We start from the raw sequence: 56,238 nt of genomic DNA on the forward strand, positions 1-56,238 counted from the left end.
CTGTCGGGGCAGGCGGCGATCGACATCGCCACCGCCGCCACCGCGTTCCCCTTGTTCGACGGGACCGGCTGGAATCCCGAGGCCTGCGCCGAGCGCGGCGCGGCCGTCGAGCAGATGCCGCGGGTGGAGAGCATGGGAGCCGTCGTCGGGCAGCTGCGCGGCACCGACGCCGCGCTGGCCACCGGCGCCATCGACGCGCTGTGCGAACAGATCGTCGCCGGCGCCGACCGCGACGGCGACGTGCTGGTGATGTGCGGCACCACGCTGATCGTGTGGACCACGGTCGCCGAGGCGCGTCAGATGCCCGGCCTGTGGACCATTCCGCACACCGCGCCCGGCAAGAGCCAGATCGGCGGGGCCAGCAATGCCGGCGGGCTGTTCCTGGGCTGGGTGGATCGCGTTGTGGCAGCGGCAGACCCGACCGCCGTCGAACCCGGGCGCGTCCCGGTGTGGGCGCCGTATCTGCGCGGCGAGCGCACGCCGTTCCACGATCGGGACCGCCGGGGCGTGCTCGAGGCGCTGGATCTGACCCACGACGCCGCCGCGCTGCGCCGCGCCGCCTATGAGGCGTCCGGCTTCGTGGTCCGCCGGCTGATCGAACTCGGCGGGGCGCCGGTGTCGCGCATCGTGGCCACCGGCGGCGGCACCCGGGTGGGCCCGTGGCTGCAGGCCATCGCCGACGCCACCGGCCGGCCGGTCGAGGTGTCCGGGGTGGCGGAAGGCGCCGCGCTGGGAGCGGCCTTCCTGGCCCGCATGGCGGTCGGCCTGGAGACGACGATCGCCGACGCCGCCCGATGGGCGCGCACCGAGCGCATCGTCGAGCCCGACCCCGCCTGGGCGAGCGCGGTCGAGGATCGCTATCAGCGCTTCCAGGAGCTGGCAGACCGCAGATGTAGCGCGGTGGCACCACCGGCGTTCTAGGCTGGTGCCATGACCGACCAGGACCGCAAAGCCGCCCGCCGCGAAATCGCCGACGCTCTGTTGAAAGCCCTCGAACGACGGCACGAAGTGCTCGACCTGATCGTGGAGGCCGACAACAATTCGGAAGCGGTCAACGCCATCGCCGGTTTGCTCGGCACGTCGCACACGGGTGCCGAAGCAGTGTTCGGCCTGTCCTTCGACCGACTCACCAAGGATTCGCGCAAGACGATCCAGACCGAACTCGAAGACCTGAACAAACAGCTGAGCTTCACCCTGGGCGAGCGTCCGGCGAGCTCGGGGGACACCCTCGAACTCCGGCCGTTCTCCGCGAGCGAGGACCGCGACATCTTCGCCGTGCGCACCGAGGACATCGGCTTCGCCGGTGACGGCTCCGGGGGGCCGGCGGGCAACGTGGACGACGAGATCAGCGCCGCGCTGGGCCGGGTCGACGACGAAGAGGCCGCGTGGTTCGTGGCCATCGACGGCGGCGAGAAGGTAGGCATGGTGTTCGGCGAGCTGGTCCGTGGCGAGGTCGACGTTCGGATCTGGATTCACCCCGATCACCGCAAGCGGGGTTACGGCACCGCCGCGCTGCGCAAGTCGCGCTCGGAGATGGCGTGGTGTTTCCCCGCGGTGCCGATGGTGGTGCGCGCACCGGCCGCCAATCCCGAAAGTTAGCGCAGAACGGCGGTGACGTATCGGATGTCGCCGAAGGCGGCCATCGACGGCTGCTCGGGGAAATCAAAACCGTTGGCCGCGTAGAGTTCCGGGGTGCTGTGCACCCACGAGTGCCAGCCCCGCTCGGACAGGTAGGTCACCACGTCGTTGCGTTGGCCGGGGTAGACCAGATCGGCCCAGTTGAGGTCCAGCCCCATCCGGCGCCAGCGCTCGCTGATCTCGCGGCCGCGCTTTTCGATGCGGCCCCGGATGTCGGGCACGTAGCCGGTGCCGATCCTGCTGCCCTCGGCGGACAGCGCGGTGATGTGGTCGAACAGGCGGTCCTGGGCATCCGGCGGCAGGTAACCCAGCAGCCCTTCGGCGCTCCACGCCGCCGGCGCCCCTGTGTCGAATCCACTGTCGCCCAACGCCGCCGGCCAGTCATCGCGCAGGTCGACCCCCACTGCCCGCCGGTCGGCGCTCGGTGCTGCGCCCAGCTCCGCCAGGGTGCGGGTCTTGAACTCGATCACCCGGGGCTGGTCTATCTCGTAGACCACCGTCCCGGGCGGCCAGGCCAGCCGGTAGGCGCGGGTGTCCAGCCCCGAGGCCAGGATGACGGCCTGGCGGATACCGGAGTCGGCGGCGTCGAGGAAGAACGAGTCGAAGAACCGGGTGCGGACCGCCATGCCCTCACCGAGACGACGCGGGGTGAACGCCGGATCGTCCTCGGGTGTCTCGATGTCTCCGTCCATCATCCTGATGAAAGCCTCGACTCCGACGGCACGCACCAACGGCTCGGCGAAGGGATCGTCGATCAACGGGTCAGGGCCCTTGGAGGCCAGCGCCCGCCGGGCGGCCACCGCGGTCGCGGTGGCGCCCACGCTGGACGCCAGGTCCCAACTGTCGCCGTCAGATCGCTTGCTGTCGGTCTCCGGCATGGCAGCTCCTCACTTGAGGGTGGCGGTGACGGCGACGATATTGCGGAACTGCGCCATCGCCTCGTCGTCGTGGAATTGCAGGCCGTAATCGCCGAACAGTTCGCGGCGCGGCCGGGCGGCCACCTCCCAGCCTTTGCCGGTCAGGTAGTCGACGACGTTGCTGCGCTCGCCGTCGAAGAACAGTCCCGACAGGTCGATGTCGCAGCCGACCTTGGCCCAGCGGTCGTTGAACTCCTGGGCGCGTTGCGACATCGTCGTGCCGGCGGTGTCGGGGTGGTACTCGGTGGCCAGCAAGCTGCCGGGCGCGCTGAGCTCGGTGATGTTGTCGAAGAGCCGGTCCTGGGCGTCGGGCGGCAGGTACATCAGCAGCCCCTCGGCGCTCCACGACGTCGGCTGCGTCACGTCAAAGCCGCTGGCGCGCAACGCGGCGGGCCAGTCCTCGCGCAGGTCGATGCTGACCGTGCGCCGCTCGGCGGCCGGGGCGGCACCCAGGCTGGACATCGTGGTGCTCTTGAACTCGATGACGGCGGGCTGATCGACCTCGTAGACCACGCTTCCGGCTGGCCAGCTCAACCGGTAGGCGCGGGCGTCCAGGCCGGCCGCCAGGATGACCGCCTGGCGAACCCCGTCGCGGGCGGCGTTGAGGAAGAAGTCGTCGAAGAAGCGGGTGCGTACGGCGATGGAGTCGGTTTCCAGCCCCAGATCCTTGCCGCTGCCCTCATAGCCCTCGGAGTCGCCGACCTCACCGTCGACCAGGCGCCGGAAGAAATCCAGGCCGACGGCGCGCACCAGGGGCGCGGCGAACGGGTCGTTGATGATGGGGTTGGTCGCCCCGCTGGCCAGTGCGCGGGCCGCTGCGACCATCGTGGCCGTGGCTCCGACGCTCGAGGCCAGGTCCCAGCTGTCTTGGTCAGTGCGTGTCATGCTGCTCCCAAGTTATTTAGCAAATGCAACGAGTCACGGAAACTCTACGCTCCACGGCTTACGGCTTCCTGTAATTTTCGGGCGCGTTACGGCGGTGGTTCAAACACCCGGTGAACGGCGCCGCGAGGGGTCACAGGAAAGGCCCTGACCAGACCTGCCCGTACCAGCTGTTAGTCTCGTACACGGTTTGACGCGCTATAGAGAAGTCGGCCGTACGTCCTGGCCTGCGGGTGTTGGGCGCGTGATGTAGGAAACCCCGGCTGCGCAGGAGGAAGAGTTGCTTTCCGCTTTCATCTCATCGCTGCGGACAGTCGACCTGAGACGGAAGATCCTCTTCACGCTTGGCATCCTCGTCTTGTATCGGGTCGGCGCCGCGCTACCGTCCCCTGGCGTCAACTACCCGAACGTCCAGCAGTGCATCAAAGAGGCCAGCGGCGGCGCGGCCGGACAGATCTACTCGCTGATCAACCTGTTCTCGGGTGGTGCGCTGCTCAAACTCACCGTGTTCGCGGTGGGCGTGATGCCCTACATCACCGCCAGCATCATCGTGCAGCTGCTCACGGTGGTCATCCCGCGGTTCGAGGAGCTACGCAAGGAAGGCCAGTCGGGCCAGGCCAAGATGACGCAGTACACGCGTTATCTGGCCATCGCGCTGGCCATCCTGCAGGCCACCAGCATCGTGGCGCTCGCGGCCAACGGCGGGCTGCTGCAGGGCTGCTCGCTGGACATCATCGCCGACCAGAGCATCTTCACGCTGGTGGTCATCGTGCTGGTGATGACCAGCGGCGCGGCCCTGGTGATGTGGATGGGTGAGCTGATCACCGAGCGCGGCATCGGCAACGGCATGTCCCTGCTGATCTTCGTCGGCATCGCGGCCCGCATCCCCGCCGAGGGCAAGACGATCCTGGACAGCCGCGGCGGCATGATCTTCGCCGCCGTCCTGATCGCCGCGCTGGCCATCATCGTCGGCGTGGTCTTCGTCGAGCAGGGCCAGCGCCGGATCCCGGTCCAGTACGCCAAGCGCATGGTCGGCCGTCGCATGTACGGCGGAACGTCGACGTATCTGCCGCTCAAGGTCAACCAGGCCGGCGTTATCCCGGTGATCTTCGCGTCCTCGCTGATCTACATCCCGCACCTGATCACCCAGTTGATCCGCAGCGGCAGCGGCGGCGTGGGCAACAGCTGGTGGGACAAGTTCGTCGGCACGTACCTGTCCGACCCGAGCGACCCCGTCTACATCGCCATCTACTTCGGCCTCATCATCTTCTTCACGTACTTCTACGTGTCGATCACGTTCAATCCCGACGAGCGTGCCGACGAGATGAAGAAGTTCGGCGGCTTCATTCCCGGCATCCGGCCGGGCAAGCCGACCGCCGACTACCTGCGTTTCGTGCTGAGCCGGATCACCCTGCCGGGTTCGATCTACCTCGGCGCAATTTCGGTGCTGCCCAACTTGTTCTTGCAGATCGGCAACAGCGGAGCGGTTCAGAATCTGCCGTTCGGCGGTACCGCGGTGTTGATCATGATCGGCGTGGGCTTGGATACGGTCAAGCAGATCGAGAGTCAGCTCATGCAGCGCAACTATGAAGGGTTCCTGAAGTGAGAGTCGTTTTGCTGGGCCCGCCGGGGGCGGGCAAGGGAACGCAGGCCCAGAAGCTCTCCGAAAAGCTCGGGATCCCGCACATCTCCACCGGTGAGCTGTTCCGCAGCAACATCGAGAACGGGACCAAACTCGGCCTGGAGGCCAAGCGCTACCTGGACGCCGGCGACCTGGTGCCCTCGGAGTTGACCAATCAGCTCGTCGACGACCGGCTGAGCGATCCCGACGCGGCCAACGGATTCATCCTGGACGGCTTCCCGCGGTCGACAGAGCAGGCCAAGGCGCTGCACGACATGCTGGGACGCCGGGGCACCGACATCGACGCGGTGCTGGAATTCCGGGTCTCCGAGGATGAGTTGCTGCAGCGGTTGAAGGGCCGCGGCCGCGCCGACGACACCGAGGAAGTCATCCTGAACCGGATGAAGATCTACCGTGACGAGACCGCGCCGCTGCTGGAGTACTACCGCGACCAGCTCAAGACGGTCGACGCCGTCGGCACCATGGACGAAGTGTTCGCCCGCGCGCTGCGGGCGCTGGGCAAGTAGGAATGAACCCGCTGGCGCGGCTGCGGAGTCGCAAGGTGGTGCCGCAGCGCAGCGCCGACGAACTCGACGCCATGGCCGCGGCGGGCGCGGTGGTCGCGGCGGCGCTGCAGGCTGTGCGGGCGGCCGCGGTTTCCGGAGTCTCGACGCTGAGCCTGGACGAAGTCGCCGAATCGGTGATCCGGGACGCCGGCGCAGTGCCGTCTTTCCTGGGATATCACGGTTACCCCGCGTCGATCTGCGCGTCGGTCAACGAGCGGGTGGTGCATGGGATCCCGTCGGCCGCCGAGATCCTGGCGCCCGGTGACCTGGTGTCGATCGACTGCGGCGCGGTGCTGGACGGCTGGCACGGCGACGCCGCGGTCACCTTCGGGATCGGGACGCTGGACGCGGCCGACGAAGCGCTGTCACAGGCGACCAGGGAATCGCTGGAGGCCGGGATCGCGGCGATGGTGCCCGGGAACCGGCTGACCGATGTCTCGCACGCCATCGAGATGGGCACGCGCGACGCCGCTATCCGCCATTCGCGGGCCTTCGGGATCGTCGAGGGCTACGGCGGCCACGGCATCGGCAGGCAGATGCACATGGACCCCTTCCTGCCCAATGAGGGCTCGCCCGGGCGCGGCCCCCTGCTGGCCGCCGGCTCGGTGTTGGCCATCGAACCCATGCTGACGCTGGGAACCGGCAAGACCGTGGTGCTGGACGACCAGTGGACGGTCACCACCACGGACGGGTCGCGTGCGGCGCACTGGGAGCACACGGTCGCCGTCACCGACGCCGGTCCGCGTATCCTCACTTTGGCCTCCTAGCAGGGCTAGCCTTGAACTAAACGCCCACTCGCCTCGTTTCAGTAGTCGGAGGTGATCGAGTGGCTCGGGTTTCTGGCAGTCGTGCGGTGACCGGAGCTGCCGAGGCCGCTCTGATGAAGGCGCTGTACGACGAACACGCCGCGGTTCTGTGGCGCTACGCCTTGCGGCTGACGGGGGACGCGAGCCAGTCCGAGGACGTGGTTCAGGAGACGTTGCTGCGGGCGTGGCAACACCCCGAGGTCGTCGGCGACACGGAGCGCTCGGCGCGGGCGTGGTTGTTCACCGTGGCCCGCAACATGATCATCGACGACCGGCGCAGCGCGCGGTTTCGCAACGTCGTCGGCTCCACAGACGTATCGGGGGCACCCGAACAGTCCACGCCGGATGAGGTCAATGCGGCGCTGGACCGGTTGCTGATAGCGGACGCGATGGCCCAGTTGTCCGCCGAGCACCGAGCGGTGATCGAACGGTCCTACTACCGCGGTTGGACCACCACACAGACTGCTGCAGACCTCGGCATCGCCGAGGGGACGGTGAAGTCGCGACTACACTATGCCGTGCGGGCGTTGCGACTCACTCTGCAGGAACTCGGGGTTACCCGATGAGGGCCTCCGGATGCTTGAGGGGTGAGAAGAATGGATGAAATGAGGACGCCGGTGCAGGATCTCGGCCCTCCCGAAGACCGCTACGCGATGTGGGATGCCGCATACGTGCTGGGCTCCCTGCCGGCCGCGCAACGACGCGAATTCGAGACGCACATGGCGCACTGCCCGGACTGCCGGGCGGCCGTTGCCGACCTCAGTGGCGTGCCGGCCCTGCTGTCCCAGCTCCGAAGTGCCGAAGTGGCCTCGATGAACCAGTCCGGTCCGGCTCCGGAGATGTCTCCGAAATTGCTGCCGTCCCTGCTGGCGACGGTTCGTTGGCGGCGGCGCCGCACCCGGGTAGTGACCTGGGTGGCGTCGACGGCCGCGGCCGCGGTGCTGGCCATCGGGGTGTTCGTCGGCATTGAGGGGTGGTCGTCGACTCCGTCCCAGCAGGTGACTGCATCGTCTGAGCCGATGGCTCAGGTGAGCACCAGCCTGCTCACGTCGACGATCGCCGTCAGCAGCCAGCACTGGGGGACGTCCATCGACCTGCGCTGCGTGTGCCTGGCTCCGCTGAACGCGCACCACGACACGCTCGCGATGGTCGTGGTGGGACGTGACGGCAGCCAGACCCGGCTGGCGACATGGGTGGCCGTGCCCGGCCACACGGCGACGCCCGCGGGCGCGATCTCGACCCCGGTCGATCAGATCGCCGCCGTGCAGGTGGTGGCCGCTGATAGCGGCCAGGTGCTGCTGCAACGCTCGCTGTGAGGTTGTACCCGCTCGCGCTTTGAGTGCGGTAAGAAGGGGCGTGGCGCAATCAAGACCGGAGAAGCGTGATCCGATTGCCGCGGCGCGCGCCAACTGGGAGCGCGCCGGGTGGGGTGATGTGGCGCCGGGCATGGTGGCGGTGACGTCGGTGATGCGCGCGCACCAGATCCTGCTGGCCCGCGTCGAGACGGCGCTGCGCCCCTACGACCTGAGTTTCTCCCGGTACGAATTGCTGCGGCTGTTGGCGTTCAGCCGCACCGGTGCGCTGCCCATCACCAAGGCCTCGGACCGGTTGCAGGTCCACGTCACCAGCGTGACCCACGCGATCCGCCGGCTGGAGGCCGACGGGCTGGTGCAGCGGGTGCCGCACCCCACCGACGGGCGCACCACGCTGGTGCAGATCACCGAGCTGGGCCGCTGCACGGTCGAGGACGCCACGGTCACCCTGAACAAGCAGGTGTTCGCCGACATCGGAATGGCCGACACCGAATCGCAGGATTTGGCGTCGGCCATTGAGACGTTGCGGCGCAACGCCGGTGACTTCTGAGCCCTTCAGCTGCCGCGCAGCATCTCGATGACCGCGCTGAAGTCCAAGGCGCCGTGCTCGGCTGCGAATTCCGCGTAGATCTGCGCGGCGTGTGTACCCAGCGGCGCTGCCGCCCCGCTGGAGGACACCGCATCCATCGCAAGGCCCAGGTCCTTGTTCATCAGCGCGGTGGCAAAGCCCGGTTTGAAGTCGTTGTTGGCGGGTGAGGTCGGGACCGGGCCCGGCACAGGGCAATTGGTGTGCACGGCCCAGCAGTTGCCGGTCGCCCCGGTGATGACGTCGAACAGGGACTGGTTGGACAACCCGAGTTTCTCAGCCAGGATGAACGCCTCGCCGATCGCGATCTGCTGCACCGCCAGCACCATGTTGTTGCACACCTTGGCAGCCTGCCCGGCGCCGGCCGCGCCGCAGTGAATGATCTTGCCCGCCATGGGTTCCAGCACCGGCCGTGCCCGCTGCACGGCGTCCTCGTCGCCGCCCACCATGAACGCCAACGTCCCGGCGACGGCGCCCTTCACCCCGCCCGAGACCGGGGCGTCCAGCTGCGCGACGCCGCTCGATTCGGCCAGCGCGTGCACCTCGCGGGCATCGTTGACCGAGATCGTGGAGCTGTCGATGAACAGGGCGCCGGGTCGCGCGGCGGGCAGGATCTCCGCGTAGCAGCGTTTGACCAGCTCCCCGTTGGGCAGCATGGTGATCACCACGTCCGACCCGGCTACCGCGTCGGTGGCGCTGTCGAATCCGGTGACGCCGGCCTCGGCCGCCGCGGACAGCGCCCCCGGCGCGGGATCATATCCGCGCACCGCATGTTTAGCCGCAACAAGATTCGTCGCCATGGGCCCGCCCATGTGGCCCAGGCCCAGGAAGGCCACCGTCAGGTGCTCGGTCATCTGGTGACCCTTCTATGCGGTTGCACGGACCCGCGCGGCTTCGGCCCGACCGATGACCACTCGCATGATTTCGTTGGTGCCTTCCAGGATCCGGTGCACCCGCAGGTCGCGGACGATCTTTTCCAGACCATACTCGCGCAGGTAGCCGTAGCCACCGTGCAGCTGCAGGGCTTTGTCGGCGACCTCGAAACAGGTGTCGGTGACGTAGCGCTTGGCCATCGCACACAACTCGACCTTGTCAGGATCGTCAGCATCCAGCGCATTGGCCGCCCGCCACAACATCATTCGCGACGTTTCCAGGCCGGTGGCCATGTCGGCCAGAGTGAAGCGGATGGTCGGCTCGTCGAGCAGGGACGACCCGAACGCCTGCCGATCGCGCAGATACGCTCCGGCCTTGTCCGAGGCGGCCTGCGCGCCACCGAGTGAGCACGCGGCGATGTTGAGCCGCCCGCCGTTGAGGCCGTTCATCGCGATGCCGAACCCTGCGCCCTCGCCGTCGGTGCCGCCCAGCATCGCGTCGGCCGGCACCCGGACCCCCTCCAGGATCACCTGCGCCGTGGGTTGGGCGTGCCAGCCCATCTTCTCCTCGAGCGAGCCGAAACTGAGCCCCGCGGTGCCCTTTTCGACCACGAAGGCCGATATGCCGCGCGGTCCCTCACTACCGGTGCGGGCCATCACCACGTAGACATCCGACGCGCCCGCGCCGGAGATGAACTGCTTGACGCCGTCCAACACGTAGTCGTCACCCTGTTTGACGGCGCGGGTGCTCAACGCACTGGCATCGGAACCGGCGCCGGGCTCGGTGAGGCAGTAGCTGGCGATGACGTCCATGGATGCCAGCCGCGGGACCCAGTCCTTGCGCTGCTCGGCGGTGCCGAAGGTGTCGATCATCCACGCGCACATGTTGTGAATGGACAGGAACGCGGCGGTGGTGGGGTCGGCGATGGCCAACTGCTCGAAGATGCGGACCCCGTCGAGCCGGCGCAGCCCGCTGCCGCCGACGTCGTCGCGACAGTAGATGGCGGCCATGCCGAGTTCGGCGGACTCGCGCAGCACATCGATCGGAAAGTGTTTGGCCGAATCCCATTCCAGTGCGTGCGGGGCGATGCGCTTGGCGGCGAACGCGGCCGCGGTTTCGGTGATGACACGCTCGTCATCGTTCAGGGTGAACATGACTTCCCTAATCCATTGTGGGTATGACAAATTCGGCGCCATCCTTGATGCCGGACGGCCACCGCGACGTCACCGTCTTGGTCTTGGTGTAGAAGATGACCGACGAGGGGCCGTGCTGGTTGAGGTCGCCGAAGCCGGAGCGCTTCCAGCCGCCGAAGGTGTGGTAGGCCACCGGCACCGGGATCGGCACGTTGACACCGACCATGCCGACCTGCACGCGCGAGACGAAGTCGCGGGCGGCGTCGCCGTCACGCGTGAAAACCGCGACGCCGTTGCCGTATTCGTGCTCGGACGGCAGCCGCAGCGCCTCCTCGTAGTCATGCGCGCGCACGATGCACAGCACGGGCCCGAAGATCTCGTCGGTGTAGATCGACATGTCCGGGGTGACGTGGTCGAACAGGGTGGGGCCGATGAAGAAGCCACCTTCGAGGTTGGCGTCACCGAAAGTCAGGTCGTCGCTGGCGCGTTCGCGGCCGTCGATGACCAGTTCGGCTCCCGCGTCGACCCCCTGGGCGATGTAGTCGCGCACCCGTGCCACAGCGGCCTCGGTCACCAGCGGACCGTAGTCGGCCTTGGGGTCCAGGCTGTGGCCGACGCGCAGGTTGTTGATCCGCTCGATGAGCCGGGCGCGCAGCCGGTCGGCGGTCTGGTCACCGACCGGGACGGCGACGCTGATCGCCATGCAGCGCTCGCCGGCGCTGCCGTACCCGGCGCCGATCAGGGCGTCGACGGCCTGGTCCAGGTCCGCGTCGGGCATGACGATCATGTGGTTCTTGGCGCCGCCGAAGCACTGCGAGCGCTTGCCGGTGGCCGCGGCCCCGGCGTAGATGTACTGTGCGATGTCGGAGCTGCCGACGAACCCGACCGCCTGGATGTCGGGGTGGTTCAGGATGGCGTCGACGGCCTCCTTGTCACCGTGCACGACCTGGAACACGCCCGGCGGCAGGCCCGCTTCCAGAAAGAGCTCGGCCAGCCGCACCGGGACCGACGGGTCGCGCTCGCTGGGCTTGAGCACGAACGCGTTGCCGCAGGCCAGCGCCGGGCCGGCCTTCCACAGCGGGATCATCGCCGGGAAGTTGAACGGGGTGATGCCGGCGACGACGCCCAGCGGCTGGCGCAGCGAGTAGACGTCGATGCCCGGTCCGGCGCCTTCGCTGTACTCACCCTTGAGCAGGTGGGGGATGCCGACGCAGAACTCGATGACCTCGATGCCGCGCTGGATGTCACCCTTGGCGTCGGCCAGTGTCTTGCCGTGCTCGCGGGACAGCAGGTCGGCCAGCTCGTCGTTGTGCTTGTTGACCAGCTCGATGAAGCGCATCATCACCCGTGCGCGCCGCTGCGGATTGGTTGCGGCCCAGCCCTTTTGGGCCTCGGCGGCCGACGCCACCGCGGCGTCGATGTCGGCCTGGCCGGCCAGCGGCACCTGTGCCTGAACCTGCCCGGTGCTGGGGTCGAAGACTTCAGCGCTGCGGCCGGACTGCCCGGCGGTGCGCTGCCCATCGATGAAGTGGGGAATCTGTGTGGTCATGGGGCCCTCGAATGTGTTTTGACGGCGCTTAAGCGGATACTTGGATATCCTAGTAACTCAGTTCGAACCTTGGCAAGGTGGGTGCCCGGTGCTGCGCCCGATGAACGTGCGGCCTGTGCCGACGGCGCCGCGCCCGCCATCCCGCCAGATGAACCGCGAGCGGTTCCGGGTCGTGTTAGGGCTGGGGGCCCGAGGTCTTGGGCACCCAAGAAACACGACGGGAGATCACGGATGGCGGCAGAGACCCGGGTCAGCCCCGACGCCGTTGTCATCGGTGCCGGGCCCGCCGGTCTGGCTGTTGCGCGTCAAATGGATCATCGGCATGGCATCAAGGCGCTCGTTGTCGACCGGGCAGCGGCACCGGCGATTTCGTGGCGCAGGCGCTATGACAACTTCCGACTCAACACGACCGGATTCTTGTCGCACCTTCCCGGACAACGGATTGCCTTCAATGCGGGCCGTTGGCCAACCAAGGAGGACATGGTCCGCTATTTCGACCACTACGTTGTGCGGCAGAACATCGCGATCATGCTGGGGTGCGACGTCCACCACGTCAACCGCGACGGGGAACTATGGCGACTCGACACGTCGTCGGGTGAGATCCGAACCCCTGCAATCGTCCTCGCAACGGGTAACTACGGTGTACCCACCATCCCGGCATGGCCCGGACTGAGTTGCTTCAACGGCGACCTCGTTCACTCCGGCGACTTCACCAACGCTTGGCCTTATCGCGACCGCGACGTTCTGGTCGTCGGCGCCGGCAATTCGGCGGCCGACATCGCCGTTCAGCTCGCCAATAACGGCGCGCGACGGATCTGGCTTGCGGTGCGGACACCGCCGCACCTGGTGCGGCGGGCCATGGGCCCGTTTCCATCGGACATCTTCCTCGAGCTGTTCTCGAGAGTTCCCGCACGCATAGTCGATCCGTTGATCGCGCGCATGAACCGCCTGACGTGGGGCGACCTCTCGGCCTACGGTTTCGCGCGGCCGACGCTCGGGCTGAAGGCCACCGTGGAGCAACGCGGTCGTATTCCGACGCTGGCCGACGAGCTCATCGACCTCGTGCGGGTCGGGCGCATTGAGGTCGTCGGCGCCGTCGAGGCGCTCGAATCCGAGGGCGTAACCCTCGTCGGTGGGGCGTCGGTGGCTCCGCAGGCGATCATCGCTGCCACCGGGTTCGGCACTGATCTCGACGGTTTGGTCGGACATCTTGGTGTCCTCGACGCGCAGGGCAACCCCCGTGGCGGCTTTGCGTCGCACCTGGGCGACGGAATGTTCGCGATCGGATACGGAATTCCGCCCAACGGCCCACTACGGGCAATCCGCTTGCACGCAACGCCACTGGCCCGCGAGGTCGCGGACTATTTGAAGCGAATGCGTCTATCCGCCCCGGCTTCACTTGAGTCTGCGTCGGCAGATCTGGTCGCGCCGGGACACCGGTTTCAGGTTAAGGGGTGAAATGGTTCTACTTTCCACTGAAAAGACTTTCTTCCGTGGCGCAGATGGTTACGAAAAGGCGCGTCGGGACACGGTGTGGAATGGCCTTGTGCCGGAACGCTTTCCCGATGTGATCGTGCAGGCGCACGACAACGACGACGTGGTCGCAGCGATTCGTTATGCGCGGGACAACGGATATCAAGTGGGCATCCGCTCGGGCGGGCACAGCTGGACTGCCAGCCATCTGCGCGACGGTGGCCTGATGCTCGACGTCAGCCGGCTCGATCACTGCACTGTCGAACCTGATCGAATGACCGCAGACGTCGGCCCAGGCAAGGTCGCCAGCGTCTTCGCGGCGGAACTGGACGCACAAGGGCTGTTCTTTCCCGCCGGCCACTGTGCAGGCATTTGTCTCGGTGGCTATCTTCTGCAGGGCGGATACGGCTGGAACAGTCCGAAGCTCGGGCCTGCCTGCGAGAGCGTGCTCGGACTGGAAGTCGTGACTGCCGGTGGTGAACGGATCTACTGCGACCCCGAAAACCATCCAGACATGTATTGGGCGGCTCGTGGCTCTGGGCCGGGCTTCTTCGGTGTGGTCACCTCGTTCAAACTGCGGGTACACCCACGTCCCGCGGTGTGGGGTACCTGCCTGTACATGTATCCGATCGAGGTCGCGGAAGAGGTGTTCACCTGGGGACGCTCGATCGTGTCCGAGCTCGACGACCGGGTCGAACTGCAGATCCATACCGCGCGCAGCTTTCCGGCCGCCGGGCTCGACCGACCTGGTATCACGATCGCCTCGCCGGTATTCGCCGACTCGGAGGAAGATGCAGCGAAAGCCCTTGCTCTGCTTGGTGATTGCCCGGTCATCGACAAGGCCATCGTCGCCCTTCCTTATGCACCGACAATATTGGCCAATTGGTATACCGCGGTGATGAGCAGCTACCCGAAGGGGCACCGCTACATCGCCGACAACATGTTCACATCGGCTTCGGCCGAAGAACTACTGCCGGGTATCCGCAAAATCATCGAAACCATGCCACCGCACCCCTCGCACTTCATTTTCACGGGCTGGAAGACGGCCCCGGAGCGCGCGGACATGGTGTACGGCGTGGAAGACGAGGTCTACCTGGCGCTTTACACCATCTGGCAGGACGCGGCCGACGATGAACGGTACAGGGACTGGGCCTCGTCGAACATGGCAGCGTTGTCGCATTTGGCGACCGGCAGCTCGCTCGCGGACGAGAATCTGTGCCGCCGTCCCGCGCGATTCATCGCCGAATCGAACATGGCACGCCTCGACAAAGTGCGCTCGGCATACGACCCGGATGGCCGATTCCACAGTTGGATGGGCGCAGCCTGACCCTTGGCGACCGGTCGGACACCATGGCAGTGATTGACGACGAGTTTCCTACCTTGCCGCCCAGCTAACAGTGGCCGGTGGCGCGTGTGAACCGAACAGGCACTTCTATCGTTTAACAAGCAAGGGCCGTTCACAGTCCCCGCAACATCAATCAGCGACGAGCGCCGGGTAGCGCGGCCCGCTGGTCACTTTTTCCGGACAGGGCACTTGAGCAGACCGGTGCCGCCGATCTCGACATCACCAAAGGCGCCGCGCCGTGCCGCCGCCATGCGACTCACAATGTAAGAAACGGATAACACATGTTGGCTTTACTGGTCGTCCGAACGACCGCCGGACACGAAATACCTTATGTGCCAGGGAAGATGGGAGTCACCCGATAATGCAGGTATGGCTGGCCGGAACGCCTTGTGGCGGTGAGGAATCCGGGCATGACGAATACACGACGTGGGATGCCGCATACGTGCTGGGATCGTTGTCGTCCACCGAGCGGCGCGAATTCGAAGCGCACATGACCGGCTGCCCGTTGTGCGCCAGCGCCGTCGGCGAGCTCGGCGGCATGCCGGCCCTCCTGTTGCAGCTGAATCGCAACGACTTGGCGGCGATCGACGATCGCAGTGGCGTTGAATCATTGCTGCCCGGCGAGTTGCTGCCGTCGCTGCTGGCCGCGGTGAGCTGGCGGCGGCGCCGGTCCCGCATCGTGACGTGGACGGCTGGGGCAGCCGCAGCCGCGGTGCTGGCGATCGGTGTCCTCGTCGGCGTGGCGGGCAATTACCCGACTTCGGTGCCCATGCCGCCGCAGGCGGGCGTGCCGATTCAGCCGATGGCGCAAGTCGGGACGAACAGGCTGGCCTCGACGGTTTCGGTCAGCAGCCAGCAATGGGGAACGTCCATCTCGATGAACTGCGTCTGCCTGGCCCCGCTGAACGCCCATCACGACACGCTGGCGATGGTCATGGTAGGTCGCGACGGTAGCCACACTCGAATGGCAACCTGGGTGGCGAATCCGGGCCACACGGCGACCCCCACTGGCAGCACTTCGACACGGGTCGAGCAAATCGCTGCTGTGCAGGTGGTTTCAGCCGACGGCCAAGTGCTGCTGGAGCGTTCGCTGTAAATTTCGAACCCGGGTGAACTGAAGTCACCCGCAGGTCGTGTTACCGGCATCATCACAAGTTAGGTATGCAGATGCCCAGGCAACACAGGGTGGTCGACCACATCGTCGAGCAACTCGCGAGAACCGACAGCGATTACATATTCGGCGTCGACGGTGCCAACATCGAGGATCTGTACGACGCCGCATATTTCAATTCGGACATCACCGCGGTGTTGGCTAAGCACGAGTTCTCCGCTGCCACGATGGCCGACGGGTACAGTCGCAGTGGCGCGGGTTTGGGCGTGGTGGCGGCGACGTCGGGCGGAGGCGCACTCAATCTCATTCCAGGCCTTGGGGAATCATTGGCCAGCCGGGTGCCGGTGTTGGCATTGGTGGGCCAGCCTGCGATCACAATGGACGGCCGGGGCAGCTTTCAAGACACCAGTGGTCGCAACGGTTCATTAAATGCCGAGGGATTGTTTTCTGCGGTGTCGGTCTTCTGCCGGCGGATGGTGACACCTTCTGACATCGTTGCGGCATTGCCCAGCGCTATAGCGGCGGCACGAACCGGTGGCCCTGCAGTATTGTTGCTGCCCAAGGATATTCAGCAGGCTCAGGTCGGCGTCAACGGCTACGGCGGTAATGGCCGGCATGGCTCCGATCATGCCGGAAGTCTCGCAGGTGAGCCGCATGCAATCGTGCGTGCGCTGCGCCGAGCGGCTGGACCTATCACCATCATCGCCGGCGAGCAGGTGGCTCGTGATAACGCCCGGTCCGAACTCGAGGAGCTACGGGCCATACTGCGCGCGCAGGTAGCGTGTGTGCCCGACGCCAAGGATGTCGCCGGCACACCGGGTTTCGGTTCCTCTTCGGCGCTCGGTGTGACCGGTGTGATGGGCCACCCCGGTGTGGCCGACGCGATCGCCGCGAGCGCCGTGTGCCTGGTGGTCGGCACCCGGTTGTCGGTGACCGCCCGCGCCGGCCTCGACGACGCGCTCGCGGCGGTGCGGACGGTCTCGCTCGGCTCCGCCCCTCCGTACCTGCCGTGCACGCATGTGCGCACCGAGAATCTGCGGGGATCGCTGACGATGCTGACCCGGGCGTTGTCCGGGCGGGGGCGGGCAAGGGGACTGCGGGTGCCCGATTTCGTTGCGCACACGGAACTTCACCCACCATCCTTCGCCGGCACGGGCGTGCGTTACCGGGACGCCATGGTGGCTCTCGACAGCGCGTTGCCCGACGGGACCGACATCGTCGTCGACGCCGGCAACACCGGTGCAGCCGCAATCCATTACCTCCCCGTTCGCCGGGACGGTCGCTTCGCGGTCGCACTCGGCATGGGAGGCATGGGCTACAGCTTCGGTGCCGGTATCGGGATGACCTTCGGCCGAGCCATGAGCAACAGGCCCAACCGGCGCACCGTGGTGATCGCCGGGGACGGGGCATTCTTCATGCACGGTATGGAGGTACACACCGCGGTGCAGTACCGGCTTCCGGTGACATTCGTACTGTTCAATAACAACGCCCACGCCATGTGCGTGACCCGCGAGCAATTGTTCTACGACGACCTGTACAGCTACAACCGGTTCGCTCCCAGCCAGCTGGGAGCCGGTCTGGCGGGCATGTTCCCCGGGCTGCCTTCGGTCGACGTGTCCGACATCGACGCACTACCCGCAGCACTGGAACGGGCAATGGCCGTCGACGGTCCGTCCGTGGTCACCATCGAGTGCTCCGCAGACGAAATCCCGCCATTCGCGGCGTTCCTGAACGGCAAGCCCACCAAAAGCATTGTTGAGAAACAGATTACAACTCCAAAGGAGAACAAATTCCATGTCCCTACCAGCGCTTGACGATATCGCCGTACATCGCGGCACCACGGAACCGATCGAGGGAGTGGTGCGGATCGAGACCTCGCCCTTGGAAGAGACCGCCCCGATGTTCATGGCCAAGATGCGATCGGTGTACCCCCACGACGAGGTCTTCGGCCAGTACTGCACGGTCAACGACTACGTCGACTGCCCGCCCGACGAGTTGTTCGAATACCTGGCCGACACCCGCAGCCTGGAGGAGTGGACCTATACCCTGCGTAACTTCACTCCCACGGCGGAGTCCGGGCTCTGGCTGGCCTACGACCGGTTGCTCCCGGACACCAAGATCTACACCCGCACCGTGGCCAACGCCCAGGCTCGTACCGTCGACTACCACTGCGCCTGGGACCAGGGCAAGCACTTGTGGATGATCTACCTGATGCGGGTCCTCGACGCGCAAGTGCTGCTCGACAAGCCCGGTTCCGTTGTGTTGTGGACCAATTGCCGTCACCCCTTCTACGACGACAACCCGTATCCCGACGCCGCACCGGCAGAGCGCACCGGCTGGGTGGGTGACTTCTGGGACATGTTCGGTGCCGGTCATGGGCTGGAGCTCAACAACCTCAAGACAATCGCCGAATACCGCCACCGCAACGGACTGCCGATCAGGCCCGACTGGATGAGTACATCATGAACGAGCCCATTGTCAGCCTGACCGACGTCTCCACCTATCTGCCCGGTGAACCCATCGGCGCCGATTATTACGCGAACTTCGCCGGGTCGGACGACCTCGCAGCCAACCTGATGTTCCGCGCGCCAAGGTTCCGTCGTCACGTCGGGCCGGACGAAACCGCGATCGACATGATCGAGCGAGCCGCGCAGGGCCTGATCGAACGACACGGCCAAGACGTCATTGCGAACGTCGACGTGCTGATCACCCACGCCCAAATGCCCGACATGCCGTTCTACGGCGGGGGCGGCGGCATCGCGCACCGCCTGGGCATGCGGCCCAATTGGGTGCTGGATCTGCACAATGGCGGTTGCGCAGTGTTCGTGCTGGCGCTAAAAGTCGCCCGTCAGTTGCTCGCCACGGGGCAGGGCAGGACGGCGCTGATCGCGATCGCCCAGAACGCCGCCGGCCAGATCTTCGACCAGCCCGGCGTGCGTCGTAAGGCGCAGTCGTCGGTGCCCGGCGACGGCGCCGCCGTCGGATTGGTCACCGTCTCAGACGAATCACCGATTCTCGACATCGAGTGCCGCACCTACGGTGAATACGCCGGCGATATGACGCTCGCCATCGACCCGCCCCGCAAATGGTGGCAGCCAGGCCCCGGTGAGGGCAGTATCGGGTTCACCGAGACAAAGATCGCCAAGGTGCTTGCTCGCGGAAATCGGCAGGTCCCCGAAGTGGCGCTGGCCGTCTGCGATCGAATCAACCTCAACTCCAAGGACATCGACCTGCTGGTCACCAATCAGCCGAACCGGGTGTTCCTGCGCAACTGGCGCGAAGCGCTCGAGGTACCCGAATCCAGGCACCTCGATACGTTCGATGAATACGGCAACCTGTTCGGGGCGGGGATCCCGATCAACCTCGACCGTGCGATATCCGACGGTCGGGTCAAGGCAGGTGACGTCGTGATGATGGCCGCCTTCGCGCACGCCGGCGACTTCGCGGGTGCGGCGGCGTTCCGCTGGGGCGGAGCACGCTGATGTTACCGAAACTTCAGGCAAGTCCCGTCACCACGGAGATCCTCGACGCGCTGCCCAGCGCGACCGATCCATTCGCGTTGTCGCTCAACGAAAACCCGTTTCCACCGCTGCCGGCAGTGCGGTCGGCACTGATCCGATCGATCGATGTCGCAAATCGGTATCCGGAATTCCTGCCCGAACGGCTGCGCCGCTTGATCGCCGGCCACATCGGGGTCTGCGAACAGCAGGTCGTGTTGGGAGCGGGTGCGAGTGGAGTGGTGATGCAGGTCCTGCACGCGGTGACGCGGCCCGGTGACCGGATTGTGCTGAGCGAGCCGACTTTCGACGGATACCCGATTTTCGCCCAGATGGCCCGCCTGGAATCGGTCACGGTTCCGCTCGACGAGCACGGCCATCACGACCTGGAGGCAATGGCCGAGGCGGCGGCGGGCGCCGGCGTGGTCGTCCTGTGTCGGCCGCACAATCCCACCGGCACTCTGGAATCTGTCGCGGATGTGCAGCGATTCCTGCGGCGGGTGCCAGACGACACGGTCGTGTTACTCGACGAGGCCTACATCGAGTTTGTCGCCCCCCAGCACCGCATCGACGGACCGGATCTGGTCGGACGTTTTCCGAATGTCGTCGTATTGCGCACATTCTCGAAGGCCTATGGGTTGGCCGGACTTCGTATCGGCTACGGCTTCGCCGCACCAGAACTGGCCACCACACTGTGGGGGATGCAATTACCGTTCGGCGTGAGCATTACCAGCTTGGCCGCGGTGGCAGCGTCCTACGATGCCGAAGACCAGTTGCGGCAACGCATTCTGCGAATCACCGGCGAGCGGGATTACCTGTCCCGGCGCCTGCGGGCAATGGGCGTGTACACCACCGACGGGCATGCCAACTTCGTTTACCTACCGGCCGTCGGGCGACCCTGGCGAGAGGTGTTCGGCGACACCGCGCTGAGGGCCCGCTACTACCCGGACGGCGCTGCCCGGATCACCGTCGGAAGCCGCGCGTCCACTCAAGCGGTATTGGCCGCACTGGCGAATTCGGCCTGATACCGCGCGAAGAGAGCTGACGTGAGCTGTCACCTGAAGCACCGGTACATGCCGATCGCGCGATCGACTCGGTCGCTTCGCGTCCTCGTCGTCGGCGCCGGCGTGGGCGGCATTTCCATTGCCCGCGGATTATTGCGTGATGGACATGACGTCACCGTCTTCGAGCAGCGCTCGGGCGTGCAGGCGGCTGGCGGAGCCGTCACCATCTGGTCCAACGGCGCAACGGTTCTCGACCAGCTGGGGGTCGATATGGATGGGGCCGGTCAGCTGCTTTCCACCCTGCGGGTCCTGACGGCAGGGGGTCTTCCGGTCGCCACCGTCGACCTGGCAGCGATTGCAGACGGACTGGGCGCGCCAGTTCGGATGGTCCCCCGCCGAGTCGTGCTGGAGAGGCTGCTGGAAGGCTTTCCGACCGAGCGCATCCGTTGCAATGCCCGTGTGGTAGGGGCCGTCACTACCCAAAACGGAGTCCGCCTCCATTTCGAAGACGGCGGCCGGGCCGACGGAGATCTGCTGATCGGTGCGGACGGCCTGCACTCGGTGGTTCGAGACATCGTTGGCGCACCACCCGCGCAGCCGACCGGCTGGTGCAGCTGGCAGGGACTGATCACCCTTCCCCGCATCGCGGACAAGGACGTCGCGCAAGTGATCATCGGCGAGCGCGGAAACCTCGGCCTGTGGCCGGCCGGAGGTTCGGAGGTGCAATGGTGGTTCGACGTGCCGTGGTCGCCCGACTACGTCAGACCCGAGCGTCCGATCGAGATGATCCGGTCGCACTTCAATGGATGGTCCGACTCGGTCGATCGAGTGCTAACGACGCTGACCGACGAGGACCTGGCCCGTTCGCCGTTCCCGCATTTTCGGCATCCGATTCCCGTGTCCGGGCACGGCGCGGTGACGTTGCTCGGCGATGCCGCACACACGATGCCGCCCACCCTGGCGCAAGGAACCAATCAAGCGCTGCTCGACACAATGGTCTTGCGCAGAGCGCTTTCGGATCTCCAAAGAGATTGGAAGGGGCGCAGCAGCAGCCGTGATCTCTCGGGCGCGCTGCGCTGGTACGAGAACACGAGGCGACGCAAGGTCAGGGCGGTGTCTTTCGTGACCACGCTGCAAGTGGCCCGCAGTGAGGCCGTGCTGAGGCCGGCGGCGATGATCCCAGACCGTCTCATGACCCGTGCACTCACAACGTTTATGCGTGCGGTGAGTCATCGCCGGATATCCGCGGCGACCAGCCGAGACCTCGAAGCCTCGACGACTATCCGTCTTGTCGATGCCACATGAACAACGTGAGCAAGTCGCCCATGGTGCCACCCGCCAGGCTGGCCCGCGCTATTGAGTGGATGCGCCACTACCTGCATCGGCTCCATCAACGATGCATCCCTGCGCCGGCAGCAATGATGGAGATGATCGTGGCAACCTGGACGTCGCAGGCGATCACTGTCGCGGCCCAACTCGGCGTCGCCGACGCACTCTCCGAAGGCCCGCTGCCGATCGAGGAACTGGCCACCCGGGTGGGCGCGGACGGGGATGCGCTACGTCGGCTGTTGCGGGCCTTGATTGGCAAGGGCATCTTCCGGCATCGGCGGGACGGACGCTACGAGCTGAATTCCCTTGCCGCCACCCTGTGTTCGGATGCACCCATCTCGATGAGTTGCGCGGCGCAGTTCTATGGGTCGGCCGAGCAGCGCGAACGCTGGACCCTGCTGGTGGATTCGATCCGAACCGGAAATACGGTCGTCCCGGCATTGCGCGGCATGGAGAGCTTCGACTACTTCGCCGGGCAGCCTGAGCTTGCTGAACTTTTCAACCAGACGATGACGAGTGTTTCGGAGCTCACGGACGGATCGGTGGTCGCTGGTTACGATTTCGGCGCCTACTCCACGATCGTCGACGTGGGTGGTGGGCACGGCCCACTGTTGGCCACCATCCTGGCGGGGGCACCGGCTTCGCGCGGCGTCCTGTACGACCTGCCGCAGGTAGTAGCGGACGCCCCTAGGCAGTTGCGCGAGCACATGGTCGCCGACCGGGTGCGTATCGCGGAGGGATCGTTCTTTGACGGCGTTCCCTCGGGGGGAGACGCCTACATCCTCAAGAACATCCTCCACGACTGGCCCGACGAAAAAGCTGTTCAGATCCTGCGGAACGTTCGCACGGCGGCCGGCCCCCGAGCGGCGGTGCTCCTGATCGAATTGGTCATCCCGAAGCACGACCGTGACTTCCCGGGGAAATGGGTGGATTTGGAGATGCTACTGAATTTGGGGGCCCGCGAACGCACGGCCGACGAGTACCAAGCCCTGCTGGGCCGAGCCGGACTGCAGATGACGCGGGTGGTTCAAACCGCTTCACCCCTCAGCGTGGTCGAAGCACGGGTGGCATAGCTACGCGCGCCGCGCGGGCGGCAAGTGGGGTTAGCCTGTATCGGGTATGCACACCATCGAGGCCGACTACCTGGTAGTCGGCGCGGGCGCCATGGGCATGGCGTTCATCGACACGCTGGTCGCCGAGACGGAGGCCCGCGTGGTGGTGGTGGATCGCTACCACGCACCCGGTGGGCACTGGACGATGGCGTACCCGTTTGTGCGGTTGCATCAGCCCTCGGCGTTCTACGGCGTCAACTCGTCACGGCTGGGCGGCGACACCATCGACCAAGTGGGTTGGAACCGGGGCCTTTACGAACTGGCGAGCGCCGGCGAGATCTGCGCGTACTACGACCGCATCATGCGCCGGGAGTGGTTGCCGACCGGCCGGGTCAGTTATTTCCCGATGAGCGAATACCTCGGCGACGGCCGGTTTCGCACGCTGGCCGGCGCCGACTACACCGTCCGCGTGACGAACCGCGTCGTCGACGCCACCTACATGCGGGTTACCGTTCCGGCCATGCGGCGCCCGCCGTACGCGGTCGCCGCCGGCGTCCAATGTGTGCCGCCCAACGACCTGCCCAGGCTCGCCGCGCACCAGCGCTGCGTCGTCGTCGGGGCCGGCAAGACCGGCATCGACACGTGCCTGTGGCTGCTGAGTCACGGCGTCGGGCCGGACCGGCTGACCTGGATCATGCCCCGCGACGCGTGGCTGCTGGACCGCGAGACGATGCAGCCCGCCGCGTTTTTCGCCGACAAGCTCAAGGCCGGTTTCACCGCGCAGCTGCGCGCGATCAACGACGCGGCCTCGGCGCAGGATCTGTTCGCGCGTCTCGAGGATGCCGGCGTGCTGTTGCGGCTCGACCCGATGGTCCGGCCGGCCATGTACCGCTGCGCTACGGTCACCCGGCTCGAACTCGAGCAGTTGCGCCGCGTCGCCGACGTGGTGCGCCTGGGCCACCTGCTGGCCATCGAGGCGGGCAGGATGGTCCTCGACGGCGGGACGCTCCCCCTCAGCGGGCACGAGCTGTTCATCGACTGCACCGCGGATGGCGCCGAAAAGCGGCCCGCCACAGCCATTTTCGATCCCGGGCGGATCACTCTGCAGAGCGTGCGCGGCTGCCAACAGATCTTCAGTTCCGCGCTGATCGCCCACGTCGAGGCCGCCTACCGTGACGACGCCGTGAAAAACGAGCTGTGTGTGCCCCTGCCGCATCCGGACACCGACCTCGACTGGCTACGGCTGGCGCTGGCCGACTACAGCAACCAGCTGCGCTGGTTCGATGAGCCGGAGTTGATGTCGTGGTTGTCCGCGGCGCGCCTGGACCTGTTCGGCCATCTGATCGGCCACCTGCTGCCGTCGGCGTCGGCGAAGCCCCGGGTGCGGATGCGGATTCTGGACATCGCCAAGTCCGTCTTCTCCGCCACCGCCACCAAGCTCGACCAGCTGATGGCCGCCGAGGGCGCGCTCGCGGCGCCCTGACCCGTGTAACCCGAGTCGATATTCATCGGGTGAAGGAGGCCTGTGGCGGCAAGAAACGAACCCGTCGGCCCGCGACCCCTGCGCGCGGTGCCCGACAGTGGCCATGATGACGGCTACCCGGACTGGGAAGCCGTGTACTCCGACAACGTGACCTGGGTGTACCGCACGCTGTTCGCGCGCGTCGGCAACCGGACCGACGCCGAAGACCTCACCGCCGAGGTGTTCCTCGCCGCGCTGCGGCCGCTGCGGCTGACCGCGAGCGTCGCCGAGGTGCGCGCGTACCTGCGGGCGACGGCCCGGACCGTGCTGGCCGCGCACTGGCGCGAGACGCTGGGCCGAGAGATAACCTCGATCGAGGACGTCGAACAACCAGCCGAGAGCCAGGACGCGATCAGCACCGCGCCGCAACGTGTTGCCCGGGTCCTGGACAACCTGCCGGATCGCTACCGCCAGATTCTGGAATCGCGCTTCTTGCAGGGCAATTCGATCAAGGAGTCGGCCGCGGAACTCGGGATCAGCGTGGCCAATGCCAAAGTGCTCCAGCACCGCGCTCTGCGGCTGGCGGCGCAGGTCAACGATGGGGGCCAGCCATGAATGCGCGAGGGCTGCGACGTTACGTCGACGACCTGTTGCGGGGGCGGCGGCCCAGGCCGTTCGCGCCCGACGACTTCGAGGCGGCCCAGCTCCGCACGGCCATCGAGCTGCGCGCCGCCCGCGAGGGTGGCGACGCTCCGCGCCAGGAATTCGTTGCCGAGCTACATCGGCGTATCGCCGAGCAGATGTCCGGCACGCCAACGGAAACGCCGCAGGTGCGCGGCAGCACGCGGCGCCAGGTCATCGTCGGCACGTCGGCCGCCGCCACCGCCGCGGTCGCCGCGGTATCCGTCGACCGCGCACTGATCGGGGGGCAGACCGGCGACGGTCGGCCCCCCGAGGTCGCCGCCGGACAACTCACGCCCAACGAGGGCAGCTGGCAGCGCGTCGCGGCCGGATCGGATGTGCCCGACGGTGCGATGCGCGCCTTCGATCTCGGCTCGGTGACCGGATTCGTCCGCCGCGTCGACGGCAAAATCCAGGCGATCTCCGGGGTGTGCACCCATCAGGGCTGCAAGCTGTGGTTCGACGCACCCGACGACACGCTGCGCTGCCCCTGCCACACCACGTCGTTCTCGCCCAGCGGGCAGGTGCTCACCCACCAGCTACCGATCGCGCCGAAGCCGTTGCCCGCATTGATGGTTCGTGAGGTCAACGGGGTCATCGAGGTGTTCGCCCCGCCGCGCACCGAGCGGCCGGCCTGAGTGGTGTAACCCGCCGCCCTATCTCTGGGCATGGATATCCCCATGCTCGGAAGGCATTCGGCGGCCATGGCGGCCGCGGGTGTGCTGCTGTTGGCCGGTTGCTCCCAGTCACGGCCGGCGGCCACCACCCCCGCGCCAACCACCGGAATGTCGGTCACCGCGCCGGCGGCTCCAGTGCGCGGCGACCAGGTCACCATCGACGGCTTCGCGTTCGCGCCGGTGACCGTGACCGTGCCCGCCGGTACCACCGTCACCTGGACCAACCGCGACGAAGAACCTCATACGGTGGCCGCCAGTGATGGTTCGTTTCATTCACCCGGCATGGGAACCGGAGCCACCTTCACCCATACCTTTCCCACCGCAGGGACTTTCGACTACGTCTGCTCGATCCACCCGATGATGCGCGGCACCGTGGTGGTGACGGGATGAGCGCTCACGCGAACGGCATGACTCGCCGCCAGCTCATCCGGCACACGGCCTGGTTCGGAGCGGCGGTCGGATTCGCCGTGACCGGCGGCGAGGTCATCTCGCATGTCGCGGGTCAGGCGAAGGCGCAGCACGCGGCGGCGCGGCCCACGCTGCGGTTCGCCCAGATCAGCGACAGCCATATCGGTTTCACCGGGGCGCCCAACCCGGACGTCGCCGGTACGTTCGGCCACGCGATCGATCAGGTCAACAACCTCGGATACACACCGGATTTCGTCATCCACACCGGGGACCTCACCCACCTGTCCAGCCCGGAGCAGTTCGACCAGGTGAAGCAGATGATGACGGGCCTCAAGACGCCGCACGTGTTCACCGTGCCGGGGGAGCACGACTCGGTCGATGATGCGGGTCAGAAGTACCGAAACACGTTCGGCTCCGGCTCCGTTGGCGATGGGTGGTACAGCCAAGACATCGCCGGCGTGCACCTGATCGCGTTGGTCAACACGTTGAATCTGCGCAAGCTCGGGCATCTGGGTGCCGATCAACTGGAGTTCGTCAAGAACGACGTCGCGCGTCTTTCCAGCGATACCCCCATCATCGTGTTCAGCCACATCCCGCTGTTCGCGATGTACCCGCAATGGGGCTGGGGCACCGACGATGCCACCCAGGCGCTGAGCTACCTGCGGCGGTTCTCCTCGGTCACGTGCCTCAACGGCCATGTCCACCAACTGTTCTCCAAGACGGAGGACCACGTCACGTTCTACAGCGGCACCACCACCGCGTACCCGCTGCCGCGACCGGGCGATGGGCCGGCGCCCAAGCCGGTCACGCTGCCGGCCGGCAAGCTGCGTGATGCGCTCGGCATCCGCGAGGTCAGCTACACCAGGGGAGAGGCCGCCCTGGCCTTGAAGGAGACCGCACTGCAATGACTTTGACGAGCATTCTGGTCCGGCTCGGCCTGGCCGCGTCGTTGATCGTCAGCGCGGCCAGCCACGCCTATCTCTATGTTCATGGCTACCAACATATTCCGGAGATCGGTACGGCATTCCTCGCCCAGGCCAGCCTTTCGTTCGCGATTGCGCTGCTGATCCTGGTCGGCGGTCCCGCGTGGCTGCCCTGGGCCGGTGCGGCGGTGGCGGCCGGCTCCCTGGTCGCGTTCGTCTTGTCGCGCACCGTCGGCCTGTCCGGCTTCTCCGAGCGGGGCTGGGAGCCGGCTCCTTACGCGGCCATCAGTGTGGCGGTCGAGGTGGCCACGGTGGCGCTGTGGGGGATCGGTGCACGCCTTCGGTTTCGAAGAGGCCAGACCACCGTCGTTTGAGCCGGCGTTTGAGTGACAGCGCCCGGCGGCAGCCCCGATGCTCTGGGCGGGGGCATACTCGCGCCAGGCAGGGCTACGCGGCGCCCGGGGCCTCCGGGGCCGGTTGGTCAGCCAGGGCGTCGGCGGTGCTGACCGGCCCGGGCTCGTCGGAGCTGGACGCGACGGGAGCCGACCACTTGATCCGAAGCCGGCGTTTGAGCGACATGGACGGTTTCTCGATGAGGAACCAGCTCACCACGGCGAGCGGCAGGGTGGTCGCCACCGCGACGAGAAAGAACAACACCGGGTGCAGGCGCGTCGCGAGCCCACTGACGGCCAGCAATTGCTGGGCCGGGAATGCGTAAATGTAGACGCCGTAGGACAGATCGGTGCGCAGCCGCAACCGTTCGCTCTTGAGCAGGGCGCCCGACACGACGACGGCGTAGGCCAGCGGAAGGGCACCGACCACCCGGTAATCGGGCAGCAACCCGGCCGCCGCCACGATCACGACGCAGACCGCGACCAGCGACCATCGGGCGGGGATGACGTCTCGCCACTGATACAGGAGGGCTCCGGCCGCGAACATGATGGCCGAGCGCACCGCAAGCTGCGGAATGGTCCACACCCCGGGAAATGTCAGGGGCGGCACGACCAACGCCGCCAGTGTCGCCAGCACCAACACCGTGGGGGATATCCAGCGGCGATTGGCCAGTCCCGCCACGCCGACGGCGGCAACGAAGAGGTAGCACAGCAGTTCCCAGATCAGCGACCACATCGAACCGTTCCAGGCGGGTCCACCCGGCACACCGTGCAGCGTTCCGTCGATGGTCGGCTGCAGGTACGCGATCGCGCTGTTTTTCAGGACGTACTCGAGCGGGGCGGTGGACCCGAGCAGCTTGGCGGCCGAACCGCCCTGGATCACCATGCTCAACGGGGCGAAGACGAAGGCGGTCACGACCAGGCAGACGTAGAACCCGGGAAAGATGCGAAGGGCGCGGGCGGTGAGATAGTCACGCAGTTTGGGGTCGGTGAGCCAACTGCGAGTGATGAGAAAGCCGGAGATCGCGAAAAATCCGTCGACACCTACCGAGAAGAACAGCTGCAGGGTCGCCTTCGGGGGCATGTGACCGGTGCATGGCCAGGAGTGGAAGAGCATCACCTCGGCCGCCAGCGCCAACCGAAGTGCGTTGAGCGCGTTTCTTCGCGGATCGAATACCTGCCCTAGCTTCATCCAACCTCCGCCCGCACACCACTCGTCATCGGCGCCATCGTACGGGCCGAAACCCGACGGGCGCTGATACGGGCGGTGGCCTTGATCAGGTTGCGGCCCCGCGATGCTTTGCCGGTAGCGCCGCGCCTTGCGTCTTCAAATTGTCACGATCATGGCTAACCGGCCCGGGGACCTCCGGCGGCATCGCCATGGCCGCTTGCTCGCGGGAACCGGCGGATCTGCGTTTCAGTCGCGCCTTGAGCGACCTCGCCGGCTTTTCGACCAGGAACCAGCTCGCCGCGGCCAGCGGCAGGGTGGCCAGCGCCACGGTCAGGCAGAACACGATCGGGTTGAGGCTGAGCAGCCCCAGGATCGCCAGCAGCTGCTGGGTCGGATACGCGTAGATGTACATGCCGTAGGACAGGTCCGTACGCAACCTCAATCGCTTGTTGTGCAACAGGGACCCGGAGACGATGACGGCGTAGGCCAGCGGCACGGCGGCGACCACCCGGTAATCGGGCAACTGGCCGGCCACCAGCACGATGACCACACTCACCGCGACCAGCGACCAGCGGGCGGGAATCACGTCCCGCCATTGATAGAGCAGGGCTCCGGCGGCGAACATGATCGCGGCGCGGCACGCCATGAAGATGATGACGACGCCCACGTTGCCGGTCGGCCTGTTGAACACCTCGGGAAAGGTGACTGGAGGCATCATGGAGGCCCCGATGGCGGCCACCACCAATATCGCCGGGGAGACCCACCTGCGGTTGGCCAGTCCGGCCACGCCGATGGCGGCAACGACCAGGTAGCACATCACTTCCCAGAACAGTGACCACAGCGAAGCGTTCCAGATGCCCGCATTGGGGATGTCGAACGGAGTACCGCCCACGTCGGGCTTGAGCCACAAGACCGCGATGTTTTTCAGGACGTACTCGAACGGCGCGAACGAGAACAGCAGCTTGGTCGGCGAACCGCCCTGGATCGCCACACTGAGCGGGGCGAACACGAAGGCCGTCACGATCATGCAGACGTAGAAGCCGGGCAGGATGCGCAGGGCCCGCGCGGCGAGGTAAGCGCGCAGCTTCGGGTTGCTCAGCCAGCTCGCGGTGATGAGGAATCCCGAGATCGCGAAGAACCCGTCCACCCCCACGGACAGCAGGAGTTGCAGAACGGCCCGCAGCGAGGGCAGATGACCCCGAACCGGGTAGGTGTGCCAGAAGATGACCTCCGCCGCGAGCGCTAACCGCCATGCGTTCAGTGCGTTGCTTCGCGGATCGAAAACATGCCCTAGCTTCATCGGCGTCCCCCGCCACCCGCATCGGGCGTCATCGGCATCATCGGCGCAATCTTAGCGCCCTCATAAAGGGAAAAGGGCCGGTTTACGCTATCCGACGGATCGGCTGACGGCAAACGCCGCGCTAATCTACATGTGTCTAATAAGAGCCCAACAGTGTTGCGGGATAACGCACATCGCCGCGGTGAGCCGGCGTGGGCCAGCCGATTGCCGTGGCTAGTCGCGCATACCCTCGATGAATACCGTTGTCTCGTCCCAAGTGGGCAGCAGGCCGGCGGCGCGCACTTCTTCGAGGCTGGGCGCCGCGGCGTCGCGGTCGGAGAGGTTGGGCGGCGCGCCATCCACCAGCGGCCAATCGATGGCCAGCGCCGGATCGGTTGCGCAGATCGTGTGCTCGCGCTGCGGGTTGTATTCCGCCGAGCACAGATACATGACCGTCGAATTGTCTTGCAGCGCTAGGAAACCATGCCCGAGGCCTTCGGACAGGTAGATCGTCCGGTGATCGGTGTCGTCGAGCAGAACCGAATCCCATTGCCCGAACGTCGGCGAACCCACCCGAATGTCGACGACGACGTCGAACACCGAACCGCGGACACAGGTCACGTACTTGGCCTGGCTCGGCGGCACCTGGGCGAAATGCAATCCGCGCAACACGCCGGCCGATGACACCGAACAATTGGCCTGCCGGACGTCCAAGCGATGACCGGCGAAGGAACGGAATCCCTTGTCGGTGAGCCATTCGAAGAAATGGCCGCGCGAATCCCCGTGCACCGTAGGGGTGATCTCCCAGGCGCCGGGAACTTTCAGTTCGCGAACTTCCACGCTACTGCCCACGTTCTTCGTAGCGGGCTTCCGAGGCGTCTTTCAACGGACGCCACCACGATTCGTTTGCGCGATACCAGTCAATGGTGGCACGCAGCCCTTCCTCGAAGTCGGTATGTTTTGGCGCCCAACATAATTCGTCATACAGCGTGGACGGGTCGATGGCGTAACGCAAATCGTGGCCGACGCGATCGGTGACGTGGTCGAAATCGTCGGGCTCGCGGCCCATCATCTGCAGCAGTGTGCGTAGCACGGTCAGGTTGTCGCGTTCGCCCTCGGAGCTGATCAGGTAGGTGCGCCCGATCTCGCCCTTGTCCAGGATGCGCCGCACCGCGCTGTTGTGGTCGTCGACGTGGATCCAGTCGCGCACGTTGGCGCCGGCGCCGTACAGCTTGGGCCGCCGACCGGTGAGCACGTTGGTGATCTGGCGCGGGATGAACTTCTCGACGTGCTGATACGGCCCGTAATTGTTGGAGCAGTTCGAGATCGTGGCGCGCACCCCGTACGAGCGCACCCAGGCGCGCACCAGCATGTCGGCGGCGGCTTTGGTCGCCGAATACGGACTGGACGGGTTGTAGGGTGTCGCCTCGGTGAACCGCTGCGGGTCGTCGAGCTCCAGGTCACCGTAGACCTCGTCGGTCGAGATGTGGTGCAGCCGCACACCATAACGTCGCACCGCCTCGAGGATGGTGAAGGTGCCGACGACGTTGGTGTGCAGGAACGGTTCGGGGCTGTCCAGCGCGTTGTCGACGTGGCTCTCCGCCGCGAAATGCACCACCGCGTCGGATTCGGCGACCAGCCGCGACACCAGCTCGGCGTCGGTGATGTCACCGACCACCAGCTCGATCGAGTCCTCGACGTCGGCCAGTGACTCGCGCCGACCCGCATAGGTCATGGCGTCGAGCACCGTCACGGAATCTTCGGGGTGTTCGCGGAGCGTGCTGTGCACGAAGTTGGCGCCGATGAATCCAGCGCCGCCGGTGACCAGTAACCGCATGCCCAAACCCTAACCGAGGCGATCGGTCAGTTTGCGCGAGTTAGCCCCAGAGGTCCGGCCAATTCGGTTAGCGCAGGTAACAGCGATTCTTCGTCGTGGCCGCCCAGCACCTGGATCGCCACGTGGTCGGCTCCGGCCTCCAGATGTTCACACAGGCGCCTCGCGATGTCGTCCGGGGTGCCATGGGCGACCACCGCGTCGATCAGCTTGTCGCTGCCGGGCTTGTGTACGTCGGCTTCGGTGAACCCCAGCCGCAGCCAGTTGTTCACGTAGTTGCTCAGGCCCAGGTAATGCTCGACGGTCTGGCGCCCGATCGCGCGCGCCTTCTCCGCGTCGGTGGTGAGCACCACCTTGTGTTCGGGCGCCAAATACACTGCACCGCCGAGCAAATCGCGCGCTTTCGCGGTGTGTTCCGGCGTGGTCAGGTACGGGTGCGCACCGGCGCTGCGTTGGGCCGCGAGGCCCAGCACCCGCGGCCCGAGCGCCGCAACCACCCGTCGGCTGGTCGGCACCAGGGCCGCGTCGAGTTCGTCCAGGTAAGAGACCAGGGCGTCGTACGGCTTCACGTACTCCTGGGTGTGCTCCGGGTGGCCCACCCCGACACCCAGCAAAAACCTTCCCGGATGGCCGGATTCGATCCGGTGGAAGGACTTGGCGACGTCCGGGGCGGGCGCCGACCAGATGTTGACGATCCCGGTGGCCAGCTGCAGCGACGTCGTCCGGGCCAGGGCCGGTTCGGCCCAGGACAGATCGGCATCCGGTGATCCGCCGATCCAGGCGGCGCCGTAGCCCAGCGATTCGATGCCCGCGGCCAGTTCGGCGGAGATGGATCGGGTGGGCAGCCACACGCCGAACCGGCCCAGCTCGGGCTTGAGCGAAACTCCCGCGGTCATCGGGCTCCCCCTAGAAGCTTTGTCAGGACGGCTGCAGTCCAAGCGGCCCCGCCAGTTCGGCCAGCGCCGAGACCAGGTTTTCATCCTTCGTCAGGACCTGCACGGGGACGTGATCGGCGCCGGCGTCGAGATGTTCGGTGAGCCGCGCCGCGATCTGGTCCACGGTGCCATATGCCACCACCGCGTCCACCAGACGGTCGCTGCCCGGCCGGGTGACCTCGTCCTCGGTGAAACCCAGCCGCTTCCAGTTGTTTCGGTAGTTGGCGAGGTTGAAATAGATGTCGAGCGCCTTGCGCCCGACCGCCCGGGCCTTCTCGGCGTCGGTGGTCAGGATCGCCTTGTGCTCGGGCGCCAGGAACGCCGAGGGCCCGATGAGTTCGCGGGCCCGTGCGGTGTGTTCCGGGGTGGTCAGGTAAGGGTGCGCCCCGGCCGAGCGTTCCGCGGACAACTTGAGGACGCGCGGGCCCAGCGCCGCCACCACCCGGCGATTGGCGGGTACGCCGTAGTCGTCGAGCTGCTTGAGGTAGTCGGTGAGCGCGTCGTAGGGCTTGCGATATTCGGTGTGAGCCTCGGGATGGCCGACGCCGATGCCCAGCAGGAAGCGGCCCGGGTACGCCTTGTCGATGCGGTGGAACGACTCGGCCACCGGCTTGGCGGCCGCGGTCCAGATGTTGACGATGCCGGTGCCCACCTGCAACGTCGTGGTCGCCTTTAGGAGGGGCTCGACCCAGGCCAGCTCGGCGGCCGGTGAACCACCGACCCAGACCGCGCCGTAGCCCAGCGCTTCGATGTCCCTGGCCTGCTCGGGAGTGACGCCGCGTCCGAACGATCCGAACCGGCCGAGATTGGGTTTGCTCGCTGCATCGGTCATGGTCTTCCCAACCTGTGCCCGGTGCAGGCTATTCCGGGTCGGCTACATCCTCATCGGCATCGTCGACAACGGCACCGGCGACGCCGGCGGCGGGCGGCTCCAGCGGCAGCAGCACGATGAACCGGGTGTCGCCGGGCGCCGACTCCACCCGTAGGTCCCCGCGATGCTTCTTCACCACGATGTTGAACGCCAGGTCCAGGCCCAGCCCGGTGCCCTCACCGAAGGGCTTGGTGGTGAAGAACGGCTCGAAGATGTGCTCGCGCACGTCCTCGGGTATCCCCGGCCCGGTGTCACAGATCTCGACACGGGCCAGTTTCTCGCCTTCCCGGCAGGTGCGGATGGTCAGCGTGCCCCCGGTGTCGCGCATCGCGGCGATCGCATTGTCGATGATATTGGTCCACACCTGATTGAGATCGCCTGGGTAGCAAGGGATTTCGGGAAGCGATTTGTCGAAGTCCTTGACCACGGTGATCACGGGGTTCTTACTGGCATCCTTGCCCGCGTCCTTGGTCAACCGGTCGGCGAACATCACCAGCGTGCTGTAGAGCAGGTCGTGCACGTTGGCCACCTGGAACGGGGCCCGATCCATTTGCGAATACTGCTTGGCGTCGGCGACCAGCGCCGAAATCCGTTTGCTCGCTTCAAGAATCTGGTTCATCAGGAGTTCGCTTTCGATGGTGTAGTTGATCCATCGAATCGCCATCTCCAGCGATCCGGGCGCGAGCTCGTCGCTGACCGCGGAAATCCGTTCCAGCCAATCGGTGTCGATGCCGCCCTCGACGAACGTCGGCGCGATGTCCCACCCGCCCTCTATGCCGTGGTCGTCCAGCCAGTCGCCGACGGCATCCTCGCGGTCGGAGGTCTCCAGCGCGCTCAAATGCTGCGCGGCCGACTTGGCGACCTGCTCGGCGACCCGCTCCTGCAGCTGCACCAGGGCGCTCAACGCCTCGGGGGTGATGGTGCCGTCGGCGAGCATCGCCAGCTTGTGCCGCATGTTCGCCACGCGTTCGCGCAGATCCGCCGCGGACCGCGAGATCGCCGCGGCGGGATTGTTCAGCTGGTGCGTCAGCCCCGCCGACAGCCGGCCCAGCGCCAGCAGCTTCTCCCGGTTGTCGATGATCCGGCGGGTGCGATCGGTGCCCACGGCGATGCCGTCGAGCAGGTGCACGGCCATGGGGAACTGGTCCTTCATGAACTGCGCGAACACCGGGGCGTCCATCACGAAGAAGCGCGACGGCTTGATCACGTGCACCGAGGCGTCGTAACTCTTCTGCTTGCCGCCGGTGAACGCCCGCCAGGCCCCGCAGTACACGCCGCGCTGCGAGGTGCGGTTGGTCTCGATGTCCTGGCCGCCGGAGAGCTTGGTCATAGTCAGCTCCCCGTCGATCAGGACGTAGAAGCAGGTCGCCGGTTCGCCCTCGACGCAGATCGGCCCCGGTTCGTATTGCTGGATGTGCCCGTTGCTGCACAGCACCGCGAGCTGCTCGTCGGTGAGCGCCTCGAACAGGAACAGGCTGCGCAGCTCATCGGGCTCGCAGGGCACCCGCTCGGCCATCGATTCGGTCCCGGTCATGCTTCGGCCAGGTATCGGTGCACGAGCATGACCGCCATCGACCCTTCACCGACCGCGGCGGCGACCCGTTTGGCGGACGTCGAGCGGACATCGCCGGTGGCGAACACCCCGGGCACGCTGGTCTCCAGGTGATGCGGCGGGCGTTCCAGCGTCCAGCCGCACACGTTGCGCAGGTCCGGGCCGGTCAGGATGAACCCGTGGTCGTCGCGGGCCAGCACCCCGTCCAGCCAGTCGGTGCGCGGGGCGGCGCCGATGAAGATGAACATCCGCCCGCAGGTGACGTCCTCCGTTTGGCCGGTGCGGTTGTTGACCAGCCGCAGCTGCTCCAGGTGGCCGTCGCCGGTGGCGCGCTGCACCTCGGTGCAGGTCAGCACGTTGATCTTGGGATTCGCCTCGATCTGCTGGATGAGGTAGTAGGACATCGACGCCTCCAGCGACGGGGCCCGCACCACGATGTTTACCGACTTGGCCGTCCGCGACAGGTACATCGCGGCCTGGCCGGCCGAGTTGGCCCCGCCGATCACGTAGACCTCTTCGTCTTCGCACTCCGGGGCGACCGAGATGGCCGCGCCGTAGTAGATGCCGCAACCGGTCAGCTCGGTGCAGCCCTCGGCCTGCAGCTGGCGGTAGGAGACTCCGGTGGCCAGGATGACGGCGTGCGCGTCGATCGAGCCGCCGTCGGCGAACCGCACGGTGCGCTTGGATCCGTTCACCTCGAGGGAGGTGGCCTTGCGGGCGGTGATCAGCTCGGCGCCGAACTTCTCCGCCTGCCGGCGGGCGCGGTCGGCGAGCTGCCCGCCCGACACCCCGTCCGGGAAGCCCAGGTAGTTCTCGATGCGCGAGCTCTGGCCGGCCTGACCGCCGGTGGCGGTGTGCTCGATGAGCACGGTGCGCAGCCCCTCGGAGGCGCCGTACACGGCCGCGGCCAGGCCCGCGGGCCCGCCGCCGACCACGATCAGGTCGTAGAACTCCTGCGACGGCGTGGTGGTCAGGCCCAGCGTCTCGGCCAGCTGCGCGTCGGTGGGTTCGACCAGGGTGTCGCCGCGCTGGGTGACCACCACCGGCAGCCGCCTGCCGTCCTCGCCGGCCGCGGCGAGCAGCCGCTCGCCGGCGGGTTCGTCGGCCATGAACCAGGTGTAGTAGAGGCCGTTGCGCGCCAAGAAGTCGCGGACCTGCCAGGACCGCGCCGACCAGCGGTGGCCGATCACCTTGGTGTGCGGGATGGGGTGCTCGGGTGCGGCCCGCCAGGCGTCCAGCAGCCCGTCGATGACGGGGTAGAACTTCTCCTCCGGGGGATCCCACGGCTTGAGCAGGTAGTGGTCCAGGTCCACAACGTTGATCGCGTCGATCGCGGCGTGGGTGTCGGCGTAGGCGGTCAGCAGCACCCGGCGCGCCGCCGGGTACAGGTCCATCGCCTGTTCGAGGAACTCGATGCCGCTCATCTGCGGCATCCGGTAGTCGGCGATCAGCAGGGCGACGGTCTCGCCGCGCAGCTTGAGCTCCTTGAGCGTGCCCAGGGCGTCGGGCCCGGATTCCGCGCGCACGATCCGGTGCTCCTCGCCGTAGTGGCGGCGCAGGTCGCGGGCGACCGCGCGGGACACCGACGGATCGTCGTCGACGGTCAGCATGACGGGCTTGCGCTGTGGCGCGGCGGGGCCGGCGTCGTCTATGGAGGCCGAGCGGCCAGAGGGGTTGGTCATCGGCGTTAAGTATGCGCTCGTCAGCGGCCGTGTGGGAGGTCGAGGAGGCGGGCCCGGTTCCTCCGACAGCGATTTTGGTGAAGCGGAATAACCAGGTATCGTGGAACAACGGTGCGGCATCCGCGCCGGCTTCTTGTGTGCCAAGTCCCTAGGAATTTCCTGTCACCGGCTCACGTTCCAAGTCGGTGCAATGTCGCGTCGGATAGGCGCAGACGAGAACGAAACTATACGACGAGGACTTTTAACGAGTTATGGCCAAGAAGGACGGCGCCATCGAGGTGGAAGGCCGGGTGGTCGAGCCCCTGCCCAATGCGATGTTCCGCATTGAGCTGGAGAACGGTCACAAGGTGCTTGCCCACATCAGCGGCAAGATGCGGCAGCACTACATCCGCATCCTCCCCGAGGACCGGGTGGTGGTGGAGTTGTCTCCCTACGACCTGTCCCGCGGCCGCATCGTGTACCGGTACAAGTAAAGCGCCTGATCAGAACACCGTACGAACGAACACAGAACAGGATCGAACAGCCGTGAAGGTGAACCCGAGCGTCAAGCCAATCTGTGACAAGTGCAGGGTGATCCGTCGGCATGGGCGGGTCATGGTGATCTGCTCCGATCCGCGCCACAAGCAGCGCCAGGGCTAGCAACGATCGCAAGCGCGGCGTAGCTGGGCGCAGCGGGTCGTCGCCATCGACCGAGGCGGCCCAGCCCCAACACAACTGAATGCAGACCTCCCAGCACCACTGAGCGAATAGGTCGCTCATCCACGCCCGGACGGAGGCCGGGCCCCGATGCCGAATCCATTTCGGCGAGGGAACGGGCTGGGATCAGACCTCCGCCTAGAAAAAGAGGAAACGCCACCTATGGCTCGACTAGTAGGCGTCGATCTTCCGCGTGACAAGCGGATGGAGATCGCGCTGACCTATATCTTCGGCGTCGGCCGCACTCGGTCGAACGAGATCCTGGCAGCCACCGGCATCGACCGGAACCTGCGCACCCGGGACCTGACCGATGACCAGCTGACCCACTTGCGTGACTACATCGAAGCGAACCTGAAGGTGGAGGGTGACCTGCGCCGCGAGGTTCAGGCCGACATCCGGCGCAAGATCGAGATTGGTGCCTACCAGGGCCTGCGGCACCGCCGCGGCCTGCCGGTACGCGGCCAGCGGACCAAGACCAACGCGCGCACCCGCAAGGGCCCCAAGCGCACCATCGCCGGCAAGAAGAAGGCCAGGTAATCACTCATGCCACCAGCCAAGAAGGCAGCCTCTGCCCCCAAGAAGGGGCAGAAGACCCGTCGCCGGGAAAAGAAGAACGTCCCGCACGGTGCCGCCCACATCAAGAGCACGTTCAACAACACGATCGTGACCATCACCGACCCGCAGGGCAACGTCATCGCCTGGGCGTCGTCGGGTCACGTCGGGTTCAAGGGCTCGCGGAAGTCGACGCCGTTCGCCGCGCAGCTGGCCGCCGAGAACGCGGCCCGCAAGGCGCAGGAGCACGGCGTGAAAAAGGTTGACGTGTTCGTGAAGGGCCCGGGATCGGGCCGGGAGACGGCGATCCGGTCGCTGCAGGCCGCCGGTCTGGAGGTCGGCGCGATCTCCGACGTCACCCCCCAGCCGCACAACGGCGTTCGCCCCCCGAAGCGCAGAAGGGTCTAGGAGATAGTCATGGCTCGTTACACCGGACCCATCACCCGCAAGTCGCGCCGGCTGCGCACCGACCTCGTCGGTGGCGACCAGGCGTTCGAGAAGCGTCCCTACCCGCCCGGCCAGCACGGCCGCGCGCGGATCAAGGAGAGCGAATACCTGCTGCAGCTGCAGGAGAAGCAGAAGGCCCGCTTCACCTACGGCGTGATGGAGAAGCAGTTCCGCCGTTACTACGAAGAGGCCGTGCGGCAATCCGGCAAGACCGGTGAAGAGCTGCTGCGCATCCTGGAAAGCAGGCTCGACAACGTCGTCTACCGGGCCGGGCTGGCGCGTACCCGCCGGATGGCCCGCCAGCTGGTCAGCCACGGACACTTCAGCGTCAACGGCGTGCACGTCAACGTGCCCAGCTACCGGGTGTCGCAGCACGACATCATCGACGTGCGGGACGGCTCGCTGAACACCGTGCCGTTCCAGATCGCGCGGGAGACGGCGGGCGACCGCCCGATCCCGAGCTGGTTGCAGGTGGTGGGGGAGCGTCAGCGCATCCTCGTGCACCAGCTGCCCGAGCGGGCGCAGATCGACGTGCCGCTCACCGAGCAGCTCATCGTCGAGTTCTACTCGAAGTAAAGACCCCCTGCGCTGAACCCGGCGCAGGTCTTACCGGCATCAAATAGCGGGTGCCGAGAAGGAGAAGAAGAAACACCATGCTGATCTCTCAGCGACCCACATTGTCGGAGGAAGTTCTCACCGACAGCCGCTCCCAGTTCGTCATCGAGCCGCTGGAGCCGGGATTCGGTTACACCCTGGGCAATTCGTTGCGCCGGACGCTGCTGTCCTCGATCCCGGGTGCGGCCGTCACCAGCATCCGCATCGACGGCGTGCTGCACGAGTTCACCACCGTGCCGGGCGTCAAGGAAGACGTCACCGCGATCATCTTGAACCTCAAGAGCCTGGTGGTGTCCTCCGAGGAGGACGAGCCGGTCACCATGTACCTGCGCAAGCAGGGCCCGGGTGAGGTCACCGCGGGGGACATCGTGCCGCCCGCCGGTGTCACCGTGCACAACCCCGACCTGCACATCGCGACGCTGAACGACAAGGGCAAGCTCGAGGTCGAGCTGGTCGTCGAGCGCGGCCGTGGCTACGTGCCGGCCGTGCAGAACCGCGCCTCGGGTGCCGAAATCGGCCGTATCCCAGTCGATTCGATCTACTCGCCGGTGCTCAAGGTCACCTACAAGGTGGACGCCACCCGTGTCGAGCAGCGCACCGACTTCGACAAGCTGATCCTGGACGTCGAGACCAAGAGCTCGATCAACCCTCGCGACGCGCTGGCGTCGGCGGGTAAGACCCTGGTCGAATTGTTCGGCCTGGCACGCGAACTCAACGTCGAGGCCGAGGGCATCGAGATCGGGCCGTCGCCGGCCGAGGCCGACCACATCGCGTCGTTCGCCCTGCCGATCGACGACCTGGATCTGACCGTGCGGTCCTACAACTGCCTCAAGCGTGAGGGTGTGCACACCGTCGGCGAGCTGGTCAGCCGCACCGAGTCCGACCTGCTCGACATCCGCAACTTCGGGCAGAAGTCCATCGACGAGGTGAAGGTCAAGCTGCACCAGCTGGGCCTGTCGCTCAAGGACAGCCCGCCGAGCTTCGACCCCTCGGAGGTCGCGGGTTACGACGTCGCCACCGGCACCTGGTCCAACGAGGCGTCCTACGACGACCAGGACTACGCCGAAACCGAGCAGCTCTAAGGACCGTCCGGCGACGATGCGGCCGCGCAGCGGCCGCTGAGGAACCGGACACATGCAACACCGTCCGTCCCGGCCCTACCTGATACGGGGGCCGGCCCCAATTAGGAGATAGTCGCAATGCCCAAGCCCACTAAGGGACCTCGCCTCGGCGGGTCGTCTTCGCACCAGAAGGCGCTTCTCGCCAACCTGGCCACCTCCCTGTTCGAGCACGGCCGGATCAAGACGACCGAGCCCAAGGCGCGGGCGCTGCGGCCCTACGCGGAGAAGTTGATCACCCACGCGAAAAAGGGTGCGCTGCACAACCGTCGAGAGGTGTTAAAGAAGATCCGCGACAAGGACGTGGTGCACGCCCTGTTCGCGGAGATCGGCCCGTTCTATGCCGACCGCAACGGCGGTTACACCCGCATCATCAAGGTCGAGCCGCGCAAGGGCGACAACGCGCCCATGGCCGTGATCGAGCTGGTGCGGGAGAAGACGGTCACCTCCGAGGCCGATCGGGCTCGTCGGGCGAAGGCGTCCAAGAAGTCCGACGCTCCCGTCGCGGCTGCGGCGGCACCTCAGGCGGCTGTCGAGCCGCAGGAAGCCGTCGGCCCGACGGCCGAGGAGGCCACCGCCGAGGCGCAGGAGACCAAGTCCGAAGAGGACTCCGCCGAGCCGACCAAGGCCCAGGCGGAGGCCGAGGAAAAGGCCGACAAGGCCGTGGCCGCGCGGGCGGATGCCGAAGCCGCCGAGGCGAACGACGAGGCTGACGAGAGTTAGCGAGGACGTCCGTCTGCGGCTTGATATCGCCTACGACGGAACAGGTTTCGCGGGCTGGGCCGCTCAGGCCGGCCAGCGGACCGTGGCAGGAGTTCTCGACGAGGCGCTGACGACGGTGTTTCGCACGCCGGTGCGGCTGCGCGCGGCGGGACGCACCGACGCCGGAGTCCACGCCACCGGGCAGGTGGCCCACGTCGACGTGCCGCTGGAGGCGCTGCCGAACGCCTACCCGCGTGCACCGCACGTCGGTGAACCCGAGTTTCTGCCGCTGCTGCGGCGGCTGGGTCGATTCCTGCCGACCGATGTCCGGGTCGTAGATATCAGCCGCGCCCCCGCGGGTTTCGACGCCCGCTTCTCGGCGTTGCGGCGCCACTATGTGTATCGGATCTCGACGGCGCCGTGGGGGGTGCAGCCGCTGCAGGCCCGCTACGTCACCGCCTGGCCGCGTCCGCTGGACGTCGAGGCGATGAACGCCGCGTCGCGAGACCTGCTGGGACTGCACGACTTTGCCGCGTTCTGCCGTCACCGCGAGAACGCCACCACCATCCGCGACCTGCAGCGGCTGGAGTGGGCCCGCGACGGCGACCTGATCACCGCGCGGGTTAGCGCCGACGCGTTCTGCTGGTCGATGGTGCGCTCGCTGGTCGGGGCGTTGCTGGCGGTCGGCGAACACCGCCGGCCGGTCTCGTATTGTCGCGAATTGCTCAGCGCCACCGAGCGTTCCAGCGACTTCGCCGCGGCGCCGGCCCATGGGCTGTCGCTGGTCGGGGTCGACTACCCGCCCGATGATCAGCTGGCCGCGCGCAATCTGATCACCCGGGACATCCGCTCGCGCTAGACCCTTGCCGCGACGAAATTCGCTGCCCTGCTGGTCAATCCGGGGACGTAGCTCAGGTGCGAACTCCACTGCATGCCGCTCGAGCAGATCGGGTCGCCCGGGTTGCACAGGTCGATGGTCTTGCCCTCGAAATTCGGGGACAGGGCACTCATCAGTTGACCCGCGCGGCCGGACGGATTGCCGAACAGTGCGACGGCGGCGACGTGGTCGGCGGCCACGGGCGGCAACGGCTGGCGGTAGCCGAGGCCGGGCACCGGTGCGGCCGTGACGATGTCGACGACGGCGGCGCCCTGCGAGTATCCGCCCAGCACCAGTTTGGTGTTGGGGCAGTTTGCCGCCATCTGCTGGATGTGGGCGCTGGCGTCGTTGGCGCCGTTGGTGGCGGCCAGGAAGTCCTTACTGGCCGGGTAATTGACCCCGTATGCGCCAACGCTTTTGCGGGTCTGGTCGCGCAACGAGCTGACGAACGCACCGCCCACCTTGCCGACACCCGGCGGCTCGTCGGTGCCCCGGGCGAACACCACTTCAACGCCGGGGCACGATGCTGACGCATGCGGAACCAATTGGGGGGCAATCAATAATGCGCCCGTCGCGCCAATTCCGATGCCCAGCCCTAACGGGATAAGCCTCACACAGCGATGTTAAGGGGGCGTTGATAACCCGACGGTAACGATTTAGACGAGAGGTGCTTGCGGTGAGTCGGTAGCCGGAGTCGGCAGCGACGGCGCGGGCGCCGGAGCGGTGCCGCCTTGGATCGAGGGGCCCGACCCGGGCGGGTTCTGCCCGTAGACCGGCGACTGCTGACCGTAGCCCGGCTGCTGCGGGACGCCGCCCAGCGGTGGGCCGAACGCGGGTGACTGCTGGCCGAGGCCGGCGGCCGCCAGCTTCTGCGCGACGAACGACGCGGCCTGGGTGGTGTAGACGGGGACGTAGCCCTCGGTGTGCCCGCTCCACTCGTTGCCCTCGCCCGCGTGGCAGATCGGGTCGTTGGGGTTGCAATAGTCGGCGGCCTTGGAGCCCAGCATCGCGCTCTTGGTGGGTAGCGACCCTCCGGCGCGGTCGGCCACGTCACCGAAGGTCACGACGGCGGCGATGTTGTTGGCGTATTGCGCAGGCAGGGTGTTGCCCCAGCTGATGCCGCCGATCGGGACGCCGGCCACGATGTCCATCACCGAGGCGCCTTGGGAGTAGCCGCCCAGCACGATCTTGGTGTTCGGGCAGGTTTCCACGCTCTTCTTGACCCGGTCGATGGTGTCGTTGGCACCGTCGCCGCCGTGCAGCTGCAGCTTGCTGGCGGCGTAGTTCACCCCGTAGGGCAGGATGTTCAAGCCGGTCTGCTGGCGCAGCGAGTCCACCAAGGCGTCGCCGACCCGGCCCAGGCCGGTGGGCTCGTTGGTGCCGCGGGCGAAGATGACCTCGACGTCCGGGCAGTCGAAGGCGGAGGCCTTGGGCGCTGCGGCGGGGGTGGCGAACAGGCCAGCAGCAATAACCAGGGCAGAAACACCCAGACCGATCAAACGGCCTGCTGACCGCGCGGTGCCCGCCCGACGGGTACGTACACGGTGAGTTTTCACCGGGCAATTTTACCCAAATTGTTATGCGCCGAAACCCCCGCGACCTGTGGATAACCGCTCTGGCGCCCCGAAGAGACGGCCTACCGTAGTGGTCAACGGATTCACGGGGTGGGGAGATGCAGTGCCGCGTCAGCCGGCTACGTGGCTGCACGTCAGCGCGTACCGGTATTTGCTGCGACGCACCGAACGTGCGTTGCTCGGCGAAGAAATCGGGCCGACCGGCTTGGCGTTCGGGTGCGTCGTCACGGCCATCGCCGTGGCGGGCTGCGCGGTACTCGGTTTGCTGCGACCGCATGTGGCGCTCGATCGCGCGCAGATCGTGCTGAGCCGGGAATCGGGCGCCCTCTTCGTTCGGGTGGGCGACGTCTGGCACCCGGTGCTCAACCTGGCCTCCGCCCGGCTCATCGCGGCGACGGCCGCCGACCCGCAGACGGTTACCGAATCCGATCTGGGCGCCACCAAACGCGGCCCGCTGCTGGGCATTCCGGGCGCGCCGCAATTTCTCGGCAGGCCGCTGTCTGCGGGGGATATGGGTTGGTCGATATGCGATAGCACCGGCGCTAGCACCACGACGGTCGTCATCGGCCGCCGGTCCGAGGCGCCCGCGGTGCACCCCTTGGCCCCCGGGCAGGCGATCCTGGCGGCTCCGGCTTCCGGTTCGCCGGCCTATCTGCTGTACGGCGGCCACCGGGCGATCGTGGACCTCGACGATGCCGCCGTGGTCCGCGCTCTGCGCATCGAGGGCCGTGCGCCGCTGATCGTCTCGCAGGCATTGCTGAATGCCGTGCCGGAAGCGCCACCGATCGCACCGCCGCGGATCCGCGGTCGGGGCGCCAGGATGCCCGAACTGCCCGGATTCGCGGTCGGCAGTGTGCTTCGCATCACACGGGCCGACGGCGACGAGTTTTACGCGGTGCTGGCGACCGGGGTGCAGCGCGTCGGCCAGGTGGCAGCCGACCTGCTGCGCCTCAGCAACCCGCAGGGAACGGCCAACCCCGTCACCGTCGCGCCCGACGCGATCCGGGCCGCTCCCGTCGTCGCCGAGCTGCCGGTTGCCCTCTTCCCTGACCGGGCACCGACGCTTGCCGAGCCCGCCGGGACGTTGTGCGCCAACTGGGAGGAGGCGAAAACCGGCGTCGCATTCCTGGCCGAGAGCCGGCTGCCCGTCCCGTCCGATCGGGCGCCGGTGGCGTTGGCGCAGGCCGACGGCGACGGCCCCGCGTTGGACGCCGTGTATATGCCGCCCGGGGCAAGCGCGTACGTGCGGGCGGGTGACGAGGCCGGAACCCGCTACCTGATCGCCGATACGGGGGTCCGGTTCGCGATTCCGGACGATGCCGCCGCGCACGATCTCGGCCTCGGCGACGCGGGCCGGGCACCGTGGCCGCTTCTCTCGCTATTGCCGGCGGGGCCGGAGTTGAGCCGGCAGAACGCGTCAATCGCACGTGATGCGGTCGCGCGCTCGCCTTGAGCGATCTCGTATTGCCCCGGTTGCCAGAGCGACGGTCAGTGCGACCAGGCAGATCGCGGCGCCCCGGAGCGCGGTGTCCCGGGCGCGAGAATCGCGCGGTGGGATCGGCGGCGACGCGGCGATCGGCGCCGGTGCCGGTGCCGGGCCGCGGTGGTCGGCGGCCGGACCCGTGCCGGTGCTGACGGCGGCGACGGGGTCAATGGTGCCGTTGCCGACGAGGGGATCCCATCCGGCGGGTGGATGATGCGCGGTCGTCTCGATGCGCTGCATCACCTGGCGGGCCGACAACGCCGGGAACCGGGCCCGGATCAGCGCGGCCAGTCCACTGACCACCGGGGCGGCATAGCTCGTGCCGGACACCGGTTCCGTCGCGAGCGACGCCACCGCCTCACCGGGCGCGGCGACATCCACCCAGGGGCCGGCAAGGGTGAATGGCGATGGCGCGCCATGGACATTCACCGATCCGACGGTCAGCACGTAGTCGTCGTACCACGCGGGGCTGACGGCGACCGTGATCGTCTGCCAACTGGCGTCGGTCCGCTGCGGCGGGCACTGACCGGCGCCGCCGGTATTGCCGGCCGCGGCCACGACGACGGCATTTTTGACGTCGACGGCGTAGGCCAGTGCCGCGCCCAGCGCGCGGTCGTCGAGTGCCGAAGCCGCCGGAGCACACGCAACCGACGAAATGTTGATCACCGAGGCTCCCAGATCGGCGGCCGTTCGAACGGCCTTCGCCAGCGTCTCGACGTCACCGACCCCGACGCGGGACCGGTCGCCGGCGGGGCCGAACTTGGCGCTGGACTGACGAATGCTGATCAACGTGGCCTCGGGCGCGACCCCGCTGAAGTTGTCGGCCTTGGAATCGGCTGTGGCCGCGATGATTCCGGCCACCAGGGTGCCGTGCGCGTCGCAATCCTGCGTGCCGTCGCCAGTCGACACGTAGTCGCCCCCGGGCACCACATCGGGCAGCCGACGGTGTCGTGAGATCCCGGTGTCGATGACCGCGACCCGTTGTCCGGCGCCGCGGGTGAGTTGCCAGAGCGCCGACAGGTCGCCCAGGCCCGTCGGCTGATTGCGGCCCGGTCCCGCGTCGACCGTCATCGGCGCGCAAATCTCGCGTTGCACGGTTGGCGACGGGGACGCCGGCAAGCCGGGCTTTGGCAACCACCTGTCGTCGACGTCTGGCGGCGAAAACGCCTGCGCCGTCGGCATTCCACACGCGGTTCCGAGCGTCAGCGCCGACGTCACCAGCAGGCGACCGGCACATCCACCGATCATGTGAGGTTCAATCCCCGCGCCGCGCCATAGAGTCCACATATCCAGCAGGTCAACGGAACCATCGCTGCCAGCGCCAGCCACTCCACCAGCCCGACGCCTCGGCGCAGGAGGGGCGAGGCGGGACGCGCCGGGCCGACGAAGCCGAGGTACAGCGCCGCGGCGACCGCCAGCGTCGTCGCTGTAGCGATCCAGGGCCCGGGCACCGTAGCGCGAAAGGCGGCAACACCGAATGTTGTTGTGGAAACTGCGATCCCGGCGACGGTGAACACCAGCATCCTTCTGGTGTCGGTGCATCGCGCACGCAGCAGCAGGAGCGCACCGGTGACGGTGCCGAACGCGGTACACGACGGGCGTGGTGCGCCGGCAAGCACGGTGACTGCCGCGCCGACGGCGGCCGATACCGACAACCCGGCGAGCAGGCTGGTCAGCCACCTGTCGGCGCGGACCGCCCGCGAACGTGTGCTCGCGTCACGCGGCTCCATCTCCGCCGCGTCCTTCGCCTCCAGTCGGGGCGACAGCCCGGCCAGCGTGATCGACGCGCGCGCCGCCACCGTAAGCAGGCCGACGGATACCAGCGCAGCAGCCGAAGCGACGACGCGCGGCGGCGCTGCGCTGATCACGCCCACCAGCCCGGCCACTGCGACGACCACCGCGCAGCCTGACACGGCGGTCAATGTGACTACACCGCAACCCGATACGTGCATCGCGATAACCGCGGTGACGCCGGCCGCCGCTGCGGACAGCAAGACATTGGCCGTGCCGAGCGCACCGGGCACCGCCACAAAGCCGGCAACCGCCACCAACGCCGTGGCGATCACGCTCAATGTCAGCCCGGCGGTCTCATCTCGAAAGCCGCGGTGTGCGACGGCCGCCAGCCCGAGCGCCAGGGCGCCGGCCGACACCAGCGCGATGACCGTCGCGGCAGCATCTCGGTCGGCGTTGCTGCCGAACGTGTTATGCACGATTACCAGTCCTCCGGCGCCGGTGAACAGCATTGCCGCCGCCGCGCCGATGAGTCGGACCGCGCGTGCGCGTGAAGCGCCGCCGCTCGGCGCAGTCGCCGCGTCGAGTGTGGCCGACACGGCCTCCGCGACATCGAAGTAGCGTGGCGCAGGCGACGGCGCACCCTGCCGGCTCAGCACCAGGATTGTGCCATCTCCGATGTCGTGCTGCACCAGCGTCATTGACGGATCCAGCCCGGATGCGCCGGGCGCCGATAAGCGGTATCGCCCGGCTTCATGGTCGGGTTGATCAACCCCGAGGATGTCGACGACCGCCGGAATCAGCGCAGCGACAGGGATTCCCGCGGGCAGGGTGACGTCGACGGCCACGGTGCCCCAATGCACCGCGACGCGCCGTAGCCCGGTATCGGATGCAGGCAACAGCGAACCCTTCGATCGGATGAGCAGAGACCATAGCCAGGTCTGTAAGGCCCGGCATCCGGTTCTCCACAGGTGACTTGCCCCCGATTTCGGTGCTGCTTAACGTCCTCGGACCGGGAGGTGTGAGATGACGCATGCTTTGGCGCCTGCGGCGCCAGGCGCAGACATCGTTGTCGACGCGCCGCCACAGCTGCCGTCCGCGGCATCGCCGGGCCTGCTGCCGCGGTTGCTTCCGGTTGTGCTCTCTCTGGTGTGCATGGGCGCCATGGCTACGGTGTTCACCGCGGGGACCGGCGTGGCCCGCAACCCCGCGTTCCTGGCGCTGCCGGCGATGATGCTGATTTCGACCGTGGTATCGGGGCTGACCGGTCGTGGCCGTCGGCGAGGCGGCGGGCTCGACGCCGACCGCGATCGATACCTCGACTATCTAGGCATTCTGGGTCAAACAGTATCCGAAATCGCTGTGGCGCAGCGCCGGTCATCGATCAGCCGACACCCCGATCCCGACACGCTGTGGACCCTGATCGGCGGCCCACGAATGTGGGAGCGGCGGCAAGCCGCCGTCGACTTCGGCCTCGCCCGCGTGGGCATGGGAAGTCAGCCACTCGCCCGCCGCCTGGTAGCCCCGCAGCTTCCGTCGCAGGAGCTGCGCGATCCGGTCACCGCCACGGCACTACGGCGCTTCCTGCACGCGTACTCGACGATCCACGCGCCGGTCACGATCGGTCTGCGTGCGGGAACGGCGGTGACGATCGACGGCGATCCGGGCGAGGTGCGCGGGTTGCTGCGCGCAATCCTCTGCCAACTCGCCGTGCTGCATGCGCCGGACCAAATCCTGATCGTGGCCGCTGTCGACGACGACAATCGCGGTCACTGGGATTGGCTCAAATGGCTTCCGCACAACCAACATCCGGTAGAAGCCGATGAGGCGGGTCCGGTGCGGATGATCTACTCGAGCGCCGCGCAGGCGCAACGTGCGCTCGCCGCAGTGCAAGGTCCCGAACTCGTCGTGGTCACCGATCTCGCCGAGGGTAGCGATCCGATCGTCGGCGCAACCATCATCGGGGCCGGGACCGGCGGCGACGGCGCACCGCTGAAATTTCGATCGCCCGCACTGACGGCACCGGGGTGGTGCCCCGATCAGATGGCGCCCATCGATGCGCTGGTATGCGCACGCCGGCTGGCCGGCCACCACGCGCACCAGAACCGCCGCGGAAGCACTGATCCCAATTGGCCCGAGCTGACCGGGTTTTCGGCGCTGGACCGGTTCGACCCGGCCGCTTTGTGGCGTCGCCAACGACGCCGCGATCGACTTCGCGTGCCGATCGGAAACACCGTTGCGGGTGCCCCGCTCGAGCTGGACATCAAAGAGCCTGCCGAGGGCGGGATGGGCCCACATGGGCTGTGCATCGGCGCCACCGGGTCGGGCAAGTCAGAGCTGCTTCGCACCATCGCACTGGGCATGATGGCCCACAACTCGCCGGAAACGCTCAACCTGCTGCTGGTCGACTTCAAGGGCGGTGCGACCTTTCTCGACTATGCCCGGGCCCCACACGTAGCCGCGGTGATCACCAACCTGGCCGACGACGCGCCGCTGGTGGCCCGGATGCGCGATGCCCTGGCCGGCGAGATGAACCGTCGCCAGCAGCTACTGCGGACGGCGGGCTGCGTCAGCGCCGCGGCTTACGAACGGGCGCGCGAGGGTGGCGCGTCGCCCCCGCTGCCCACGTTGTTCATCATCGTCGACGAGTTCTCCGAACTGCTCAGCCAGCATCCCGATTTCGCCGAAATGTTCGTCGCGATCGGCCGCCTGGGCCGGTCGCTGGGCATCCACCTACTGCTGGCCAGCCAGCGACTCGAAGAGGGACGGTTACGCGGACTGGAAGCCCACCTTTCGTACCGGATGTGCCTGAAGACGTTGTCGGCCAGTGAATCGCAGACCGTGTTGGGTGGCCTCGATGCATATCGACTGCCGAGCGCCCCTGGCGCCGGCTTCTTGCGCATCGGCGGCGGCGAACCGGTTCGCTTCCAGGCGGCGCTGGTGTCGGCGCCGCTGCCGGCGAACACCCCGGCCCGCGCGGCCACTGCGGCGGCGGGCTCGGTCCGGGTATTCGGCACCCGGATCGTGGGGGCGGTCAGCCGCGCCGCCGAGGAGAGCGAGACCCCGGGCCGGACCTTCTCGAGCGCTGTCCTGGACCGGCTGTCCGGCCAGGGGCCGCCCGCGCATCGGGTCTGGCTGCCCCCGCTCGGTGCGGCGCCGGCGCTGAACACCGTGCTGGCCGACGTGACGTGCGCGCCCGGCGGCCTGGCAGTCCCCATCGGCACCGTCGACCGGCCTCTCGATCAGTGCCGAGCGCCGCTGATGGTCGATATGTCGGGGGCCGCAGGCAATCTGGCGATCGTCGGCGCACCCCAATCGGGAAAGTCGACGGCGTTGCGCACGCTCATTACCGCCCTGGCGGCCACGCATGATCCTGGCCAGGCGCAGTTCTACTGCCTGGATTTCGGTGGCGGGGCGCTGTCGGCGATGCGCATGCTGCCGCATGTGGGTGCCGTCGCCGGGCGAGCGGAGCCGCGTCTCGTCGGCCGGATAGTCGCCGAGTGCGAGTCGGTCGTTCGTCGCCGCGAAGCCCTGTTCCGCGAGCATGGCATCGCGTCGATCATGCAATACCGTCAGCGGCGCAGGGACATCGACGCAGCCGGTGATCCGTTCGGTGACGTGTTCCTCGTCGTCGACGGCTGGGCAAGCGTGCGCCAAGAATTCGGTGCGCTGGAAGAGTCGATCAGTATGCTGGCAGCACAAGGCCTTTCGTACGGCGTGCACGTAGTGTTATCGGCGTCGCGGTGGGCCGAGGTGCGGCCCTCGCTGAGGGACCAGATCGGCACCCGCATCGAGTTACGGCTGGGCGATCCTGCGGACTCCGAAATCGACCGGAAGTCCGCGCAGCACGTTCCTCGAAGCATTCCGGGCCGCGGCCTTTCCCGCGAGGGCCTGCACATGGTGATCGCCTTGCCCATCGCCGAGGTTCCCGCCGCGGAATCGGCCGCTCCGCCGATACCCCTGCTGCCCACCCGCGTCGACCGCGAGGCGGTGGTGCGCCGGTCGGGCGCCCGGTTGGGTACACGGATACTGCTGGGCTTGGGAGAGCGCGAACTGCAACCAATCGCAATCGATTTCGAACGTCATTCGCACCTTCTCGTCCTCGGTGACAACGAGTCCGGGAAGACCGCGACGCTGCGGACCTTGTGCCGGGAGATCGTCCGCACGAAGACGCCCACGCAAGCCATGCTGTCGATCGTCGACTTCCGGCGCGCGCTGCTTGGCGTCGTCGAGTCAGAACATCTCGGCGGTTACGCCATATCGCCTGCCGCCGCGGCCGTGTTGCTGCCCCAACTGCTCCAGTCTCTGCAGACACGGATGCCGCCGCCCGACGCGAGCCAGGCGCAGTTGCGCAGTGGCTCCTGGTGGTCCGGACCGGACCTCTATGTCATCGTCGATGACTACGACCTTGTCGGCGGGCCGGCGGGCAATGCGCTGGCGCCGATCATCGAATTCCTGCCGTATGCGGCGGATCTGGGATTGCATCTGGTCATCGCACGCCGCAGCGGTGGGCTCGAGCGGGCGATGTTCGAGCCACTGCTGGCGAGTCTGCGTGACCTCGGTTGCGCGTCTCTGATGATGAGCGGATGCCCCGCTGCATCGCCCGGCTTCACTTCGCCGCTGCGATTGCCGCCGGGCCGCGGCATCCTGACCACTCCGACCGGTGACGACGAACTCGTCCAGGTTGCCTGGAGCCCACCGTGAGTGGACATCCCGCAATCGTCGAGGCCGGGCCCGGCACGATCCGGCGATTATGTTGCGGCACAAACGCCGTCGTGGACGACGAGATGGCCGACATCGTTCGGTCGGCGCTGGATGCCGTTGACGACCGGGTGGCGCTGGTCCGGGAGCGGCCGGTGACCGTCGACGCACTGTGGGAAGCTGCGTTGCGTTCGGCAAGCCGCGGCCACCGTGACGGAATGATCGTCGTGCACCCGTCATGGTGGTCGGCGGCGCGCGTGGGCGTGGTGAGCGCGGCCGCTGCGGCCGTGGCCGGTCAAACGCACACGCGGTCGTCCCTGCTGGTGCGGGCGTCCCGCGCGGCACGGGAGGCGACCGTAGTGGTCGAAATCGCCGAACGGCTGGTGGCGATCACCGCGGGCGACGTCACGGCGATACCGCGCACGGGGGAACCGGATTGCGTCGCCCGTGACGTTGCGGGCGTCGTGGCGGCGATGGCGCCCGAAGCCGTGCTGATCGATACGCCGAGTGGTGTCGTCGGTGCGCAGGCGCTGGCACGGCTCATTGCGGACGCGGTGCGCGGGGCCGGACAGGACATCCCAGAAATCCTTGAAATCAACGGCATTCGGCTGGCGCGCGTCGCGCGGTCGGCCTACCCGGCAACCACCCAGCCGTCGGGGGCGGCCGTCACCGCGCCTGCCCGTGCCGGCCGAACACGCGGCCGGATGCTCACCGGGGTTGGGGCGGCCGCCATCGTCGTCGCGGCTGCGACGCCGACCGCGGTGACGATGGGCCGACCCGGTGAGGTGGCGAGCAAGCCGGTGGAAACCGCGCCCGCAACGTTTTTGGTGGAAGGCCGGGTGGCGCTGTCGGTGCCGGCGACCTGGTCGTCGCAGCGGGTGGTCGGCGGACCGGGTTCGGCCCGCGTGCTGGTCACCTCGCCGACGGATCCCGACCTGGCCCTGCACATCACCCAATCGCCGGTCGCCGGTGAGACCCTGAGCGGCACCGCCGAGCGGTTGAAGCGCGCGATTGATGCCGAAGCCCCCGGGGTGTTCGTCGACTTCAACCCATCCGGAACCAGCGCCGGCCGACCGGCCGTGACTTATCGCGAAGTGCGCCCGGGCCATCACGTGCGCTGGACGGTCCTGCTGGACGGCCCGGTTCGGATCAGCATCGGTTGCCAGAGCCGGGCCGGCGACGAAGGCGCCGTCCACGACGCCTGCGAGCTGGCGGTGCGGTCCGCCCACGCGATCGGATGAAAAATCGGTGGAACCGAAGTACCACCCCCGGGGGTCGTAGTTGGTATGGCTGCATCGAACACAGTGAGCACCGACTTCGACCTGATGCGGTCGGTGGCGGGTACCACCGACGCCCGCAACGAGGAACTCAGGGCGCTGCTGCAGGCATTCGTCGGCCGCATGAACAGCGTGCCGCCCTCGGCGTGGGGTGGGCTCGCCGCCGCGCGCTTCAAAGACGTCATGGATCGCTGGAACGCCGAGTCGCTGCGGCTCTATCACGCCCTCAGTGCCATCGCCGACACCATCCGGCACAACGCGGCCGCCCTGCAGGAGGCCGGCCAGAACCATGCACACCACATCGCCGCCGCCGGCGGAAACCTGTGACAAGAGAGGATGCTCGTGGACCCGGTGCTTTCCTATAACTTCGGCGAGATCGAACACTCGGTGCGTCAGGAGATCCATGCCACGGCCGCCCACTTCAACGCCGCGCTGGACGAGCTGAGCTCGCAAATCGCACCGCTGCGGCAGCTCTGGACCAGTGAATCGGCCGCCGCCTACCAGGCTGAGCAGCTGAAATGGCACCAGTCGGCGACCGCGCTCAACGAGATACTGGCCGAGCTGGGAAATGCCGTGCGCGACGGTGCCGAAGAGGTGTCCGACGCCGACCGCCGGGCCGCCGGCGTGTGGGCGCGGTAGCGGCCGAACAGACCACCGCGCGGGGGTAGCCGCGCCGTGAGACTGTGTGGTCCTGGCGGGGGAGAGCCGTCAGGACCACACAGTCATTTTGACCTGCGGGGATGGCGGTCGGTAAGCTGCTCCGTTGGCGTGCGGTACGCCGGGGCCTCGGGTCAATGTCGGTCGCCGAGACCAAGCCCTCACCGCGGACGCCTGACCGGCCCCCGGGTCACACCGGGATCCACCCTCGAGAAGAAGAAGGTAAGCGCTGTGCCTACGTACACGCCAAAGGCGGGTGACACCACGAGGTCGTGGCACGTCATCGACGCCACGGACGTGGTGCTTGGCCGCCTCGCCGTCGCGGCAGCCACCCTGCTGCGCGGCAAGCACAAGCCGACGTTCACACCCAATGTCGACGGCGGTGACTTTGTCGTCGTCATCAACGCCGACAAGGTCGCCTTCAGCGGACAGAAGCTGGACAAGAAGCTGGCTTACCGCCACTCGGGGTATCCCGGCGGTCTGAGCAGCCGAACCATCCGCGAGCTGATGGACAAGCACCCCGACCGCGTCGTGGAGGACGCGATCGTCGGCATGCTGCCCAAGAACAAGCTGGCCCGCCAAATCGCGCGCAAGCTGCACGTCTACGCCGGCCCGACGCACCCCCACGCCGCACAACAGCCCGTTCCGTACGAGATCAAGCAGGTGGCCCAGTGACCGAAACGACCGAGGCCGTGGAAAACCCGGAGAACCCGGAGACCCCGGAAGTCGCAGAAACCGTCGAGGAAACAGTGGCCGTCGCCGAGGTGACCGAAGCCCCGGTCGAGGCCGCCGAGGCCCCCGCGCCCGCCGAGTCCTTCGTGTTCGACCGGCCCATCCAGACCGTCGGCCGCCGCAAGGAGGCCGTGGTCCGGGTGCGCCTGGTGCCCGGCACCGGCAAGTTCAACCTGAACGGCCGCACCCTGGAGGGCTACTTCCCCAACAAGGTGCACCAGCAGCTCATCAAGGCCCCGCTGGTCACCGTCGACCGGGTGGACGCCTTCGACATCTACGCCCTGCTGCACGGCGGCGGCCCCTCGGGGCAGGCCGGCGCGCTGCGTCTGGGCATCGCCCGGGCGCTCATCGTGGCCCAGCCCGAGGACCGGCCCCCGCTGAAGAAGGCCGGCTTCCTCACCCGTGACCCGCGTGCCACCGAGCGCAAGAAGTACGGCCTGAAGAAGGCCCGCAAGGCGCCTCAGTACAGCAAGCGCTGATCAGCTGTCGCTATCCGGCCACAACTTGGCATCGTGGTGCACAAGTTGTGGCCGGTTGCGGCGTGTCTGCGCCCGGACGTGGCCGGTTTCGTTCACAAAGGAACGGGCACGTTAGGTGCTAGCCCGACAACTGTGAGAGGTTTGGTCGCATGGGTCGACTATTCGGCACCGACGGTGTCCGTGGGGTCGCCAATCGCGAGTTGACCGCCGAGCTGGCGCTGGCGCTGGGTTCCGCGGCGGCGCGGCACCTGGCGAGCGCCCCGGCACCGGGCCGGCGAGTGGCCGTGATCGGCCGCGATCCGCGGGCCAGCGGCGAAATGCTGGAGGCGGCGGTGATCGCCGGACTGACCAGCCAGGGTGTCGACGCGCTGCGGGTCGGGGTGCTGCCCACCCCCGCGGTGGCCTACCTGACCGGGGCCTACGACGCCGACTTCGGCGTGATGATCTCCGCGTCGCACAACCCGATGCCCGACAACGGCATCAAGATCTTCGGCCCCGGCGGCCACAAACTCGACGACGGCACCGAGGAACAGATCGAGGCGCTGCTCGACACCGATCCCGGGTCGCGCCCGGTCGGCGCCGGGATCGGCCGGGTCATCGACGCCGAGGACGCTGACGACCGCTACCTGCGCCACCTGAGCAAGGCCAGCACGCTGCGCCTCGACGGGTTGACCGTGGTGGTGGACTGCGCCCACGGCGCGGCCTCCGCGGTGGCCCCGCGCGCCTACCGCGCCGCCGGTGCCCGGGTGATCGCGATCAACGCCGACCCCAACGGGCTCAACATCAACGACAACTGCGGTTCGACGCATCTCGATTCGCTGCGCGCGGCCGTCGTCGCGCACCGCGCCGACCTGGGCCTGGCGCACGACGGGGACGCCGACCGCTGCCTGGCCATCGACGCCGAAGGCAACCTGGTCGACGGCGACCACATCATGGTGGTGCTCGCGACGGCGATGCACGAGGCCGGCGAGCTGGCGTCCAAGACGCTGGTCACCACCGTGATGAGCAACCTGGGACTGCACCTGGCCATGCGCTCGGCCGGGATCACGGTGCGCACCACCGGCGTTGGCGACCGCTACGTCGTCGAGGAATTGCGCGCCGGCGACTACAGCCTGGGCGGTGAGCAGTCCGGGCACATCGTGATGCCCGCGCTGGGCTCAACCGGCGACGGCATCGTCACCGGCCTGCGGCTGATGACCCGCATGGCGCAGACCGGCTCGTCGCTGGCCGAGCTGGCCTCGGCGATGCAGACGCTGCCGCAGGTGCTGATCAACGTCACCGTCGCCGACAAGGACATCGCCGCCGCACCCGCGGTGCAGACAGCGGTCGGGCAGGCCGAGGCCGAGCTGGGTGATACCGGCCGAATCCTGTTGCGCCCCTCGGGAACCGAGCCAATGATCCGCGTCATGGTGGAGGCGCCCGAGAAGGAGATCGCCCAGCGGGTCGCCACCCGCGTCGCCGAAGCGGTCAGCGAGGCGCTGTAATCTCCCCGGAACCCCGCCGCGCCCGCGGGCGTCGGATAAGGCATGAAATCCGTTGGGGGAACACGCCCGGTAGCCATCGCCCGCACGCAGATCGACGTGCCGGCGGCGCAGCGGGTCGCTAACCAATTCGCGATGGCGGCCGAATTCATCGACCGCGCGGTCAGCGACCACCTGTCCAGGCTGACTTTCGGCGGGGCCTGCGCGGGGTGGGTCCACGCCGCGCGCGGCGACGCGCTGCGCGTCGAGTTGGAGCGGCTGGTGGCGCAGGTGTCTCAATGGTCGCGCGCATCGGCCGAGATCGCCGCTGCGCTGCGGTCCAGCGCCGAGCGCTACGCCGACGCCGAACTGTATGCCGCGGCGCGGATCGCCTAGCCCCGTGGCTGACCGATTGGATGTGGCCGCGCGCCTCGCCGAGGGCCTGGCGGCCGTCGAGCACACCCAGACCTACGTGCAGGCCTGTCACGCGCTGGGCTACCAAAACCCAGATCTGACAATGCATCCCGCGCAAGTTCGCGAACTGTATGCGGCGGAGGACGGGCTGGATCTGCGCG

General features: G+C 67.4%; 58 protein-coding genes (2 of these 58 cut by a window edge). 41 read left to right on the forward strand and 17 right to left on the reverse strand.

The window, feature by feature from the left end:
* Together ACZYVJ_RS19140 and ACZYVJ_RS19145 are read left to right on the forward strand one after the other, a co-directional pair.
* On the forward strand, positions 1–921 hold the 3' portion of the coding sequence (locus tag ACZYVJ_RS19140) for a xylulokinase (protein WP_463832454.1). 441 nt of this gene lie to the left of the window's left edge; only the last 921 of its 1,362 coding nucleotides appear in the window; its start codon lies off the left edge, out of view; its stop codon occupies positions 919–921.
* Positions 922–930: 9 nt separating this feature from the next.
* Positions 931–1,599 carry a GNAT family N-acetyltransferase gene (locus ACZYVJ_RS19145; protein ID WP_463832455.1) on the forward strand — a complete coding sequence of 223 codons (669 nt, stop codon included), beginning with the start codon at positions 931–933 and terminating at the stop codon, positions 1,597–1,599.
* Here ACZYVJ_RS19145 and ACZYVJ_RS19150 read toward each other — a convergent pair.
* Both ACZYVJ_RS19150 and ACZYVJ_RS19155 read right to left on the reverse strand, forming a co-directional pair.
* On the reverse strand, positions 1,596–2,516 hold the full coding sequence (locus ACZYVJ_RS19150; protein WP_463832456.1) for a class I SAM-dependent methyltransferase: 921 nt from the start codon (positions 2,514–2,516) through the stop codon (positions 1,596–1,598). The genes ACZYVJ_RS19145 and ACZYVJ_RS19150 overlap by 4 nt on opposite strands.
* Positions 2,517–2,525: 9 nt before the next feature.
* Positions 2,526–3,440, reverse strand: a complete 915-nt coding sequence (locus tag ACZYVJ_RS19155) for a class I SAM-dependent methyltransferase (RefSeq protein WP_463832458.1) — start codon at positions 3,438–3,440, stop codon at positions 2,526–2,528.
* Positions 3,441–3,717: 277 nt separating this feature from the next.
* Here ACZYVJ_RS19155 and secY point away from each other — a divergent pair, with 277 nt between their 5' ends.
* Genes secY through ACZYVJ_RS19185 form a run of 6 tightly spaced genes read left to right on the forward strand, consistent with a single transcriptional unit; the run spans position 3,718 to position 8,293 of the window.
* Complete coding sequence (gene secY / locus ACZYVJ_RS19160; RefSeq protein ID WP_463832459.1) at positions 3,718–5,043, forward strand: preprotein translocase subunit SecY; 1,326 nt, start codon at positions 3,718–3,720, stop codon at positions 5,041–5,043.
* Positions 5,040–5,585, forward strand: a complete 546-nt coding sequence (locus ACZYVJ_RS19165; RefSeq protein ID WP_463832460.1) for an adenylate kinase — start codon at positions 5,040–5,042, stop codon at positions 5,583–5,585. The genes secY and ACZYVJ_RS19165 overlap by 4 nt, the downstream gene beginning before the upstream one ends.
* A gap of 2 nt (positions 5,586–5,587) precedes the next feature.
* Positions 5,588–6,391 carry a type I methionyl aminopeptidase gene (gene map / locus ACZYVJ_RS19170; protein ID WP_463832461.1) on the forward strand — a complete coding sequence of 268 codons (804 nt, stop codon included), beginning with the start codon at positions 5,588–5,590 and terminating at the stop codon, positions 6,389–6,391.
* Between the two features lie 59 nt (positions 6,392–6,450).
* On the forward strand, positions 6,451–6,996 hold the full coding sequence (locus tag ACZYVJ_RS19175) for a sigma-70 family RNA polymerase sigma factor (protein ID WP_463832462.1): 546 nt from the start codon (positions 6,451–6,453) through the stop codon (positions 6,994–6,996).
* 30 nt (positions 6,997–7,026) lie between these two features.
* Complete coding sequence (locus tag ACZYVJ_RS19180) at positions 7,027–7,746, forward strand: anti-sigma factor family protein (RefSeq protein WP_463832463.1); 720 nt, start codon at positions 7,027–7,029, stop codon at positions 7,744–7,746.
* 40 nt (positions 7,747–7,786) lie between these two features.
* Complete coding sequence (locus tag ACZYVJ_RS19185) at positions 7,787–8,293, forward strand: MarR family transcriptional regulator (RefSeq protein WP_463832464.1); 507 nt, start codon at positions 7,787–7,789, stop codon at positions 8,291–8,293.
* A gap of 5 nt (positions 8,294–8,298) precedes the next feature.
* Here ACZYVJ_RS19185 and mmsB read toward each other — a convergent pair whose 3' ends face one another.
* Genes mmsB through ACZYVJ_RS19200 form a run of 3 tightly spaced genes read right to left on the reverse strand, consistent with a single transcriptional unit; the run spans position 8,299 to position 11,884 of the window.
* Entirely contained in the window at positions 8,299–9,183 is an 885-nt protein-coding gene (mmsB, locus tag ACZYVJ_RS19190; RefSeq protein WP_463832465.1) for a 3-hydroxyisobutyrate dehydrogenase, read from the reverse strand.
* A gap of 12 nt (positions 9,184–9,195) precedes the next feature.
* Positions 9,196–10,356 carry an isobutyryl-CoA dehydrogenase gene (locus ACZYVJ_RS19195; RefSeq protein ID WP_463832467.1) on the reverse strand — a complete coding sequence of 387 codons (1,161 nt, stop codon included), beginning with the start codon at positions 10,354–10,356 and terminating at the stop codon, positions 9,196–9,198.
* A gap of 7 nt (positions 10,357–10,363) precedes the next feature.
* Positions 10,364–11,884, reverse strand: coding sequence for a CoA-acylating methylmalonate-semialdehyde dehydrogenase (locus ACZYVJ_RS19200; protein ID WP_463832468.1), 1,521 nt, complete (start codon positions 11,882–11,884; stop codon positions 10,364–10,366).
* Positions 11,885–12,115: 231 nt separating this feature from the next.
* Here ACZYVJ_RS19200 and ACZYVJ_RS19205 point away from each other — a divergent pair, with 231 nt between their 5' ends.
* The 15 genes from ACZYVJ_RS19205 to ACZYVJ_RS19275 all read left to right on the forward strand — a co-directional run bounded on the left by ACZYVJ_RS19205 (position 12,116) and on the right by ACZYVJ_RS19275 (position 27,220).
* Positions 12,116–13,342, forward strand: coding sequence for a flavin-containing monooxygenase (locus ACZYVJ_RS19205; protein WP_463832469.1), 1,227 nt, complete (start codon positions 12,116–12,118; stop codon positions 13,340–13,342).
* Between the two features lies 1 nt (position 13,343).
* Complete coding sequence (locus tag ACZYVJ_RS19210) at positions 13,344–14,684, forward strand: FAD-binding oxidoreductase (RefSeq protein WP_463832470.1); 1,341 nt, start codon at positions 13,344–13,346, stop codon at positions 14,682–14,684.
* 379 nt (positions 14,685–15,063) lie between these two features.
* Positions 15,064–15,798 (forward strand): anti-sigma factor family protein, encoded by a 735-nt coding sequence (locus ACZYVJ_RS19215; protein ID WP_463832471.1) that lies wholly within the window; start codon positions 15,064–15,066, stop codon positions 15,796–15,798.
* A gap of 71 nt (positions 15,799–15,869) precedes the next feature.
* Positions 15,870–17,627, forward strand: coding sequence for a thiamine pyrophosphate-binding protein (locus ACZYVJ_RS19220; protein WP_463833063.1), 1,758 nt, complete (start codon positions 15,870–15,872; stop codon positions 17,625–17,627).
* A complete protein-coding gene (locus ACZYVJ_RS19225; RefSeq protein ID WP_463832472.1) occupies positions 17,608–18,279 on the forward strand; it encodes an SRPBCC family protein in 672 nt (223 codons plus the stop codon). Before ACZYVJ_RS19220 ends, ACZYVJ_RS19225 begins: the two co-directional genes overlap by 20 nt.
* Positions 18,276–19,295 carry a 3-oxoacyl-ACP synthase III family protein gene (locus ACZYVJ_RS19230; RefSeq protein ID WP_463832473.1) on the forward strand — a complete coding sequence of 340 codons (1,020 nt, stop codon included), beginning with the start codon at positions 18,276–18,278 and terminating at the stop codon, positions 19,293–19,295. Before ACZYVJ_RS19225 ends, ACZYVJ_RS19230 begins: the two co-directional genes overlap by 4 nt.
* The gene (locus ACZYVJ_RS19235; protein WP_463832474.1) at positions 19,295–20,335 is read left to right on the forward strand and encodes a pyridoxal phosphate-dependent aminotransferase; all 1,041 of its coding nucleotides are present in this window, start codon (positions 19,295–19,297) and stop codon (positions 20,333–20,335) included. Before ACZYVJ_RS19230 ends, ACZYVJ_RS19235 begins: the two co-directional genes overlap by 1 nt.
* Positions 20,336–20,383: 48 nt before the next feature.
* The gene (locus ACZYVJ_RS19240) at positions 20,384–21,619 is read left to right on the forward strand and encodes an FAD-dependent oxidoreductase (protein WP_463832475.1); all 1,236 of its coding nucleotides are present in this window, start codon (positions 20,384–20,386) and stop codon (positions 21,617–21,619) included.
* The gene (locus tag ACZYVJ_RS19245) at positions 21,616–22,716 is read left to right on the forward strand and encodes a methyltransferase (RefSeq protein ID WP_463832476.1); all 1,101 of its coding nucleotides are present in this window, start codon (positions 21,616–21,618) and stop codon (positions 22,714–22,716) included. Before ACZYVJ_RS19240 ends, ACZYVJ_RS19245 begins: the two co-directional genes overlap by 4 nt.
* A 46-nt stretch (positions 22,717–22,762) precedes the next feature.
* Complete coding sequence (locus ACZYVJ_RS19250; RefSeq protein WP_463832477.1) at positions 22,763–24,178, forward strand: NAD(P)/FAD-dependent oxidoreductase; 1,416 nt, start codon at positions 22,763–22,765, stop codon at positions 24,176–24,178.
* A gap of 42 nt (positions 24,179–24,220) precedes the next feature.
* On the forward strand, positions 24,221–24,772 hold the full coding sequence (locus tag ACZYVJ_RS19255; RefSeq protein ID WP_463832478.1) for an RNA polymerase sigma factor: 552 nt from the start codon (positions 24,221–24,223) through the stop codon (positions 24,770–24,772).
* Complete coding sequence (locus ACZYVJ_RS19260) at positions 24,769–25,476, forward strand: Rieske (2Fe-2S) protein (RefSeq protein ID WP_463832479.1); 708 nt, start codon at positions 24,769–24,771, stop codon at positions 25,474–25,476. Before ACZYVJ_RS19255 ends, ACZYVJ_RS19260 begins: the two co-directional genes overlap by 4 nt.
* 42 nt (positions 25,477–25,518) lie before the next feature.
* Positions 25,519–25,905 (forward strand): cupredoxin domain-containing protein, encoded by a 387-nt coding sequence (locus ACZYVJ_RS19265; protein WP_463832480.1) that lies wholly within the window; start codon positions 25,519–25,521, stop codon positions 25,903–25,905.
* Positions 25,902–26,831 carry a metallophosphoesterase family protein gene (locus ACZYVJ_RS19270; RefSeq protein WP_463832481.1) on the forward strand — a complete coding sequence of 310 codons (930 nt, stop codon included), beginning with the start codon at positions 25,902–25,904 and terminating at the stop codon, positions 26,829–26,831. Before ACZYVJ_RS19265 ends, ACZYVJ_RS19270 begins: the two co-directional genes overlap by 4 nt.
* Positions 26,828–27,220, forward strand: a complete 393-nt coding sequence (locus ACZYVJ_RS19275) for a hypothetical protein (RefSeq protein ID WP_463832482.1) — start codon at positions 26,828–26,830, stop codon at positions 27,218–27,220. Before ACZYVJ_RS19270 ends, ACZYVJ_RS19275 begins: the two co-directional genes overlap by 4 nt.
* A 73-nt stretch (positions 27,221–27,293) precedes the next feature.
* On the opposite strand, the gene ACZYVJ_RS19280 is transcribed toward ACZYVJ_RS19275, so the two are convergent.
* From ACZYVJ_RS19280 to ACZYVJ_RS19315, 8 genes are all read right to left on the reverse strand, one after another.
* Complete coding sequence (locus tag ACZYVJ_RS19280) at positions 27,294–28,430, reverse strand: acyltransferase family protein (protein WP_463832483.1); 1,137 nt, start codon at positions 28,428–28,430, stop codon at positions 27,294–27,296.
* 85 nt (positions 28,431–28,515) lie between these two features.
* Positions 28,516–29,709: an acyltransferase family protein gene (locus ACZYVJ_RS19285; protein WP_463832484.1), complete on the reverse strand. Its 1,194-nt coding sequence runs from the start codon at positions 29,707–29,709 to the stop codon at positions 28,516–28,518.
* 213 nt (positions 29,710–29,922) lie between these two features.
* Entirely contained in the window at positions 29,923–30,528 is a 606-nt protein-coding gene (gene rfbC, locus ACZYVJ_RS19290; protein ID WP_463832485.1) for a dTDP-4-dehydrorhamnose 3,5-epimerase, read from the reverse strand.
* Position 30,529: 1 nt separating this feature from the next.
* Positions 30,530–31,525 carry a dTDP-glucose 4,6-dehydratase gene (gene rfbB, locus ACZYVJ_RS19295; protein ID WP_463832486.1) on the reverse strand — a complete coding sequence of 332 codons (996 nt, stop codon included), beginning with the start codon at positions 31,523–31,525 and terminating at the stop codon, positions 30,530–30,532.
* 26 nt (positions 31,526–31,551) lie between these two features.
* On the reverse strand, positions 31,552–32,418 hold the full coding sequence (locus ACZYVJ_RS19300) for an LLM class F420-dependent oxidoreductase (protein WP_463832487.1): 867 nt from the start codon (positions 32,416–32,418) through the stop codon (positions 31,552–31,554).
* Positions 32,419–32,440: 22 nt separating this feature from the next.
* A complete protein-coding gene (locus ACZYVJ_RS19305; protein ID WP_463832488.1) occupies positions 32,441–33,289 on the reverse strand; it encodes an LLM class F420-dependent oxidoreductase in 849 nt (282 codons plus the stop codon).
* A gap of 28 nt (positions 33,290–33,317) precedes the next feature.
* The gene (locus tag ACZYVJ_RS19310) at positions 33,318–34,862 is read right to left on the reverse strand and encodes an ATP-binding protein (RefSeq protein ID WP_463832490.1); all 1,545 of its coding nucleotides are present in this window, start codon (positions 34,860–34,862) and stop codon (positions 33,318–33,320) included.
* A complete protein-coding gene (locus tag ACZYVJ_RS19315) occupies positions 34,859–36,562 on the reverse strand; it encodes an NAD(P)/FAD-dependent oxidoreductase (RefSeq protein ID WP_463832491.1) in 1,704 nt (567 codons plus the stop codon). The genes ACZYVJ_RS19310 and ACZYVJ_RS19315 overlap by 4 nt, the downstream gene beginning before the upstream one ends.
* Positions 36,563–36,813: 251 nt before the next feature.
* Between ACZYVJ_RS19315 and infA the strand changes: the two genes are divergently transcribed.
* From infA to truA, 8 genes are all read left to right on the forward strand, one after another.
* Positions 36,814–37,035: a translation initiation factor IF-1 gene (gene infA / locus ACZYVJ_RS19320; protein WP_003418601.1), complete on the forward strand. Its 222-nt coding sequence runs from the start codon at positions 36,814–36,816 to the stop codon at positions 37,033–37,035.
* A 52-nt stretch (positions 37,036–37,087) separates the two neighbouring features.
* A complete protein-coding gene (gene rpmJ / locus ACZYVJ_RS19325; protein ID WP_003879483.1) occupies positions 37,088–37,201 on the forward strand; it encodes a 50S ribosomal protein L36 in 114 nt (37 codons plus the stop codon).
* A 219-nt stretch (positions 37,202–37,420) separates the two neighbouring features.
* Entirely contained in the window at positions 37,421–37,795 is a 375-nt protein-coding gene (gene rpsM / locus ACZYVJ_RS19330; RefSeq protein WP_463832492.1) for a 30S ribosomal protein S13, read from the forward strand.
* Between the two features lie 6 nt (positions 37,796–37,801).
* A complete protein-coding gene (rpsK, locus tag ACZYVJ_RS19335; RefSeq protein ID WP_008260256.1) occupies positions 37,802–38,218 on the forward strand; it encodes a 30S ribosomal protein S11 in 417 nt (138 codons plus the stop codon).
* 9 nt (positions 38,219–38,227) lie between these two features.
* The gene (gene rpsD, locus ACZYVJ_RS19340; RefSeq protein WP_463832493.1) at positions 38,228–38,833 is read left to right on the forward strand and encodes a 30S ribosomal protein S4; all 606 of its coding nucleotides are present in this window, start codon (positions 38,228–38,230) and stop codon (positions 38,831–38,833) included.
* Positions 38,834–38,910: 77 nt separating this feature from the next.
* A complete protein-coding gene (locus ACZYVJ_RS19345) occupies positions 38,911–39,954 on the forward strand; it encodes a DNA-directed RNA polymerase subunit alpha (RefSeq protein WP_463832494.1) in 1,044 nt (347 codons plus the stop codon).
* Positions 39,955–40,071: 117 nt separating this feature from the next.
* Positions 40,072–40,713 carry a 50S ribosomal protein L17 gene (gene rplQ, locus ACZYVJ_RS19350; protein WP_463832495.1) on the forward strand — a complete coding sequence of 214 codons (642 nt, stop codon included), beginning with the start codon at positions 40,072–40,074 and terminating at the stop codon, positions 40,711–40,713.
* Entirely contained in the window at positions 40,670–41,551 is an 882-nt protein-coding gene (gene truA / locus ACZYVJ_RS19355; protein WP_463832496.1) for a tRNA pseudouridine(38-40) synthase TruA, read from the forward strand. The genes rplQ and truA overlap by 44 nt, the downstream gene beginning before the upstream one ends.
* Here truA and ACZYVJ_RS19360 read toward each other — a convergent pair.
* Both ACZYVJ_RS19360 and ACZYVJ_RS19365 read right to left on the reverse strand, forming a co-directional pair.
* On the reverse strand, positions 41,548–42,183 hold the full coding sequence (locus tag ACZYVJ_RS19360; RefSeq protein WP_463832497.1) for a cutinase family protein: 636 nt from the start codon (positions 42,181–42,183) through the stop codon (positions 41,548–41,550). The two genes, truA and ACZYVJ_RS19360, sit on opposite strands and share 4 nt — an antisense overlap.
* 42 nt (positions 42,184–42,225) lie before the next feature.
* Positions 42,226–43,125, reverse strand: a complete 900-nt coding sequence (locus ACZYVJ_RS19365) for a cutinase family protein (RefSeq protein WP_463832498.1) — start codon at positions 43,123–43,125, stop codon at positions 42,226–42,228.
* 121 nt (positions 43,126–43,246) lie between these two features.
* Between ACZYVJ_RS19365 and eccB the strand changes: the two genes are divergently transcribed.
* Positions 43,247–44,596, forward strand: coding sequence for a type VII secretion protein EccB (eccB, locus tag ACZYVJ_RS19370; RefSeq protein WP_463832499.1), 1,350 nt, complete (start codon positions 43,247–43,249; stop codon positions 44,594–44,596).
* On the opposite strand, the gene mycP is transcribed toward eccB, so the two are convergent.
* Together mycP and eccD are read right to left on the reverse strand one after the other, a co-directional pair.
* Complete coding sequence (gene mycP, locus ACZYVJ_RS19375; RefSeq protein WP_463832500.1) at positions 44,561–45,874, reverse strand: type VII secretion-associated serine protease mycosin; 1,314 nt, start codon at positions 45,872–45,874, stop codon at positions 44,561–44,563. The two genes, eccB and mycP, sit on opposite strands and share 36 nt — an antisense overlap.
* Positions 45,871–47,256 carry a type VII secretion integral membrane protein EccD gene (gene eccD, locus ACZYVJ_RS19380; protein WP_463832501.1) on the reverse strand — a complete coding sequence of 462 codons (1,386 nt, stop codon included), beginning with the start codon at positions 47,254–47,256 and terminating at the stop codon, positions 45,871–45,873. Before eccD ends, mycP begins: the two co-directional genes overlap by 4 nt.
* Positions 47,257–47,383: 127 nt before the next feature.
* Here eccD and eccCb point away from each other — a divergent pair, with 127 nt between their 5' ends.
* The 9 genes from eccCb to ACZYVJ_RS19425 all read left to right on the forward strand — a co-directional run.
* Positions 47,384–51,061, forward strand: a complete 3,678-nt coding sequence (gene eccCb, locus ACZYVJ_RS19385; RefSeq protein WP_463832503.1) for a type VII secretion protein EccCb — start codon at positions 47,384–47,386, stop codon at positions 51,059–51,061.
* Positions 51,058–52,299 carry a type VII secretion-associated protein gene (locus ACZYVJ_RS19390; RefSeq protein ID WP_463832504.1) on the forward strand — a complete coding sequence of 414 codons (1,242 nt, stop codon included), beginning with the start codon at positions 51,058–51,060 and terminating at the stop codon, positions 52,297–52,299. The genes eccCb and ACZYVJ_RS19390 overlap by 4 nt, the downstream gene beginning before the upstream one ends.
* A 45-nt stretch (positions 52,300–52,344) precedes the next feature.
* Complete coding sequence (locus tag ACZYVJ_RS19395; RefSeq protein WP_463832505.1) at positions 52,345–52,662, forward strand: WXG100 family type VII secretion target; 318 nt, start codon at positions 52,345–52,347, stop codon at positions 52,660–52,662.
* Positions 52,663–52,671: 9 nt separating this feature from the next.
* Complete coding sequence (locus ACZYVJ_RS19400; protein ID WP_463832506.1) at positions 52,672–52,974, forward strand: WXG100 family type VII secretion target; 303 nt, start codon at positions 52,672–52,674, stop codon at positions 52,972–52,974.
* Between the two features lie 249 nt (positions 52,975–53,223).
* On the forward strand, positions 53,224–53,667 hold the full coding sequence (gene rplM, locus ACZYVJ_RS19405; RefSeq protein WP_463832507.1) for a 50S ribosomal protein L13: 444 nt from the start codon (positions 53,224–53,226) through the stop codon (positions 53,665–53,667).
* A 74-nt stretch (positions 53,668–53,741) separates the two neighbouring features.
* The gene (rpsI, locus tag ACZYVJ_RS19410) at positions 53,742–54,203 is read left to right on the forward strand and encodes a 30S ribosomal protein S9 (protein ID WP_463833064.1); all 462 of its coding nucleotides are present in this window, start codon (positions 53,742–53,744) and stop codon (positions 54,201–54,203) included.
* A 149-nt stretch (positions 54,204–54,352) separates the two neighbouring features.
* Positions 54,353–55,687 carry a phosphoglucosamine mutase gene (glmM, locus tag ACZYVJ_RS19415; protein ID WP_463832508.1) on the forward strand — a complete coding sequence of 445 codons (1,335 nt, stop codon included), beginning with the start codon at positions 54,353–54,355 and terminating at the stop codon, positions 55,685–55,687.
* 42 nt (positions 55,688–55,729) lie between these two features.
* Complete coding sequence (locus ACZYVJ_RS19420) at positions 55,730–56,059, forward strand: type VII secretion target (RefSeq protein ID WP_463832509.1); 330 nt, start codon at positions 55,730–55,732, stop codon at positions 56,057–56,059.
* 4 nt (positions 56,060–56,063) lie between these two features.
* Positions 56,064–56,238: the start of a hypothetical protein gene (locus ACZYVJ_RS19425; RefSeq protein ID WP_463832510.1), read on the forward strand. 1,208 nt of this gene lie beyond the right edge of the window; the window shows 175 of its 1,383 coding nt (coding positions 1–175); it begins with the start codon at positions 56,064–56,066; the stop codon falls past the right edge of the window.

The organism is Mycobacterium sp. IDUB_3 (assembly GCF_055419585.1).

Coding starts and splice junctions, on each gene's coding strand:
- ACZYVJ_RS19345 (WP_463832494.1), top strand. CDS start 38,911: ATGCTGATCTCTCAGCGACCCACATTGTCGGAGGAAGTTCTCACCGAC.
- ACZYVJ_RS19305 (WP_463832488.1), bottom strand. CDS start 33,289: ATGACCGATGCAGCGAGCAAACCCAATCTCGGCCGGTTCGGATCGTTC.
- ACZYVJ_RS19155 (WP_463832458.1), bottom strand. CDS start 3,440: ATGACACGCACTGACCAAGACAGCTGGGACCTGGCCTCGAGCGTCGGA.
- ACZYVJ_RS19250 (WP_463832477.1), top strand. CDS start 22,763: ATGCACACCATCGAGGCCGACTACCTGGTAGTCGGCGCGGGCGCCATG.
- ACZYVJ_RS19400 (WP_463832506.1), top strand. CDS start 52,672: ATGCTCGTGGACCCGGTGCTTTCCTATAACTTCGGCGAGATCGAACAC.
- mmsB (WP_463832465.1), bottom strand. CDS start 9,183: ATGACCGAGCACCTGACGGTGGCCTTCCTGGGCCTGGGCCACATGGGC.
- ACZYVJ_RS19225 (WP_463832472.1), top strand. CDS start 17,608: ATGTCCCTACCAGCGCTTGACGATATCGCCGTACATCGCGGCACCACG.
- ACZYVJ_RS19270 (WP_463832481.1), top strand. CDS start 25,902: ATGAGCGCTCACGCGAACGGCATGACTCGCCGCCAGCTCATCCGGCAC.
- ACZYVJ_RS19205 (WP_463832469.1), top strand. CDS start 12,116: ATGGCGGCAGAGACCCGGGTCAGCCCCGACGCCGTTGTCATCGGTGCC.
- rplQ (WP_463832495.1), top strand. CDS start 40,072: ATGCCCAAGCCCACTAAGGGACCTCGCCTCGGCGGGTCGTCTTCGCAC.
- eccCb (WP_463832503.1), top strand. CDS start 47,384: ATGACGCATGCTTTGGCGCCTGCGGCGCCAGGCGCAGACATCGTTGTC.
- ACZYVJ_RS19195 (WP_463832467.1), bottom strand. CDS start 10,356: ATGTTCACCCTGAACGATGACGAGCGTGTCATCACCGAAACCGCGGCC.
- glmM (WP_463832508.1), top strand. CDS start 54,353: ATGGGTCGACTATTCGGCACCGACGGTGTCCGTGGGGTCGCCAATCGC.
- ACZYVJ_RS19300 (WP_463832487.1), bottom strand. CDS start 32,418: ATGACCGCGGGAGTTTCGCTCAAGCCCGAGCTGGGCCGGTTCGGCGTG.
- ACZYVJ_RS19265 (WP_463832480.1), top strand. CDS start 25,519: ATGCTCGGAAGGCATTCGGCGGCCATGGCGGCCGCGGGTGTGCTGCTG.
- rfbB (WP_463832486.1), bottom strand. CDS start 31,525: ATGCGGTTACTGGTCACCGGCGGCGCTGGATTCATCGGCGCCAACTTC.
- ACZYVJ_RS19240 (WP_463832475.1), top strand. CDS start 20,384: ATGCCGATCGCGCGATCGACTCGGTCGCTTCGCGTCCTCGTCGTCGGC.
- mycP (WP_463832500.1), bottom strand. CDS start 45,874: ATGATCGGTGGATGTGCCGGTCGCCTGCTGGTGACGTCGGCGCTGACG.
- ACZYVJ_RS19310 (WP_463832490.1), bottom strand. CDS start 34,862: ATGACCGGGACCGAATCGATGGCCGAGCGGGTGCCCTGCGAGCCCGAT.
- ACZYVJ_RS19235 (WP_463832474.1), top strand. CDS start 19,295: ATGTTACCGAAACTTCAGGCAAGTCCCGTCACCACGGAGATCCTCGAC.
- ACZYVJ_RS19180 (WP_463832463.1), top strand. CDS start 7,027: ATGGATGAAATGAGGACGCCGGTGCAGGATCTCGGCCCTCCCGAAGAC.
- ACZYVJ_RS19150 (WP_463832456.1), bottom strand. CDS start 2,516: ATGCCGGAGACCGACAGCAAGCGATCTGACGGCGACAGTTGGGACCTG.
- rpsD (WP_463832493.1), top strand. CDS start 38,228: ATGGCTCGTTACACCGGACCCATCACCCGCAAGTCGCGCCGGCTGCGC.
- ACZYVJ_RS19285 (WP_463832484.1), bottom strand. CDS start 29,709: ATGAAGCTAGGGCATGTTTTCGATCCGCGAAGCAACGCACTGAACGCA.
- ACZYVJ_RS19200 (WP_463832468.1), bottom strand. CDS start 11,884: ATGACCACACAGATTCCCCACTTCATCGATGGGCAGCGCACCGCCGGG.
- ACZYVJ_RS19215 (WP_463832471.1), top strand. CDS start 15,064: ATGCAGGTATGGCTGGCCGGAACGCCTTGTGGCGGTGAGGAATCCGGG.
- ACZYVJ_RS19145 (WP_463832455.1), top strand. CDS start 931: ATGACCGACCAGGACCGCAAAGCCGCCCGCCGCGAAATCGCCGACGCT.
- map (WP_463832461.1), top strand. CDS start 5,588: ATGAACCCGCTGGCGCGGCTGCGGAGTCGCAAGGTGGTGCCGCAGCGC.
- ACZYVJ_RS19230 (WP_463832473.1), top strand. CDS start 18,276: ATGAACGAGCCCATTGTCAGCCTGACCGACGTCTCCACCTATCTGCCC.
- rpsK (WP_008260256.1), top strand. CDS start 37,802: ATGCCACCAGCCAAGAAGGCAGCCTCTGCCCCCAAGAAGGGGCAGAAG.
- ACZYVJ_RS19420 (WP_463832509.1), top strand. CDS start 55,730: ATGAAATCCGTTGGGGGAACACGCCCGGTAGCCATCGCCCGCACGCAG.
- ACZYVJ_RS19245 (WP_463832476.1), top strand. CDS start 21,616: ATGAACAACGTGAGCAAGTCGCCCATGGTGCCACCCGCCAGGCTGGCC.
- rpsM (WP_463832492.1), top strand. CDS start 37,421: ATGGCTCGACTAGTAGGCGTCGATCTTCCGCGTGACAAGCGGATGGAG.
- truA (WP_463832496.1), top strand. CDS start 40,670: ATGCCGAAGCCGCCGAGGCGAACGACGAGGCTGACGAGAGTTAGCGAG.
- ACZYVJ_RS19395 (WP_463832505.1), top strand. CDS start 52,345: ATGGCTGCATCGAACACAGTGAGCACCGACTTCGACCTGATGCGGTCG.
- infA (WP_003418601.1), top strand. CDS start 36,814: ATGGCCAAGAAGGACGGCGCCATCGAGGTGGAAGGCCGGGTGGTCGAG.
- ACZYVJ_RS19280 (WP_463832483.1), bottom strand. CDS start 28,430: ATGAAGCTAGGGCAGGTATTCGATCCGCGAAGAAACGCGCTCAACGCA.
- ACZYVJ_RS19315 (WP_463832491.1), bottom strand. CDS start 36,562: ATGACCAACCCCTCTGGCCGCTCGGCCTCCATAGACGACGCCGGCCCC.
- ACZYVJ_RS19210 (WP_463832470.1), top strand. CDS start 13,344: ATGGTTCTACTTTCCACTGAAAAGACTTTCTTCCGTGGCGCAGATGGT.
- ACZYVJ_RS19275 (WP_463832482.1), top strand. CDS start 26,828: ATGACTTTGACGAGCATTCTGGTCCGGCTCGGCCTGGCCGCGTCGTTG.
- ACZYVJ_RS19220 (WP_463833063.1), top strand. CDS start 15,870: ATGCCCAGGCAACACAGGGTGGTCGACCACATCGTCGAGCAACTCGCG.
- ACZYVJ_RS19260 (WP_463832479.1), top strand. CDS start 24,769: ATGAATGCGCGAGGGCTGCGACGTTACGTCGACGACCTGTTGCGGGGG.